This is a genomic window from Mameliella sp. CS4 (assembly GCF_019392335.1).
Taxonomy (GTDB): domain Bacteria; phylum Pseudomonadota; class Alphaproteobacteria; order Rhodobacterales; family Rhodobacteraceae; genus Antarctobacter.
In genome coordinates this window covers 224,982-267,963 of the sequence record NZ_JAHXRQ010000004.1, presented here as the reverse complement: position 1 = coordinate 267,963, position 42,982 = coordinate 224,982, and the positions used below count along the sequence as shown (strand labels likewise).

The 42,982-nt window shown below is 65.3% G+C and carries 32 protein-coding genes, 2 tRNA genes and 1 riboswitch (1 of these 35 running past the window's edge); of the genes, 23 read left to right on the top strand and 11 right to left on the bottom strand.

The annotated features are described in order from the left end of the window. Positions 1 to 77: transfer RNA gene (locus KZZ07_RS08160), tRNA-Asp, on the top strand. A 299-nt stretch (positions 78 to 376) separates the two neighbouring features. Here KZZ07_RS08160 and mepK read toward each other — a convergent pair. Beyond that, positions 377 to 946 carry a peptidoglycan L,D-endopeptidase MepK gene (mepK, locus tag KZZ07_RS08155; RefSeq protein ID WP_219513410.1) on the bottom strand — a complete coding sequence of 190 codons (570 nt, stop codon included), beginning with the start codon at positions 944 to 946 and terminating at the stop codon, positions 377 to 379. 335 nt (positions 947 to 1,281) lie between these two features. On the opposite strand from mepK, the gene KZZ07_RS08150 reads away from it, so the two are divergent. The 5 genes from KZZ07_RS08150 to KZZ07_RS08130 all read left to right on the top strand — a co-directional run bounded on the left by KZZ07_RS08150 (position 1,282) and on the right by KZZ07_RS08130 (position 7,566). Beyond that, positions 1,282 to 2,907 carry a L,D-transpeptidase family protein gene (locus KZZ07_RS08150; protein ID WP_255564222.1) on the top strand — a complete coding sequence of 542 codons (1,626 nt, stop codon included), beginning with the start codon at positions 1,282 to 1,284 and terminating at the stop codon, positions 2,905 to 2,907. 40 nt (positions 2,908 to 2,947) lie between these two features. Then, entirely contained in the window at positions 2,948 to 4,039 is a 1,092-nt protein-coding gene (lpxD, locus tag KZZ07_RS08145; protein WP_219513408.1) for a UDP-3-O-(3-hydroxymyristoyl)glucosamine N-acyltransferase, read from the top strand. A 37-nt stretch (positions 4,040 to 4,076) separates the two neighbouring features. Further along, positions 4,077 to 4,337 (top strand): acyl carrier protein, encoded by a 261-nt coding sequence (locus KZZ07_RS08140; RefSeq protein ID WP_219513432.1) that lies wholly within the window; start codon positions 4,077 to 4,079, stop codon positions 4,335 to 4,337. Further along, the gene (locus KZZ07_RS08135; RefSeq protein WP_219513407.1) at positions 4,334 to 5,542 is read left to right on the top strand and encodes a beta-ketoacyl-[acyl-carrier-protein] synthase family protein; all 1,209 of its coding nucleotides are present in this window, start codon (positions 4,334 to 4,336) and stop codon (positions 5,540 to 5,542) included. Before KZZ07_RS08140 ends, KZZ07_RS08135 begins: the two co-directional genes overlap by 4 nt. Positions 5,543 to 5,745: 203 nt before the next feature. Beyond that, entirely contained in the window at positions 5,746 to 7,566 is a 1,821-nt protein-coding gene (locus tag KZZ07_RS08130) for an ABC-F family ATP-binding cassette domain-containing protein (protein WP_219513406.1), read from the top strand. Between the two features lie 49 nt (positions 7,567 to 7,615). On the opposite strand, the gene KZZ07_RS08125 is transcribed toward KZZ07_RS08130, so the two are convergent. After that, complete coding sequence (locus tag KZZ07_RS08125; RefSeq protein ID WP_255564221.1) at positions 7,616 to 8,644, bottom strand: AbrB family transcriptional regulator; 1,029 nt, start codon at positions 8,642 to 8,644, stop codon at positions 7,616 to 7,618. Between the two features lie 127 nt (positions 8,645 to 8,771). Between KZZ07_RS08125 and KZZ07_RS08120 the strand changes: the two genes are divergently transcribed. Then, entirely contained in the window at positions 8,772 to 9,884 is a 1,113-nt protein-coding gene (locus KZZ07_RS08120) for an acetoin utilization protein AcuC (RefSeq protein ID WP_219513403.1), read from the top strand. A 21-nt stretch (positions 9,885 to 9,905) separates the two neighbouring features. Here the strand turns inward: KZZ07_RS08120 and KZZ07_RS08115 are convergent. Next, positions 9,906 to 9,979, bottom strand: a tRNA-Gly gene (locus KZZ07_RS08115). Between the two features lie 149 nt (positions 9,980 to 10,128). Here KZZ07_RS08115 and KZZ07_RS08110 point away from each other — a divergent pair. Next, positions 10,129 to 11,271 carry a fumarylacetoacetate hydrolase family protein gene (locus KZZ07_RS08110; protein WP_219513402.1) on the top strand — a complete coding sequence of 381 codons (1,143 nt, stop codon included), beginning with the start codon at positions 10,129 to 10,131 and terminating at the stop codon, positions 11,269 to 11,271. An 18-nt stretch (positions 11,272 to 11,289) separates the two neighbouring features. Here the strand turns inward: KZZ07_RS08110 and KZZ07_RS08105 are convergent, their stop codons facing one another. From KZZ07_RS08105 to KZZ07_RS08095, 3 genes are all read right to left on the bottom strand, one after another. Then, a complete protein-coding gene (locus tag KZZ07_RS08105; RefSeq protein ID WP_219513401.1) occupies positions 11,290 to 13,329 on the bottom strand; it encodes an ASKHA domain-containing protein in 2,040 nt (679 codons plus the stop codon). A gap of 136 nt (positions 13,330 to 13,465) precedes the next feature. Continuing rightward, positions 13,466 to 14,614 (bottom strand): CaiB/BaiF CoA transferase family protein, encoded by a 1,149-nt coding sequence (locus KZZ07_RS08100; protein ID WP_219513400.1) that lies wholly within the window; start codon positions 14,612 to 14,614, stop codon positions 13,466 to 13,468. A gap of 127 nt (positions 14,615 to 14,741) precedes the next feature. Beyond that, positions 14,742 to 15,698, bottom strand: a complete 957-nt coding sequence (locus KZZ07_RS08095) for an agmatinase (RefSeq protein ID WP_219513399.1) — start codon at positions 15,696 to 15,698, stop codon at positions 14,742 to 14,744. A 173-nt stretch (positions 15,699 to 15,871) separates the two neighbouring features. Between KZZ07_RS08095 and KZZ07_RS08090 the strand changes: the two genes are divergently transcribed. The 5 genes from KZZ07_RS08090 (at position 15,872) to KZZ07_RS08070 (ending at position 23,773) form a co-directional block, all read left to right on the top strand. After that, complete coding sequence (locus KZZ07_RS08090) at positions 15,872 to 17,383, top strand: hypothetical protein (protein WP_219513398.1); 1,512 nt, start codon at positions 15,872 to 15,874, stop codon at positions 17,381 to 17,383. 97 nt (positions 17,384 to 17,480) lie between these two features. Next, positions 17,481 to 17,659, top strand: a riboswitch (cobalamin riboswitch). Positions 17,660 to 17,701: 42 nt separating this feature from the next. Continuing rightward, positions 17,702 to 18,451, top strand: a complete 750-nt coding sequence (bluB, locus tag KZZ07_RS08085; protein WP_219513397.1) for a 5,6-dimethylbenzimidazole synthase — start codon at positions 17,702 to 17,704, stop codon at positions 18,449 to 18,451. 83 nt (positions 18,452 to 18,534) lie between these two features. After that, entirely contained in the window at positions 18,535 to 19,983 is a 1,449-nt protein-coding gene (guaB, locus tag KZZ07_RS08080; protein ID WP_219513396.1) for an IMP dehydrogenase, read from the top strand. Positions 19,984 to 20,217: 234 nt separating this feature from the next. Continuing rightward, on the top strand, positions 20,218 to 21,378 hold the full coding sequence (locus tag KZZ07_RS08075; RefSeq protein WP_219513395.1) for an RsmB/NOP family class I SAM-dependent RNA methyltransferase: 1,161 nt from the start codon (positions 20,218 to 20,220) through the stop codon (positions 21,376 to 21,378). A 142-nt stretch (positions 21,379 to 21,520) separates the two neighbouring features. Next, a complete protein-coding gene (locus tag KZZ07_RS08070) occupies positions 21,521 to 23,773 on the top strand; it encodes a hybrid sensor histidine kinase/response regulator (protein WP_219513431.1) in 2,253 nt (750 codons plus the stop codon). A 10-nt stretch (positions 23,774 to 23,783) separates the two neighbouring features. Here KZZ07_RS08070 and KZZ07_RS08065 read toward each other — a convergent pair whose 3' ends face one another. Continuing rightward, positions 23,784 to 24,374 (bottom strand): gamma-glutamyl kinase, encoded by a 591-nt coding sequence (locus KZZ07_RS08065; RefSeq protein WP_219513394.1) that lies wholly within the window; start codon positions 24,372 to 24,374, stop codon positions 23,784 to 23,786. Between the two features lie 170 nt (positions 24,375 to 24,544). Here KZZ07_RS08065 and recA point away from each other — a divergent pair, with 170 nt between their 5' ends. From recA to KZZ07_RS08040, 5 genes are all read left to right on the top strand, one after another. Continuing rightward, positions 24,545 to 25,612, top strand: coding sequence for a recombinase RecA (gene recA / locus KZZ07_RS08060; protein ID WP_219513393.1), 1,068 nt, complete (start codon positions 24,545 to 24,547; stop codon positions 25,610 to 25,612). A 142-nt stretch (positions 25,613 to 25,754) separates the two neighbouring features. Further along, positions 25,755 to 28,433 (top strand): alanine--tRNA ligase, encoded by a 2,679-nt coding sequence (gene alaS / locus KZZ07_RS08055; protein WP_219513392.1) that lies wholly within the window; start codon positions 25,755 to 25,757, stop codon positions 28,431 to 28,433. 1 nt (position 28,434) lies between these two features. Continuing rightward, on the top strand, positions 28,435 to 28,722 hold the full coding sequence (locus KZZ07_RS08050; RefSeq protein ID WP_219513390.1) for a DUF1330 domain-containing protein: 288 nt from the start codon (positions 28,435 to 28,437) through the stop codon (positions 28,720 to 28,722). Beyond that, positions 28,719 to 29,189, top strand: coding sequence for an MOSC domain-containing protein (locus KZZ07_RS08045; protein ID WP_370631084.1), 471 nt, complete (start codon positions 28,719 to 28,721; stop codon positions 29,187 to 29,189). Before KZZ07_RS08050 ends, KZZ07_RS08045 begins: the two co-directional genes overlap by 4 nt. A 371-nt stretch (positions 29,190 to 29,560) precedes the next feature. After that, entirely contained in the window at positions 29,561 to 29,827 is a 267-nt protein-coding gene (locus tag KZZ07_RS08040; protein WP_219513389.1) for a hypothetical protein, read from the top strand. 62 nt (positions 29,828 to 29,889) lie between these two features. On the opposite strand, the gene typA is transcribed toward KZZ07_RS08040, so the two are convergent. Further along, positions 29,890 to 31,707 carry a translational GTPase TypA gene (gene typA, locus KZZ07_RS08035; RefSeq protein ID WP_219513388.1) on the bottom strand — a complete coding sequence of 606 codons (1,818 nt, stop codon included), beginning with the start codon at positions 31,705 to 31,707 and terminating at the stop codon, positions 29,890 to 29,892. Between the two features lie 301 nt (positions 31,708 to 32,008). Between typA and KZZ07_RS08030 the strand changes: the two genes are divergently transcribed. Further along, positions 32,009 to 32,593 (top strand): outer membrane protein, encoded by a 585-nt coding sequence (locus tag KZZ07_RS08030; RefSeq protein WP_219513387.1) that lies wholly within the window; start codon positions 32,009 to 32,011, stop codon positions 32,591 to 32,593. Between the two features lie 68 nt (positions 32,594 to 32,661). Here the strand turns inward: KZZ07_RS08030 and KZZ07_RS08025 are convergent, their stop codons facing one another. The 3 genes from KZZ07_RS08025 to KZZ07_RS08015 form a co-directional block, all read right to left on the bottom strand. Then, on the bottom strand, positions 32,662 to 32,991 hold the full coding sequence (locus KZZ07_RS08025; RefSeq protein ID WP_219513386.1) for an SMR family transporter: 330 nt from the start codon (positions 32,989 to 32,991) through the stop codon (positions 32,662 to 32,664). Between the two features lie 86 nt (positions 32,992 to 33,077). Beyond that, positions 33,078 to 34,616 carry a trimethylamine methyltransferase family protein gene (locus tag KZZ07_RS08020; protein ID WP_219513385.1) on the bottom strand — a complete coding sequence of 513 codons (1,539 nt, stop codon included), beginning with the start codon at positions 34,614 to 34,616 and terminating at the stop codon, positions 33,078 to 33,080. Positions 34,617 to 34,647: 31 nt separating this feature from the next. After that, positions 34,648 to 34,788: a hypothetical protein gene (locus KZZ07_RS08015; protein WP_219513384.1), complete on the bottom strand. Its 141-nt coding sequence runs from the start codon at positions 34,786 to 34,788 to the stop codon at positions 34,648 to 34,650. A gap of 128 nt (positions 34,789 to 34,916) precedes the next feature. Here KZZ07_RS08015 and KZZ07_RS08010 point away from each other — a divergent pair, with 128 nt between their 5' ends. The 4 genes from KZZ07_RS08010 to KZZ07_RS07995 all read left to right on the top strand — a co-directional run. Beyond that, positions 34,917 to 35,486 carry a hypothetical protein gene (locus KZZ07_RS08010; protein WP_219513383.1) on the top strand — a complete coding sequence of 190 codons (570 nt, stop codon included), beginning with the start codon at positions 34,917 to 34,919 and terminating at the stop codon, positions 35,484 to 35,486. A gap of 116 nt (positions 35,487 to 35,602) precedes the next feature. Further along, positions 35,603 to 37,288 (top strand): methyl-accepting chemotaxis protein, encoded by a 1,686-nt coding sequence (locus KZZ07_RS08005; RefSeq protein ID WP_219513381.1) that lies wholly within the window; start codon positions 35,603 to 35,605, stop codon positions 37,286 to 37,288. Between the two features lie 227 nt (positions 37,289 to 37,515). Further along, entirely contained in the window at positions 37,516 to 40,917 is a 3,402-nt protein-coding gene (locus tag KZZ07_RS08000) for a transglutaminase family protein (RefSeq protein ID WP_219513380.1), read from the top strand. Between the two features lies 1 nt (position 40,918). Next, positions 40,919 to 42,982: the 5' portion of a circularly permuted type 2 ATP-grasp protein gene (locus tag KZZ07_RS07995; protein ID WP_219513379.1), read on the top strand. Its footprint extends 336 nt past the window's final position; only the first 2,064 of its 2,400 coding nucleotides appear in the window; its start codon is at positions 40,919 to 40,921; its stop codon lies beyond the right edge, outside the window.

Here is a 42,982-nt window from a genome sequence, read left to right as displayed (position 1 = left end):
GCGGTTGTAGCTCAGTTGGTTAGAGTACCGGCCTGTCACGCCGGGGGTCGCGGGTTCGAGCCCCGTCAACCGCGCCACTTCTTCTCCTTCGGAATATCGTTAGGCGCTTGAGTGGCGCTCTTGCGGTGCCTTTCCAAAAGTGACGCCTGAAAAAATCCTGAAAATCTGGACGTGTCGGCGGAACCAACCGCAGACAAGCGTGTTTTCCTATCAGACCGTATACGATCGGTTAACCGCGTAGGGTTTTCCTGACTATGCCCTTCGATGGTTTTGAGGCAAAAAGACTATGTGCCAAACAAAAGGGTGCCAAACAAAAGGCGCCCCGAAACGGGGCGCCTGTGGAGTGAACCAGAGACTAAAAGGGGGAGATAGAGACTCAGCTGCCCCAGGAACGGACCGGACCGCAGTCCATGTGAACGAAGTTCGATCGGGTGTACCGGCCAACGCCGCCTGCATTACAGGCCTTGGCCGCGCGATACATCTGGCTGACCGAGCGCGATGCGAGCCGCAGGTCCGCTGCCTGACCGTAAAGATGGCGCGAATTCTTGGCCACGCCGGAAGAGCGTGCCCTGAGCATCGCGTTTGTCGACGGACTACGGTAGCCCGAAATCAGCAGATAAGGCTCGGACACATCCAGCAGATTGTGCGATGCAGCCATGATGTCGATCGTCCGCGTGTCGATCGATTTGAGCTCGTTATTACGCCAATCGCGCATGAAGTAGTTGATCTCCTTGATCGCGTCGGCGAGGTAATCGCCTTCGATCCAGTAGATCATGTCCACCCGTTCGCCAGTGCGACCGGAATACATCCGGATGCGACGGACATCGCCTGCGCCGCGCAAAAAGCCTGCTGCGTTGGAGTATGTCGGCGCCGCTGCGACTGCCGTCGCTGCGAACGCGCCAAGAAGTGTCCGGCGGGTGAAGCCGCCGCTATTTGTCTCTGTCATGATGACCGCCTGTCCCGTGGTCGCCGTGTTACCTGAATGTGAGCGCATCGTTGTGCGCCCTCTGCCATCTATCCCCAGATGCCAAGAACTATATGACACGAATCGTTTGGCGCAAAAAGAGCGATTTGTGATGATTTGTAATGATCAAGGGGGAATTGGCGGGATTCTGCCAACAGCCGGCCAACTGTGGCGCGAATGCGCGGGGTTGCCTCTTTTTGGTCACAGCCAGGCCGGGCAGACCCTTGGTCGACAACTTGGCAAAAATGTGAATAGACAGCCCTTGACCCTGTCGGCATTGTGTTTTCGGGGATGGCTGGTCGATGAAGGATTCAAATATGCACAAGAGAGAAACCCGGGCCGTGTTCCAGGCGGCCCTCGCGGCAGGGGCCCTTTGGCTGGGAACCGCGCTGCCGGCGGCGGCCGAGGACGGCCTGACGCTCAAGGTGACGGCCTTCAAGCAGGCCGTGGCCGAGAACGTAGCCGACGACGACAGCATTGCCGCCTTCTATCGCGCGCGCGATTTCGCACCGATCTGGACCGGTGCGGGCGAGGGCGACCGCGCCCGCCGTCTTGCGCTGATGGAGGCGTTCTCCCTGGCAGACGATCACGGCTTGCCCGCCGGACGCTATGATCCCGACCGGCTCATGCTGCGGATGAGCCAGGCCACCGACGGCCGTTCGCGCGGGATGCTGGAAATCGAACTGACCCGCACCTTCATCCAGTTCGCCAACGATCTGCAGTCCGGAATCCTGGAGCCGGGCAAGGTCGTCGACGGGATCAAGCGCGAAGTGCCGCGCCGCGACCCCGAGATGCTGCTGACCCGGCTGACAGAGGAAGACCCGACCGCGGTATTCCTCAGCCTTGTGCCGAACAGCCCGGAATACACCCGCCTTATGCGGGCGAAGCTGCGGCTGGAACACAAGATCCGCAATGGCGGCTGGGGGCAGACCGTCCCCGCCGGCAGCCTGCGCCCGGGCAACAGCGGCAATGCCGTCGTCGCGCTGCGCAACCGGCTGACCGCGATGGGCTACATGGCGCCCTCGCTCAGCATGACCTATGACGCCGAAATGGAAGCCGCCGTGCGCGAGTTCCAGGAGGATCACGCCATCGAGGTCGACGGCGTTGCCGGTGGCAGCACCATGCGGGCCATCAACGTGTCGGCCGAGGAGCGGCTGAAGTCGATCATGGTCTCGATGGAGCGGGAACGCTGGCTGAACCTGCCCGAGGGGCGTGGCAAACGGCATATCCTTGTCAACCTGACCGATTTCCACGCCCAGATCATCGACGACGACAAGCTGACCTTTGAAACCCGGTCGGTGATCGGTGCGCAGGGGCATGACCGGCGCACGCCCGAATTCTCGGACGTGATGGAACTACTGGTCATCAACCCTTACTGGTTCATTCCCCAGTCGATCATTCGGGGCGAATACCTGCCCGCGATCCGGTCCAATCCCTATGCGGCGGGCCACCTGGAAATCGTCGACTATCGCGGGCGCCGGGTCAGCCGGGAAACCGCGTCGGCCTATGCGAATTCGGGCAACTTCCCCTTCACCATGCGTCAGCCCCCGGGGCCGAGCAATGCGCTGGGGTCGGTCAAGTTCCTGTTCCCGAACAAGTACAACATCTACCTGCACGACACCCCGTCGCAGCACCTGTTCCGGCGTGAGGTTCGCACCTTCAGCCACGGCTGCATCCGTCTGGATGACCCGCATGACTTCGCCTACGAGATCCTCAGCCGCCAGGTCGACGATCCCGAGGCTTACTTCAAGCGGATCCATGCATCCGGCGAAAACACGCGCATTCCCTTGGAAACGCCGATCCCGGTGCACCTGATCTATCGCACCGCCTTTACCAAGGCGAAGGGCCAGATGAACTATCGCAACGACGTCTACGGGCGTGATGCGATGCTCTGGCGGGCGCTGGCCAACGAAGGGGTGGCCCTGCGCGCGGGTCGCAGCTAAACCTCTCCCGGACTGCGCCCTGCAACGTCCGGGAGACACCATGCCGTTCACCATTGAAGACCTTGCAAGCGCCCTTGGCATGACCGCCGAGGGCGATTTGTCTCTGACCGTCACCGGATTGGCCGAACCGGCAGACGCAGGGCCGGACCAACTGGCGATGGCGGCCAAGCCCGAGTTCGTCGAGGCACTGGGCCGGGGGCAGGCCCGCGCGGCGTTGCTGGCGGCGGGGACGGACTGGCAGGCGCTGGGTCTGCAAGCGGCGCTGCTGTCGGATCGTCCGCGTTTTGCCATGTCGGGCCTGACCGGGCTGATGGACCAGGGGCCGGGATATGCGCCGGGCATCCATCCGCAAACGGTGATCGACCCGGGCGCCGAGCTGGGCGAGGGCGTATCGGTGGGGCCATTTGCAGTGATCGAGGCGGGCGCCCGTATCGGCGCCGGCTCGGTGATCGGTCCGCAGTGTTACATCGGACGTGATGCACGGATCGGCGCGGGGGCCCTGCTGCATTCCGGGGTGCGGATCATGTCCGACATCGTGATCGGTGACCGATTTATCGCCCAGCCGGGCGCGATCATCGGCGGTGACGGCTTTTCCTTTGTTACCCCGGAACGCTCGGGCGTGGAAAAGGCGCGTGCCTCGCTGGGGGGCGATGCAACCGACACCGCCCAATCCTGGGCGCGGATCGCCAGCGTGGGCGCTGTGACCATCGGGGACGATGTCGAGGTGGGCGCCGGGTCGACCATCGACAAGGGGACGATCCGCGACACCCGCGTCGGCAACGGGACCAAGATCGACAACCTCGTGCAGATCGGCCACAACGTGGTGATCGGGCGCGATTGCCTGCTCTGCGCAAACGTGGGCATCGCGGGATCTACCGTCGTGGGTGACAATGTCGTGCTGGGCGGCAAGGTCGGCGTCTCGGACAACCTGCGCATCGGCGACCGCGCGATCCTCGGCGGGGCGACCGTGGTGCTGGCAAACGTCCCCGCGGGGCGTGTCATGTTGGGCTATCCGGCGATGAAAATGGAATCCCATATCGAGGCCTACAAGGGCCTGCGCCGCCTGCCGCGCCTGTTCCGAGACGTCGCAGAGCTCAAGAAAGCAGTTTCAAAGCTGATGGGAAATGACTAAGTGTCCGGCAATTCTGGACAAGCGCGGGGCTGAGGTCATGGACGTCAAGGAACAGGTCATTCAGATCATCGCGGAGCAGGCGATGCTCGATGTCTCGGACGTGTCGATGGAAAGCACGCCCGAAGAGCTGGGAATCGACTCTCTCGGGCTGGTGGAAGCGATCTTCGCGATCGAGGAGCAGTTCGACATTTCGGTGCCCTTCAACGCAAACGACCCCTCGGAATCGGATTTCGACATCTCTTCGGTGGCGAAGATCGTCGAGGGGATCGAAAAGCTGATCGCCGAGCAGAAATCGTGAAGCGCGTCGTCATCACCGGGGCGGGAACGATCAATGCCTTGGGCCAGGACGTCCCCGCGACGCTGGAGGCCATGCGCGAGGGGCGCTGCGGCATCGGCGAGTTGGAGTTCCGCGACGTGGAGCGCCTGGCGATCCGCATCGGCGGCCAGGTCAAGGGGTTCGAACCCGAGACCGTCTTCAACCGCCAGCAACTCGCCCTGTATGATCGGTTCACGCAGTTCACCCTGCTGGCCGCCCGCCAGGCGGTGGCCCAGGCGGGGCTGGAATTCGTGGGCGACCTGGCCAACACCTCCGGCGTGGTGCTGGGCACGTCCGGCGGCGGGTTGACCACGCAGGATGACAATTACCGGTCGGTCTACGAGGAGGGGAAGAACCGCGTTCACCCCTTCGTCGTCCCGAAACTGATGAACAACGCGGCCACCAGTCATGTGAGCATGGAATTCAACGTCAAGGGGCCGAGCTTTACCGTTTCCACCGCCTGTGCCAGTTCCAATCACGCGATGGGACAGGCCTTCCAGATGATCCGTACCGGCATCTGCACGGCAATGATCACCGGCGGGTCGGAATCCATGCTGTGCTTTGGCGGCGTGAAGGCCTGGGAAGGGCTGCGGGTGATGTCCAAGGACGCCTGTCGTCCCTTCAGCGCCACCCGCAACGGCATGGTGCAGGGGGAGGGCGCCGGTGTCTTCGTCTTCGAGGAATACGAGCACGCCAAGGCCCGGGGCGCCGAGATCCTGGGCGAGGTGCTTGGCTTTGCCATGACCTCGGACGCCGCCGATATCGTCATGCCCTCCAAGCACGGCGCGGCCCGGGCGATTTCCGGCGCGCTGCGTGATGCGCGGGTCGACAAGGAACGGGTGAGCTATATCAACGCGCATGGCACCGGGACGGCGGCCAACGACAAGACCGAATGCGCGGCGGTGGCGGATGTCTTTGGCACCCATGCGGACAACCTGATGATCTCGTCCACCAAGTCGATGCACGGCCACCTGATCGGGGGGACCGGCGCGGTGGAACTGTTGGCCTGCCTCATGGCGCTGAAGGACGGGGTGGTCGCGCCGACCATCGGCTACGAGGAGCCGGACCCGGAATGCGCTCTGGACGTGGTCCCGAACGTGGCGCGCGAGGCCGAGGTGGACGTGGTGCTGTCGAATGCCTTTGCCTTTGGCGGGTTGAACGCGGTGCTGGTGCTGGGGCGCGTCTGACAGCAGCGTAAATCAAGTGTGCGCCTTGCGGCGCGCAGGGTGTCTCGGCGCCGGCCTTTGGCCGGACACCTCGTGGCAGGGACGTCCCGCCCCCGTACCTCCCGGGAGTATTTCCGCCAAGAAGAAGCCGCAGAGCGGTGGAGGCTGTGTCTGGGCGGCGCAGGCCATTGACGAATGGCGCGGGCGGGATTAGCGCTGCGCGCATGGCTCCTCCTCCCTTGCTTCAACTCACCTCTGTCTCTCTCACCTTTGGTGGCGATCCCGTCTTTGACGATCTGTCGCTGACCGTCCACCAGGGGGACCGTGTGGCGCTTGTCGGGCGCAACGGCTCTGGCAAGTCGACCCTGATGAAGGTCATGGCCGGGCTGGTCGAACCGGATCGGGGCGAGCGCGTGGTGCCCGCCGGGATTTCCGTGGGGTACATGGAGCAGGAACCGGACCTTGCGGGCTTTGCCACGCTGGGGGAGTTCGCGGCCTCGGAACTGGCGGCCTCGGAGATGTACCGGGTCGAACGCGCCTCGGAAGGGTTGAAATTCGATCCCGACCGTCCGGTTGAGACGGCCTCTGGCGGAGAGCGGCGGCGCGCCGCGCTTGCCAAGCTGATGGCCGAGGCGCCGGACCTGATGCTTTTGGACGAGCCGACCAACCACCTGGACATCGAGGCGATTTCCTGGCTGGAAGACGAGCTGAAAACCACGCGCAAGGGCTTTGTCCTGATTTCGCATGACCGCCGTTTCCTGAGCGAGTTGACGCGTGCCACGCTTTGGATCGACCGGGGGCAGGTGGCGCGGCAGGAACGCGGGTTTGCGGCTTTCGAGGCCTGGCGCGACAAGGCCTGGGAAGAAGAGGACCAGCAACGCCACAAGCTGGACCGCAAGATCAAGGCCGAGGCCCGCTGGGCCGTCGAGGGCATCAGCGCCCGGCGCAAGCGCAACCAGGGCCGCCTGCGGGCGCTGCAGGACATGCGCAAGGAGCGTGCCTCGCAGATCCGGCGGCAAGGCGCCGCCGCGATGGAAATGACCTCTGGTCCGAAATCCGGCAAGAAGGTCATCGAGGCGCAGGGGATAACCCATGCCTTCGACGACAAGCAGATCGTTCGCAATTTCGACCTGACCGTGCAGCGTGGCGACCGGGTGGCTTTTGTCGGCCCCAACGGTGTGGGCAAGACCACGTTGATCAAGATCCTGACCGGCGAGATCACCCCCGATGCGGGCAGCGTGAAGCTGGGCACGAACCTTGTCCCGGCGATCTTTGACCAGAGCCGGGCGCAGCTGGATCCCGAGGCCTCGCTTTGGGACAGCCTGACCAATGACCGCGACATGCGGGTGTCGGGGCAGTCCGACCAGGTCATGGTGCGGGGGCAGCCGAAACACGTGGTCGGCTATCTCAAGGATTTCCTCTTTGACGAACGCCAGGTCCGCGCGCCGGTGCGGTCGCTGTCGGGGGGCGAGAAGGCGCGGCTTTTGCTGGCGAAACTGCTGGCCCGGGAATCGAACCTGCTGGTGCTGGACGAGCCGACCAACGACCTGGATGTCGAAACGCTGGACCTCTTGCAGGAGCTTCTGGACGATTACGACGGCACCGTGATGTTGATCAGCCACGACCGGGACTTTCTGGATCGCGTGGCCACCACGACCGTCGCGATGGAAGGGGGCGGCCGTGCCACCGTCTATGCCGGGGGCTGGTCGGACTACCAGGCGCAAAAGCGCGAGCAGGCGGGACCGGCGAAAAAGGCGAAACCGGCGGCAAAGGCGGGGAGCGCGCCGAAACCCGCCGAGGCGGGGCCGGCGAAGCCCGTGCTCAGCTTTACCGAGAAGCACAGGCTGGAGGAATTGCCGGCTGTGATCGACCGGCTGGGCGCCGAGATTGCCAAGCTGGAAGGCTTCCTGGCCCAGCCCGACCTGTTCACCAAGGAGCCGCTCAAGTTCCAGAAGGCCACCGATGCGCTGGTGGAGCGGCAGGAGGCGCTGAGTGCCGCCGAGGAAGAGTGGCTGGAGTTGATGGAGAAGGCCGAGGAGGCCTGACAAGTGGGAGAGGTCCCGGGGCAGGCCCGGGACGGGGCCTCACCGGCGTTCAGCGCATGCCCAGCAGGCGCGCGGCCAGGCTCAGCTCGACCACCGTCATCAGGATGCGCGCGACATGATGCAGGCTGACCAGCGCCGGATTGGCGGCGAGGCTGAGCGCGACCACCGACATTTCGGCCACGCCACCGGGTGAGAAACTGATCAGCAGGTGCAGCCATTCGATTCCGGTGATCTGCCACAGCAGCGCCGAGAGCAGCCCACCCAGCACCAGCATGTAGGCCACCGAGACCAGCGCCAGCCAGGCGCAGCGGCGCAAAAGCCCCATGTTCACGCCCTTGAACCGCATTCCCAGGCTGACGCCGATCACCAGCTGCGCGGCGGCGATCAGCCAGATCGGCAGGTGCAGGTCCAGCACGCCCGTCACCGTGGCCAGCGCGGCCAGGATCATCGGTCCGCTCAGCTGGGCGGCGGGCAGACGGATCAGCCGCGCGAGATAGAGGCCCAGCCCCGCCGCCAGCGCGATCGTCACCAGCGTCAGCGGTGTCACCTGCGACTGGCCCATCGCCGACTGCAACCCCGCCGCGCTGCCCACAGGCGCCCCCATCCAGAGCGACAGGCCCAGCGGCAACAGCGTGATGACCACGATGATGCGCAGGAACTGCTGAGCGGTCAGGATGCGGATGTCCGCGCCCGCGCCTTCGCCCATGACGATGCTTTCCATCAGTCCGCCCGGCGTGCCCGAGTAGAAGGCGGTGGCGCGGTCATAGCCGCCAAGATAGCGAAAGATCGCCATGTTCCCGAAATGGGCCAGCACGACAAAGACGACCAGCCCGGCCATCGTCCAGGGCAGCTTGCCCGCCAGGACCACCAGCTCCGCCGTGACCTGGGTGCCGATCATCACCCCGATCAGTGCGACGAAGCCGGTCCGAAACTGCATCGGGAAACTGTAGTCTTCCAGGATGCGCGGTGCCCAGAGCAGGACGACGAGGGCCGATGAAAACAGGCCGCCCAGCATCCAGGGCATGGGAAGATGCGCGTAGGTGGCAAGAGTTCCGCCAAGCGCACCGAAACACAACATGAGGGCGGTCTGCCAGACCAGGCGAAATGAGGGAACGTGTGGCATGTCGTTTGAATAGGGCGGTCACGGAAAAGGTTCAATGCGGACCGGATTTCCTTTGGCGACAGAAGGCTCTAACTCTGGGGGCATGTCCAGTCCCGTCTTCATCGGCTCGCGCATTTACCGGGGATCGGTCTATGGGCCGCGCCACCCGCTGTCGATCCAGCGGGTGCCCGCGGTGACGGATCTTTCGCGCGCGCTGGGTTGGCTGCCCGAGGCGCGCTATCGGACATCGCCCCGCGCCAAGCCGGTGGCGCTGACAGGGTTCCACACCCCAGCCTATATCGCCGCGTTGCAGGCCGCCGAGGCTGCGCAGCAGGTCAGTGACGAGGTGCGGGCGCGTCACGGGCTGGGCACCCTGTCGAACCCGGTTTTCCCCGAGATGTACCGCAGGCCCGCGACCGCCGTGGGGGGCGGTCTATTGGCGGCGGAACTGGTGCGCGACGGCGGGATCGTGCACAATCCGGGCGGCGGCCAGCATCACGGCCTGCCCGATGCCGCGGCGGGCTTCTGCTTTTTGAACGAGCCTGTCCTGACCATCCGTCGCCTGCTGGAGATGGGGCTGGGTCGGGTGGCCTATGTCGATATCGACGCGCATCATTGCGACGGCGTCGAACTGGCCTTTGAGGGCAGCGAGCGGGTGCGCATGATCTCCATCCACGAGGCGCGGCGCTGGCCCTTTACCGGCGCGCTGGGGGACAGGGCGGGCGGGGCGGCCTTCAACCTGCCGGTGGCGCGCGGGTTCAACGACACGGAATTTGCCTTTGCGCTGGAGGACATGATCCTGCCGGCGGTAGAGGCGTTCCGGCCAGAGGCGATCTTTCTGCAATGTGGGGCGGATGCGCTGGCCGAGGACCCTCTGGCGCGTCTTGCGCTCTCCAACCGCAGCCATGTGGCGGCGGTCCGGGCCTTGCGCCAGATGGCGCCCCGCATGATCGTCTCGGGCGGGGGCGGGTACAATCCCTGGACGGTGGCGCGCTGCTGGACGGCAGTCTGGGGTGAAATCACCGGTGAGGATGTCCCGGAGCGCCTGCCGCCAGAGGCTGAGGCAGTGCTGCGCGGGCTGGATTGGCACCGCAAGGGGCGTCCCGATCCTGCCTTGTTCACGACGCTTCTGGACTTTCCGCGCGACGGAGCGATCTCTGACGACCTTCGGGCAGACGTGGCCCGGTTGCAGGCACGGCTCAAAGAGGCCGCCTGAAACATGCGATGGCAGGGGGATTGGAGCGGGTGAAGGGAATCGAACCCTCGTATGCAGCTTGGGAAGCTGCCGTTCTACCATTGAACTACACCCGCAGCGACGCACTGGATACCGCAGGACCCGAGGCGGTTCAAGATCAAACCGATCCGTCAAACCATTGCCCAGGTGGGTCCGGGATGGTTCCGCCTGCCTGGCTTTTCCTCTAGACCCTTATCCAAGAACCAAGACCGGGAGGACCTGAACCATGACGCTTGCACTGCCTGATACCGGCACTTTTGTCGGCCGCGCCTGGCGACCCGATCGCAACGGCCCCGCGCTGATCGCGCGGCGGGGCGCCGAGGCGGTCGATATCACCTGCCGGGAGGTGCCGACCATGCAGGCGCTCCTCGACCTCGACGACCCGGTGAGCTTTGCGCAAAACGCGCCCGGCGACAGTCTTGGTGCGCTGGAGGCCCTGGCGGAGGCCTCCGGCGAAGATCCGCAGGGGCCGTATCTGCAGGCACCCTGCGACCTGCAGCCGGTCAAGGCCTGTGGCGTCACCTTCGTCTCGTCGATGCTGGAACGGGTGATCGAGGAACAGGCCAAGGGCGATCCGGCCCGGGCGCTGGCGATCCGCGAACGCTGTACCGCCATCCTGGGCGAGAGCCTGCGCGGGGTGGAACCGGGATCGGACAAGGCCGGACAGCTCAAGGAGGTGCTGATCGCCGATGGTGTCTGGTCGCAATACCTGGAAGTGGGCATTGGCCCCTATGCCGAGGTCTTTTCCAAGGCGCAGCCCATGTCCGCTGTGGGGTTCGGTGCCAGTGTCGGGCTGCACCCGGTCTCGACCTGGAACAATCCCGAACCCGAGATCGTGCTGGCCTGCGACGGGCAGGGGCGCATCCGGGGCGCGACACTGGGGAACGACGTGAACCTGCGTGACGTCGAGGGGCGCTCGGCGCTGCTGCTTGGCAAGGCCAAGGACAACAATGCCTCCTGCGCGGTGGGGCCGATGCTGCGTCTCTTCGACGAAAGCTATGGGCTGGACGACGTGCGGCGGGCGGAACTGACGCTGACCGTGACCGGGACGGATGGCTTTGTCCTGAACGGATCCAGCAGCATGTCCGAGATCAGCCGCGATCCCGAGGACCTCGTGGCGCAGACCTGCGGCGCGCATCACCAGTACCCGGACGGGTTCTTCCTGATGCTGGGCACGCTCTTTGCCCCGACTGAGGACCGTGACATCCCCGGCGAGGGGTTCACCCACAAGCTGGGCGACGTGGTCGAGATTTCCGAGCCGCACCTGGGCAGCCTGCGCAACACAGTGCGACTGTCGACCGAATGCGCGCCCTGGACCTTCGGCACCTCGGCGCTGATGCGCAACCTCGCGGGGCGCGGTCTGCTGTAAGGCCTGCGCGGCGCGGGACTACCCGCGCCGTCGCCTGCGGCGTCCGCCGCCGTCCTCGCCGCCGGAGTTGAAGCTGACCTGCGGCAGGGTGACGATCTTGTTCAGCTCCGGGAAAGCATCGGTGGCGTGCGGGATCGCGTTGGCGTTGACGAAGTGTTCCTGGAACTTCGGTTCGATCGCAGTTTCGACCTTGGTAATCTCGCGCACCACGCGCTCGATCTCGCGCCGGGCGGCCAGGTTGCACAGGGCGATGCGCGCGCCGGTGCCCGCCGCGTTGCCCGCGCTTGTGACCTTGTCCAGCGGCACGTCCGGGATCATGCCCAACACCATGGCGTGCTGGGGCGAGATATGGGCGCCGAAGGCGCCGGCCAGAACCACCCGGTCGACCTTGTCGACGCCACGGGTGTCCATCAGCAGGCGCGCCCCGGCATAAAGCGCCGATTTGGCCAGCTGGATGGCGCGGATATCGCCCTGTGTCACGGTGATGCGCGGCCCGCCCTCGGCGGTGGCGTCATGGATCAGGTAACTGTGGGTGCGGCCCTCGGCAACGCAACGATCCGTTCCGGTCTGGGCCGGTCCGCCGATCAGGCCCGAGGGGTCCAGCAGACCTGCGGTGCGCAACTCTGCCACCGCCTCTATGATGCCCGATCCGCAGATGCCGGTGATGCCGGTCGCGGCGGTTTCCTCCCAGAAGCCTTCTTCGTTCGACCACTTGTCACAACCGATGACGCGGAAACGGGGTTCCTTGGTCTCGGGGTCGATGCGGATGGCTTCGATGGCGCCGGGGGCAGCACGCTGGCCGGAGCTGATCTGCGCCCCTTCAAAGGCGGGGCCGGTGGGCGAGGAACAGGCCAGCACGCGGGTCTTGTCGCCCAGCAGGATCTCGGCGTTGGTGCCCACGTCCACGACCAGGACCAGGTCTTCGGACTTGCCCGGTTCCTCTGACAGGGCGACGGCGGCGGCGTCGGCGCCGACATGGCCCGCGATGCAGGGCAGGATGTAGACCTGCGCCGAGGCGGGCAGAGAGGTCAGGTCGAGGTCGCGCGCTGTCAGGGTCAGGGAATTGGAGGTGGCGAGTGCAAATGGCGCCTGTCCCAGCTCGACCGGGTCGATGCCCAACAGCAAGTGATGCATCACCGGGTTGCAGACAAAGACCGTTTCCAGGATCAGCGATGGCGCGATCCCGGCCTCCTTGGCGATTTCCACCGCCAGCGTGTCGATGGCCTCACGCACGGCGCGGGTCATCTCGACATCGCCGCCGGGGTTCATCATCGAATAGGACACCCGGCTCATCAGGTCTTCGCCAAAGCGGATCTGCGGGTTCATGATGCCCGAGGAGGCGACGACCTCACCCGTGTCCAGGTTGGTCAGATGCGCCGCGATGGTGGTCGAGCCGAGGTCGATGGCCAGACCGTAGATTCCGCCCTCGTGCAATCCCGGCCAGGCGGCGATCAGGTGCGGGGTGGCCTCCGCCGCGGATTTGTTGAGGGCAACGGTGATCTTCCAGTCGCCCTTGCGCAGGATCGGCTGCAACTGGCCCAAAAGCGAGACGTCTGCCGTGATCCCGGGGATGTCCCATTGCGCCTTGAGCGCGCGGGCAAGACGTTCCAGGTCACCCGTCGGTTCGTGCATGTCGGGCTCTTCGACCTCGACGTAGAAGATCCGCGTGGCGGGGTCCATCTCGATGACGCGGGCGGTGGCGGCCTTGCGCACGACCTGGCGGTGGACCTGGCTTTCGGCGGGCACGTCGATCACCACGTCGCGCTGAACCGTGGCCTGGCAGCCAAGGCGGCGCCCGGGTTTCAGCCCGCGTTTCTGGTCATAGCGTTCCTCGACCTTGTTCCAGTCCGACAGGGCGTCCTGCGCGACGTGGACACCGTGTTTCGGGAAATCGCCATAGGCGGGCGTGATCTGGCATTTCGAACAGATGCCGCGCCCGCCGCAGACGGAATCGAGGTCGACGCCCAGCTGGCGGGCGGCGGTCAGGACGGGGGTGCCGACGGGAAAGCGGCCGCGCTTTCCGGACGGGGTGAAAACGACAAGCGGATCTTTGGTCATAAAGCGAACCTCCGGGTTGGGCGGACCATAGCGGCTGCACCGGCGAGGGAAAGACGCAAGGCGTCAGGATCAGGGCAGAAAGCGGCAGAACGCGCCGGGCGGCGGCCCGGCGTGGCAAGAGACGGCGGGGCGGCGGTCAGCCCTGTTCCAGCCAGCGCAGGATCTCGCCCCGGTTGCCGTCGAGGTCGGGCGCGGGGGCGCGCGACTTGGGGTCAGGGGCATCGGTCATCTTGATCGGGTTTCCGGCGGCCGTGTAGGCCTGCCGCCCGTTCTTGTCGAGGATGTCCACCACCATGTTGCGCGCCAGGATCTGCGGGTCCTTCAACACTTGCGACACGTCCTGGATCGGTCCCGTGGGAATGCCCGCCGCAGTCAGCCGAGAGATCCAGTAGGCGCAGGTATTCTCCAGCGTCACGGCTTCGATCAGCCGTTTCAGCAGGCGGGCGTGTTTGCAGCGCGCGGGGTTGGTGGCAAAGCGCGGATCGTCCGAGATCGGCAGGTCCAGCGCGATGCAGAGTTTCTCGAACAGCCGGTCGTTCCCCGCGGCGATCACGAACAACCCGTCCGAGGCATGGAAGGTCTCGAAGGGGGTGATCGAGGGATGCCGCGCGCCGGACGGTCCGGGCGCTTTCCCGGTCACGGTGGTCAGGGCGACCGCGTGTTCCAGGATGGCCAGCTGGCTGTCCAGCATGGCCACGTCGATCTTGCGCCCCAGGCCGGACCGGTCGCGGTCCAGCAGCGCGGCAAGGATTCCCTGCGACAGGAACATGCCCGCCACGATATCGCCGATCGAGGCGCCCACGCGCACCGGGTCGCGGTCCTTTTCGCCGGTGATCGACATCACCCCGCCGCGCGCCTGCACCACCATGTCATAGGCCGGGCGACGCGCATCCGGGCCGGTATGGCCGAACCCCGACACCGCGCCATAGACCAGGCGGGGAAAGGCGGCGTGCAGATCCTCCCATCCGTAGCCCAGCCGCTCCATCACGCCGGGGCGGAAGTTTTCGACGATGACGTCGGCGCGGGCCAGAAGCCGTTCGAAGATCAGCCTGTCCTCGTCCGCCTTGAGGTTCAGCGCGATGCTCTTCTTGCCGTGGTTGATGGCGGCGAAGTAGGCGGATTTCCCGTCCTTGAACGGGGGGAAAGCGCGGGTGTCATCCCCCCCCGAGGGTTGTTCGACCTTGATCACTTGTGCCCCCATGTCCGCAAGCGTCATGGTGCAGAAGGGGCCGGCAAGGACATGCGTCAGGTCAAGAATGACGTATCCGGCAAGGGGGGCGGTCATGGGCGGGTCCTGTTCTGGGTCGGGTGCTCTGCACCACACAAACGCGACAAGGCGGTGACGGCAAGGCCTGTGAGCGGGGCTGCGCGAACCTTTGCGGGAGCGCGGCGGATTTGATGCGGATTTCAGCCTAGGGTCTGGGCAGCCCCGCGTGAAAGACAAAGCCCAGCAGGTTCATCAACAATTGCGCGGCGAGGATCGACGTGCTGCCGGTCGGATCGTAGTCCGGCGCGACCTCGACCAGGTCAATGCCCACGACAGGGTGAGTGCGGACCGCCTGTTGCAGGATTTCGAGTACCTCATAGTAGAGGAATCCGCCGTGGCTGGGCGTGCCCGTGCCCGGCGCGATCGAGGGGCAGAAGGCGTCGATGTCGATGGTGATGTAGATCGGCACGCCTTCGGGCAGCCGGGCGGCGGTGGCCTCGGGGCCCAATTTGCGCACCTGCCGGACTGACAAGATGTCGGACCCACGCGCGCGGGCGTCCTCGTAGCCCTCGCGCGCGGTGGATGACACGTTGCGGATGCCCAGTTGGGTCAGCCCCGTGACCCAGGGTTTTTCGGCCGCCCGCCGCATCGGATTGCCGTGCCCGCGGGTGACGCCGTGGCGTTCATCGACGAAATCCAGGTGCGCGTCGATCTGCAGGACATGAAAGGGGGCGCGGCCCTCGTAGGCCTCGATACAGGGGATATTGACGGAATGATCGCCGCCGATGGTGACGGGCAGGGCGCCCGCTTTCAGGGCGGCCTCGACGCCGCGGCGGATATTGGCGTGGCTGGTCAGGGTGTCGGTATGGACGATGTCGGCATCGCCCATGTCGACCAGCCGCACGCCGTCCAGGTAGGTCACGTCGTCCTCATGGTCATAGGCGCCCGCGTGGCCAAAGCTGAACAGGGTCGAGGCGTCGCGCACGCCGCGCGGGCCAAACCGTGCCCCGGCGCGCCATTGCGTTCCGGCGTCGAAGGGCGCGCCAAGGATCGCTGCGTCCGCCTGCAGGTCCGCCCAGTCGGGCTGATAGGGGGCCTTGGCAAAGGTGCAGATGCCGGTGAACGGAAGGTTCAGCCGACCGGATTCGTAACCGTGACTCATGTGGCTCTCCTTGGTTGGCACCAGCCTAGACGGAGGCGCGCGCGCAACAAGGGGCTTTGCATGTTGCGACCGAAATTAACGTTCAGGTTGAATTGTTTCTCTTGAGCTCAATTTAAATATGTTTACCCTGCGTCATGCGGATACAATCTGTGATTGCATGGAAGGGGACTTGAATGAAACTGTTGAAAAGGAAGAGCGGATCTTTGGTGGTGCTGGCCCTGGCCGGCCTGCCGCTGGCGGCCCTGGCCCAGGACTATGGGGTCGACATGCCGGCAGAGCCCGCGCCGGGAGTGCGTTTCCCGACGCCGGAGGCCGAGATCGACGCCTGGATTCGCGCCCAACCGCAGGATACGGACGCGATTCACGCCCATGCCTGGGGGATCTGGGCCGGACTGACGAAACCGGTCGAAGGGGAGGGCGCCTATGCCCGGCTGACCTACCAGACCTGGTTGACAAAGGCGGATGTGATCGACGTCTTTACCGGAGAAGCCCCGGAAGATCAGTTCCGGCTGGGCGAGTCGAACCAGATGTTCAAACACGGCCTGGTTGACGGGTTTATCGCCAACAACGCGCAGGAAAAGAAGGACGGGACCGAGCCGGTGAAAAACGCTGCCGGGATCATCGTCAACACCGACGTTTTGGAAAACGTCGCCTACAGCCCGCCCTCGGCGCAGTACCTTCTGGACACCGGCACCGGCAAGCCGGAGGTGCTGGATCGGTTGCTGGAACTGGGCGACAAGGTGCGGTTTCCCGACGCGGCAGTGAACGTCAAACCGGTCTACAAGCTGATCACCGACGACCGGATCACCGAATGGACCGGCGAAGATGGCCGGACCCGCAGGCTGTACGCCTTCACCGCCTGGCCCGGAGAGCCCGACCTGGCCAACTGGACCCCGGACATGAAACAGGGCGGCTATCCCGAAACGCTCTGGCAGCAATGCGTCTATGTCGACCTCGACCTTCAGGGGCCGACGACATCGACCGGTGTTGATGTGAACTGCAAGAGCCCGTCCGAGGGGAACATCTATTCCGTGGATGATTTCATCGCGGTCGATCTGAAAAAGGAGGATGCGGCCTTCGTCAACAAGGCGACCGGGGAAAGCCGGGACCTGACCGGCGGGAAGACCTCCATCGCCCTGCTCGTGGCCATGCATGTCACCTCGCGCGAGACGACGCAGTGGACATGGCAGACCTTCTGGTGGGAGGCGGATGCCGCCCGGCCCAATAGCCCCTCCAGCGCGGCAGTGGCCTCGGCCCGGCCCGACACGCTGACCACCCAGGCGGCCCATTACGCGATGGCGCCGGCCTATTCGATGCTGGTGCCCGCCCAGCCCCTGGTGGGCGGCAAGAACGTCGGCGCGCTGGTGACGGCCTTCAATCCCTACCTCGAGGCGGGGTTCGGCACACCTGTGATCGGCATCACCGAGACGGTGCAGATTCCGGACGGCTCTGATGGCTGGACCACAACCACGACCGACATGGGCATCCAGACCAACTGCATGACCTGTCACGGTCTTGCGGCCTGGGGTGGGCGCGGCACGGGCTATGCCGCGAATTTCTACGTGCCGCGCGACTACTGGGTCTTTGACACGGCGCTGGACGTGGATTTCGCCTGGTCGGTGCAGGCCATCGGCGAGGCGGTCGAGAAAGCTGAAAAGAAAAAGGCCGAAGCGACCTCGGACTGAACGGGCCGGGACATCACGGATCGTTGCAGGCGCCCCGTGGGGCGCCTGTTTCACGTTTTGTGCGTCACGTCGGCGGTTGCCCCGGACCGCTGGCTGTCGCACTCTGCCGCCGTCAGGTGCCCCGCAAGGGGAGAATCGGGAAGCCGGTGCAAGACCGGCGCGGGCCCGCCGCTGTAAGGGGGATGGAGCGGACAGATGCCACTGGGGTCAGCCCCGGGAAGGCGTCCGCCCCGGCAAACCCCAAGCCAGAAGACCGGCCTGACGACATGGAGCGGCGCGGTGGAACGCGTCCGGTCGCTGTCAAATGCGGAGTCCATCATGCCCGAACCCTATGTCGTGTCCGAAACGGCGCGCCCCTCTACCGCACCCGAACAGGGGCACCCCCCTGCAAAGCCTGAACAGGCGCGAGAGTTCACGCCGACTGAACGGCAGGCGCTTTACGATGTCATCAACGCGCGCAGGGACGTGCGCAACGAGTTCCTGCCCGATCCGGTCGATCCTGCAATGCTGCGCCGGGTGCTGGAGGCGGCCCATGCGGCCCCCTCTGTCGGGTTCATGCAGCCCTGGAATTTCATCCTGATCCGCGATGCGGCGCGACGGAGGGCGGTCCATGCGGCCTTCGAGGCCGCCAACGCCGAGGCCGAAGCCATGTTCGAGGGCGAGAAACGCAGCCACTACGCCGCGCTGAAACTTGAGGGGATTCTCAAGGCGCCGCTCAACATCGCCGTGACCTGCGACCGGACGCGCGGCGGTAAGGTGGTGCTGGGGCGCACGCACAATCGCGACATGGATCTTTATTCGACGGTTTGCGCGGTGCAGAACCTTTGGCTGGCGGCGCGGGCCGAGGGGCTGGGCGTCGGCTGGGTCAGCATCTTTCGCCAGCAGGATTTGCGCAACCTTCTGGATTTGCCGGAAAATGTCGAGCTCGTGGCCTATCTGTGCGTCGGTCATATCGACGAGGCTTTTGCCCAGCCGGAGCTGCAGGCGCGGGGCTGGCGCAAACGGCTGGATCTCGACGCGTTGATCATGGAGGACCGGTGGCAAGGCCCGGATGGGGCCGGGGGGTGAGACCCGGTGCCGCGCGCCCTTTCCTTTCCCCGCTGCGCATGCGATAGGGACGCGCCAACCGATCCCTCCCAAGGAGTGCCCCAATGGAGATTCGCGAGGCCCTGACCTTCGATGACGTCCTGCTTGTTCCCGCGGCCTCGAACGTGTTGCCGTCGACGGCAGATACACGGACGCAGGTGACCAAGTCGATTGCGTTGAACATCCCCCTGCTGAGTTCCGCGATGGACACGGTAACCGAAAGCCGGATGGCGATCACCTTGGCACAGGCCGGCGGCATGGGGGTGATCCACAAGAACCTCGGGATCGAGGAGCAGGCGCGCGAGGTCCGGCGGGTCAAGCGCTTTGAAAGCGGCATCGTCTACAACCCCGTCACCCTGCGCCCCGACCAGACCCTGGGCGATGCGCGGATGCTGACAGAGCGCTACGGCTTTACCGGGTTCCCGGTGATCGACGAAGCGCATCGCGTCCTCGGCATCGTGACCAATCGCGACATGCGCTTTGCCGAGAATGACGGCACGCCCGTGCACGCGATGATGACCCGGGACAACCTCGCGATCCTGACCGAGCCAGCGGATCGTGAAGAAGCCATCAACCTGATGAAGGCGCGGCGGATCGAAAAGCTGCTGGTGACCGACAAGGACGGCAAGCTGACCGGGCTGCTGACGCTGAAGGACACGGAAAAGGCAGTGCTGAACCCGACTGCCTGCAAGGACGGTCTGGGTCGTTTGCGCGTGGCCGCCGCCACAGGAGTGGGCGATTCGGGCTATGAACGCTCGCAGGCGCTGGTGGATGCGCAGGTCGACATCATCGTGGTGGACACGGCGCATGGCCATTCCGCCGGTGTGCTGGAAGCGGTCGAACGCGCCAAGCTGCTGTCGAACCAGGTCCAGGTGATCGCGGGGAACGTGGCGACGGCGGATGCGACACGCGCCCTGATCGACGCGGGCGCCGATGCGGTCAAGGTGGGGATCGGGCCCGGCTCGATCTGCACGACGCGCATGGTGGCGGGTGTCGGCATGCCGCAGCTCACCGCGATCATGGAATGCGCGGCCGCTGCCGGTGACGTTCCGGTGATTGCCGATGGTGGCATCAAGTTCTCGGGCGATTTCGCCAAGGCCATTGCGGCGGGTGCCTCCTGCGCGATGGTCGGCTCCATGATTGCGGGGACGGATGAAAGCCCGGGCGAGGTGATCCTCTACCAGGGCCGGTCCTACAAGGCCTATCGCGGCATGGGCAGCCTGGGTGCGATGGCGCGCGGCTCTGCCGACCGTTATTTCCAGAAGGACGCCGCCAGCGACAAGCTGGTCCCTGAGGGGATCGAGGGGCAGGTGCCCTACAAGGGGCCGGCGGGCGTCGTGCTGCACCAGCTGGTCGGCGGTCTGCGCGCGGCGATGGGCTATACCGGCTGCGCCACGGTCGAGGAGATGCGCCGCAACTGCACCTTTGTGAAGATCACCGGCGCGGGGCTGAAGGAAAGCCACGTGCACGACGTCCAGATCACCCGCGAAAGCCCCAACTACCGTATTGGGTGAGCGCCGGTCCTGGCTTTGCCCGGCAAACTCTCCGGTGGAGAGTTTGAGGTGCGAACGGGCGGAGCCCCGGCCCGGAGGGAGCGCCGGTCCGGGCTTTGCCCGGCAAACCCTCCGGTGGAGCGTTTGAGGCACAAACGGGCGATGCCCCGGCCCGGACTGCGGGCCGGGAACGGGTCTCGTCAAATTTGTTCCGCTGGGCTAGGCAGGGCGAATTGACCCTACGGAGATAAGCCCATGACCCCCGCCGCACGCGTGCAGGCCGCCATAGACCTGTTGGACCGGATCGCCGCCGGGCAGGCGGCGGAACAGGCCCTGACAAGCTGGGGACGCGCCGCGCGCTATGCCGGGTCCAAGGATCGGGCCGCGGTGCGGGACCTGGTCTTTGACGCGCTGCGCTGCTGGCGCTCGTCTGCGGCCCTGGGCGGCGGCGACACCGGGCGGGCCCGCCTGTTGGGCCTGCTCCGTCTGCGGGAAGAGGACCCCGCCGCCATCTTCACCGGGCAGGGACATGCACCGGCCCCCCTTGACGAGGACGAGCTGGCCGCCGGACAGCCCCCGCAAGGCGCGGCGGCGCTGGACCTGCCGGATTGGCTGGCGCTGCGGTTCCGGGACAGCCTCGGGCCTGCCGCAGAGGCGACGGCGCTGGCCTTGCGGTCCCGGGCAGAGGTTTTCTTGCGGGTCAATCTCTTGCAGGCAACGCCGCAGTCGGCACTGGCGCGTCTGGCCGAGGACGGAATCCGCGCCGAACCGCATGACCTGTCGCCCACGGCTCTGCGGGTGACGGAGGGCGCGCGCGGGATCATGCGCTGCGGGGCCTATCTCGACGGTCTTGTGGAACTTCAGGATGCCGCCAGCCAGGCGGTGGTCGACCTGCTGCCGCTGGAACCGGGCATGCGCGTGCTGGACTATTGCGCCGGCGGCGGCGGCAAGGCTCTGGCGATGGCGGCGCGGATGCAGGGCGGGCCGGTGGTGGCCCATGATGCGGCCCCCAAACGCATGGTCGACTTGCCGGCGCGTGCCGTCCGGGCCGGGGCGGATGTCCGCATCGCGGCCAAACCAAAAGGCGATTTCGACCTTGTTCTCTGTGACGTTCCCTGTTCCGGCAGTGGCGCCTGGCGTCGCGCGCCCGAGGGCAAGTGGCGTTTGACCGAGACGCGTCTGGCAGAGCTTTGCACCATCCAGGCCGAAATCCTAAATCAGGCGGCCGGGTGCGTCGCCAAGGGGGGCGTGCTGGCCTATGCGACCTGTTCGGTGTTGGCCGAGGAAAACGCCGCGCAAGTCAGTGGGTTTCTGGACCGGTCGCCTGGCTGGACGGTCGAGGTTCAGCGGCAATTCCTTCCGGAAACGGGCGGAGATGGCTTTTTTGCCGCAGTTCTTCGTCGGACCGCGTCCTGAAAGACACAACTTTGACGCGAATGCCCGCGACGGTTAACGTCCCCTTAACGGTCTACGCTGGCATTATGTCAGGACTCGAATCGTGATCCCGGGGGGCAAGGTGGAAGCTGCGATCGACATCGCGCAGAAACGACAGAACGGCATGACACCGATCATTGGCGCAGCGGCGCTGGTTGTATTGGCGACGCTGTCCCTGTTGATTTCCCAGGTGGCCACGGTGCGCTCGATCCAGGTCGTTGCGCTTGCGGCCACGGGGGCGTTCGGCTGTCTCGCGGTGGTCTGGCTGGTGGTTGACCGGGTCTCAGGTGGGCGGCGAAAGCGGCGCCTGGCCCTGCTCGCGGATTTCATCGAGACTGAACCGGCCTTCTGCTTTCTCACGGATGCCGAGGGCGCCGTGCTGACAAGCAACCGCGCCGCGCGTGAACGCTTTGCGAGCGAGGGCATCAGCCAGTTGTCGAGCTTGCTGCGCGACGTCTTTGCCAGTTCCGAGGGCATCATCTATCGGCTGCAGCAAAAGGCCCTGAACGAGGGCGCGGCGGTTGAGGATGTCACCAGCCATTCCGAAGGCTATCGGATCTACGTGCGCGCCTTTCGGCCCGACATGATGCTGTGGCGGCTGGAGAACGAATCGCAGCGAGCAGGCGGGCGGACGCGGGCAGACCTCGCGGTGATCTCTCTCGGGCGTAACGGCGCCGTGCTCTACATGAACCCGGTGGCGCGTGACCTGGTCGGCCAGCGGGTCAAGCGGCTGGACGACATCTTTGCGGACCTGCCATTGCGCACCGACGGGGTGCATTGTCTCAAGGGCGCCCATGCCGGGCAGAATGTGCTGGTCCATAGTGCCGATATCGGCGGCGGGCGCCAGGAACTGGTGCTGTCGCCCATTGCCGAGGATTCGGGGCGCCAGGACCTGATGGGCAGTTTCGATGGCCTGCCGGTGCCACTGCTCAAGGTGGCCTCGGACGGTCGTGTCCTGCGCGCCAATCCCGAGGCCCGACGCCTGCTGAACCTGGGGCAGGGCGACCCGGGCCACCTTGCCGAGCACATGGAGGGGCTGGGTCGCGCGATCAAGGACTGGTTGCAGGAGGCCGCCGATGGTCGTGGGCTGCATCGGTCCGAGTTCCTGCGCCTGACGCGGGCCGACCGCGAGGTTTTTGTCCAGGTCACCCTGAACCGCGTGATCGAGGACGGAGAGACGGCGCTGATCGCCGTTCTCAACGACGCGACCGAGCTCAAGACACTGGAGGCGCAATTTGTGCAGAGCCAGAAGATGCAGGCCATCGGCCAGCTTGCGGGCGGTGTTGCGCATGACTTCAACAACCTGCTGACAGCGATTTCGGGACATTGCGACCTGTTGCTGCTCCGGCATGACCAGGGCGATCCGGACTACGGTGACCTGGTCCAGATCAACCAGAACGCCAACCGAGCGGCGGCGCTTGTCGGGCAGCTTCTGGCCTTTTCGCGCAAGCAGACCATGCAGCCCGAGGTCATGGACCTGCGCGACACGCTGTCCGATCTGGCCCATCTGCTCAATCGGCTGGTGGGGGAAAAGGTGCGGCTGACGCTGAAACACGATCCCGTCCTGCCGACCGTGCGCGGCGACCGCAGGCAGTTGGAACAGGTGATGATGAACCTGGTGGTCAATGCCCGCGACGCCATGCCCGAGGGCGGCGAAATCGTGGTCGAGACAGAGCGCCGGGAACTGGCGGAGTCGATGACTCGCGACCGCGCGGTGGTGGCGCCGGGGCTTTACGTGTCGGTCCGGGTGACGGATGAGGGCATGGGCATCCCGCAGGACAAGCTGCAGAAGGTCTTTGAGCCCTTCTTCACCACCAAGCGGACGGGCGAGGGGACGGGGCTTGGCCTGTCCACCGTCTATGGTATCGTCAAGCAGACCGGCGGTTTCATCTTTGTCGACAGCGTGGTCGGGCAGGGCACGTGTTTTACCCTGCTGTTCCCGGCTTTTGAGGCGCCCCGACAAGAGGCCGTGGCCATCGAGCAGAAGGCCGAGCGCAAGCTGCCCGAGCAAGGGTCGGGCGTGGTTCTCTTGGTCGAGGATGAGGCCCCGGTCCGGGCCTTCGCGGCCCGCGCCCTGCGCCTGCGTGGCTACACGGTGATCGAGGCGGAAACCGCAGAGGATGCACTGCAGACGCTGGATGACGATGATCTGGCCGTGGACATTTTCGTGACCGACGTCGTAATGCCGGGGATGGATGGGCCGACCTGGGTGCGCAAGGCGCGGGAACGGCGGCCAGATACGCGGGTGGTCTTTGTCTCGGGCTATGCCGAAGACGCCTTTGGCGAAGGCAGCGAGGAGATCCCCAATTCCGTCTTCCTGCCCAAACCCTTCTCTCTGTCGGACCTGACAGAGACGGTGCACCAGCAGCTCAATTGACGCAAGCGCGCTAGGTCGCCCTTTCCCAGGTCTCGAAATCCGCGGCACACTTGCGCCGCAGCTTGGTGGCGATCTCCGGGGACAGCGACAGGTCCCGGCGGGGCGAGACGTTTTCGCGCGGCAGGTCGATGGTCGTGCCCAAGCGCTCTTCGAGGAAGGCCAGCAACCCGGCCTGGTTCTCATAGCGGAACAGGTGGCGGACAGAGATACCGTTGGGGCGCGGCTCGACGAACTTGGCCTGGCTGCCGACATTCGCGAAAGGGGGCCGCTCTCCCCGCGCATAGGCTTCGCAGAATTGGTCAAAGCTGAGACCGCGAGTCGAGGTCGGCTTGCCCTCAAGGAAATCGCGCTGCCGGTACCTGTACCACGATCCAAGCCAGTCCACCGGTTCGCGGATCACGGCGAGCAGTTCCATCTCGCCACCGACTTTCTCGAACATCGGGCGGAAGAACCGGTTGTACCGATAGACCGGCGCATGTTTCAACTCGGGCGGATCAGAGACGACCATGGAGGCCAGCGGTGCAAGCGCCCGCGCATAGGCCGAGGTGCCGGTCTTGGGGACCGCCAGCATCACGAGGCGCGCTTTCCAGAACACGAGCATTCGATTTGTTCCTGTTTCGGTAACCTTGCCTTAACCCTCGCGCGCCAAGCTGGGAAGAGAAAGAATTCACTTGAATTGTTCACGGTTTGATCCCATAGATTTGGGAACAAGAGGTGAACGAAAGCAGCGATTGCCGCGCTCGCCGGCATATGGAATAAGGATCGAAACGCATGGCAACGGCAGATCTTCTGAGCATGGACAACAAGCGTAAGGCCGAGAAACAGAAGGCCCTGGACAGCGCATTGGCCCAGATCGAACGACAGTTCGGCAAGGGCTCTATCATGAAACTGGGTGGCGACAATCCGATCAAGGATATCGAGGCCACGTCGACCGGCTCGCTGGGGCTGGATATCGCGCTGGGAATCGGCGGGCTGCCCAAGGGCCGGATCATCGAGATCTACGGCCCCGAAAGCTCGGGCAAGACGACGCTGACGCTGCACTGCGTCGCCGAGGAACAGAAAAAGGGCGGCGTCTGCGCCTTTGTCGACGCCGAACACGCGCTCGACCCGCAATATGCGAAAAAGCTGGGCGTCGATCTGGACGAACTGCTGATCTCGCAGCCCGACACCGGCGAACAGGCGCTGGAAATCACCGATACGCTGGTGCGCTCGGGCGCGGTCAGCATGGTTGTGGTCGACTCGGTCGCCGCACTGACGCCGAAATCGGAACTCGAAGGCGACATGGGCGACTCGAGCGTCGGCGTGCAGGCCCGCCTGATGAGCCAGGCGATGCGCAAGCTGACCGGCTCGATCAGCCGCTCGAACTGCATGGTGGTCTTTATCAACCAGATCCGGATGAAGATCGGCGTCATGTTCGGCTCTCCCGAAACGACGACGGGCGGCAACGCCCTGAAATTCTATTCCTCGGTGCGGCTCGACATCCGCCGCATCGGCTCGATCAAGGACCGCGACGAGGTCGTCGGCAACCAGACCCGGGTCAAGGTCGTCAAGAACAAGGTGGCGCCGCCGTTCAAGCAGGTCGAATTCGACATCATGTATGGCGAGGGCATCTCGAAGATGGGCGAACTGCTGGACCTGGGCGTCAAGGCCGGCGTCGTGGACAAGTCCGGGTCCTGGTTCAGCTACGGCGATGAGCGGATCGGGCAGGGGCGCGAGAACGCCAAGACCTACCTGCGGGAAAACACGCGTGTCGCGCTGGAGATCGAGGACAAGATCCGCGCCGCGCACGGGCTGGATTTCGACCTGCCCGAGGGGGACCCGGACCTGACCGAGGATTGATCCCTCGATATGACGGACAGGCATGGGGCGCTCTTTCGGGGCGCCCTTTTGCTGTGCGGTGCAGGGGCAACAGGCGACTGTGGACACTTGCGGACGGCGCCGCTACATCTGCGCCGATCACTCGCCCGCAAAGAGGCCCGCAATGGCAAGCCTGAACGACATTCGCTCGACCTTTCTGACCTATTTCGAAAAGCAGGGACATGAGGTCGTTGACTCCAGCCCGCTGGTGCCGCGCAACGATCCGACGCTGATGTTCGTCAACTCGGGCATGGTGCAGTTCAAGAACCTCTTCACCGGGGTGGAAAAGCGCGACTACAACCGCGCCACCACCTCGCAGAAATGTGTGCGGGCGGGCGGCAAGCACAACGACCTCGACAATGTCGGCTACACGGCGCGCCACCATACCTTCTTCGAAATGCTCGGGAATTTCTCCTTCGGTGACTATTTCAAACCCGAGGCGATCCCCTTTGCCTGGGAACTGGTGACCAAGGAATTCGGCATCGATCCCAAGCGCTTGCTGACCACCGTCTATCATACCGATGACGAGGCCTTTGAAATCTGGAAGAAGGTCGGTGTGCCCGAGGACCGGATCATCCGTATCGATACCTCGGACAACTTCTGGCAAATGGGCCCGACCGGCCCCTGCGGCCCCTGCACAGAGATCTTCTACGACCACGGCGACCACATCTGGGGCGGCCCTCCGGGAAGCCCCGAAGAGGATGGTGACCGCTTCATCGAGATCTGGAACGTCGTCTTCATGCAGAACGAGCAGTTCGAGGACGGCTCGATGAAGGCGCTGGACATGCAATCGATCGACACCGGCATGGGGCTGGAACGGATCGGCGCACTTTTGCAGGGCAAGCACGACAACTATGACACCGACCTGATGCGCAGCCTGATCGAGGCCAGCGCCGACGCGACGAGTGTCGATCCGGACGGGCCGGGCAAGATGCACCACAGGGTGATCGCCGACCACCTGCGCTCGACCTCCTTCCTGATCGCGGACGGGGTGATGCCCTCGAACGACGGGCGCGGCTATGTGCTGCGCCGGATCATGCGCCGGGCCATGCGCCACGCGCACCTGTTGGGCGCGCAGGATCCGCTGATGTATCGGCTGGTGCCCGCGCTGGTGCGCCAGATGGGCCAGGCCTATCCCGAACTGAACCGCGCCCAGGCGCTGATCGAGGAAACGCTGAAGAGCGAGGAGACCCGGTTCAAGGCGACGCTGGATCGTGGGTTGAAGCTGCTCGACGACGAGCTGGCCGGGCTCGACGGGGACGCGCCGTTGCCGGGGGCTGCGGCCTTCAAGCTTTATGATACCTATGGTTTCCCGCTGGACCTGACGCAGGACGCGCTGCGCGAGAAGAACCGCGAAGTGGACGTCGAGGGATTCGATACCGCGATGGCCGAGCAGAAGGCGCGCGCCCGCGCGGCCTGGAGCGGGTCTGGCGAGGCGGCGGATGCGACCGTCTGGTTCGACATAGCCGACACGCATGGCGCCACAGATTTCCTCGGGTACGACACCGAAACAGCCGAGGGCCAGGTGCTGGCGTTGGTCGTGGACGGCAAGGCGGTGGGCAGCCTGAACGCCGGGCAGAGCGGCTGGATCGTCCTGAACCAGACACCGTTTTATGGCGAGGCCGGGGGCCAGGTTGGCGATACCGGCTGGCTGCGCCGGCTGGAGGACGAGGACGACAGCGCCACGGTCAGCGACACCCAGAAAATGGCGGGCGGCAAGGTCTATGCCCATCATGTCACCGTGGATCGCGGCACTTTTGCCAAAGGCGATGCGCTGCAGCTGGAGGTGGATCACGGGCGTCGTTCGGCGATCCGGGCCAACCATTCGGCCACGCACCTGCTGCACGAGGCGCTGCGTGAACGGCTGGGCGACCACGTCGCACAGCGTGGGTCTCTGAACGCGCCGGACCGCCTGCGGTTCGATTTCAGCCACGGCCAGTCGCTGAGCCTGGAGGATCTGCAAAAGGTCGAACGCGACGTGAACGCCTTTATCCGGCAGAACGCGCCGGTGAGTACCCGGATCATGACACCGGATGACGCGCGCGAGATCGGTGCACAGGCGCTGTTCGGCGAGAAATACGGCGAGGAAGTGCGCGTGGTCTCGATGGGGACGCAGGCGGGCTCTGGCAAAGGCACCGACGGGCAGACCTATTCCATCGAACTCTGCGGCGGCACCCATGTGCGCCAGACCGGCGATATCGGCCTGTTCGTGACCCTGGGGGACAGTGCGTCCAGTGCGGGCGTGCGACGGATCGAGGCGCTGACCGGCGCTGCGGCATTCGACTATCTCACCCAGCAGGATCACCGCCTGGCCGAGGTGGCGGGCGTCCTGAAGGCCAGCGCCGTGGATGTGCCGGGCCGGGTCAAGGCGCTGCTGGAGGACCGCAAGAAGCTGGAGTCCGAAGTGGCCCAGCTGCGCCGCGAACTGGCGATGGCCGGTGGCGCGGGGCAGGGCGCGGGTTCGGATGCGCGTGAAATCAACGGCGTAAAGCTGGTTGCTCAGGTGCTGAACGGGATCACGGGCAAGGACCTGCCGCCGCTGATCGACGAGCACAAGACGCGGATCGGGTCCGGCGCGGTCCTGTTGATCGCCGACGCTGGCGGCAAGGCAGCGGTGGCGGCCGGTGTGACCGATGACCTGAAAGGCTCGCTGTCGGCGGTGGATATCGTCAAGGCAGCGGTGGCCGAACTGGGTGGCAAGGGCGGCGGTGGCCGTCCCGACATGGCCCAGGGCGGCGGTGCCAGCGCAGAAAACGCCGAGGCCGCGATCAAGGCCGCCGAAGCCGTCATTGGAGGAAAATGAAATGCCCGCACTCTGGATTGCCCATGTCACCGTGACAGACGCGGACGCCTACGGGAAATATGCCGAACTGGCCGGACCGGCCATCGCCGCGCATGGCGGCACCTTCATCGCGCGTGGAGGCCGTTTCGTGCAGCTTGAAGGCAAGGAACGCCCGCGCAACGTGGTGGCAAAGTTCCCCACGGTCGAGGCCGCGGTGGACTGCTACCATTCCGACGCCTACCAAGAGGCGCTGAGCCACGCGCGCGGCGCCTCCGAGCGCGAGCTGATGGTGGTCGAGACCAGCGAGTGAGACAGCTTGCAGAGCTGCGCCGGTCCTTTGCGGGGCCGGGGCGGCTCGACTGGATCGGGCTGCGGCCCGCGCGCAAGGCGCCGATGACCCCGGTCGACCAAGCCGGAATTGCGGTTGATGGGCTGGACGGGGATCACGGCCGGACCGGCAAGCGGGCCGTTACCTTGTTACAGGCGGAACATCTGGCGGTCGTCGCCTCCCTGATCGGGCGGGGCGAGCTGCCGCCGGACGTGTTGCGGCGCAACCTTGTCATTTCGGGTCTCAACCTGACCGCGACCAGGGAGTTCGGCTTGCAGATCGGAACGGTCCGGTTGGCAGTCGAGGTGCCCTGTGCGCCCTGTTCCCGGATGGAGCAGGTTCTTGGCCCCGGGGGCTATACAGCGCTTCGCGGGCATGGCGGATGGTGTTGTTCGGTGCTGGAACCGGGAAACATCGCGCTTGGCGACCCGGTTCACCCTGATTTCTGAAGGTCTCCCGGCTTGGCCTCGAAGATCGGCGTGTTTTCGCCCGTGGGGTACGCCGGTTGAGCGGGCTCCTGCCGCAGGTCGGGGGCGGGCATTGGGGAGGTGAGTGATTCGTGCGACATTTCCGATAACGCCTTGTCGACGGGGTAAAAATTTTCGATTTCGGTATTTGTTCCCGTATTGGAAAATTTCGGTCACGGTTATTCGCGCCGGACCGTTGCAAAACTATGGCAGCTCAACCACAGAATCCCTGAATTGGGTAGAAAATTGGGGGGTTTGCCCTTTTTTGCCACGCCAAGTCAGGAATTCCTGTCGCGCGGGCGCGATTTTCTTGGCTAGAGTTTGGATACCTTCAATTTCTTGGGAGAAAGTTCATGAAAAAAGTTCTTGCTGGCGCACTTCTTGCAGCTGCTTTCGCGGCCCCTGCGATGGCTTGGGAAGGCAAGGTCGTGGCTTGCTACGACAAGGTCTGGGTTCCGGCCAAATACGGCTACAAGCAGCATCTGATCATGGCCGCCCACACCGAGTGGGAATACAAGAACGGCCAGATGATCAAGGTCCACTACCCGGCGGTCTACAAGGAGTCCAAGCACCTCGTGAAGGCGGGCTACTACGTGGCGAAGAAAGCTTCCTGCAAGTAATCTGCTGATACCAGCCGAAGGGGGCGCGGGAACTGCCATCCCGCGCCCTTATTCATTTCTTGTCAGGCGCCACGCGCAGCGCGCTTGCGCTCATGCGGATCGAGGTGGCGCTTGCGCAACCGGATCGCGTTGGGCGTGACCTCGACCAGCTCGTCGTCGTTGATGTAGGCAATCGCCTCTTCGAGGCTCAGCGTGATCGGGGTGGTGAGACGCACCGCCTCGTCGGTGCCGGAGGCCCGCACGTTGGTCAGTTTCTTGCCCTTGAGCGGGTTCACCTCCAGGTCATTCTCGCGAGAATGCTCACCGATGATCATGCCGGTGTAGACTGGGGCCTGGGCGCCGATCATCATCTTGCCGCGCTCTTCGAGATTCCACAGCGCATAGGCCACTGCCTCGCCGTTTTCCATCGAGATCAGGACACCTGCGCGGCGACCCGGAATCGGGCCCTTGTGCGGGGTCCAGCCGTGGAAGACCCGGTTCAGAACGCCGGTGCCGCGGGTATCGGTCAGGAATTCGCCGTGATAGCCGATCAGGCCACGCGACGGGACATGCGCGATGATCCGCGTCTTGCCCGCGCCGGCGGGTTTCATCTCGACCAGTTCGCCCTTGCGGGCGCCGGTCAGCTTTTCGATGACTGCCCCGGTGTATTCGTCGTCGACGTCGATGGTGGCCTCTTCGACCGGTTCCATCGTCACGCCGTCTTCCTCGCGCATGATGACCTGAGGCCGCGAGATCGAGAGCTCAAAGCCTTCGCGGCGCATGTTCTCGATCAGGACGCCCATCTGCAGTTCGCCACGGCCCGAGACTTCGAAGGCCTCGCCGCCGGGGGTGTCCTTGATGCGGATTGCGACGTTGGTTTCGGCCTCCTTGTGCAGACGCTCGCGGATGACGCGGGACTGCACCTTCTTGCCGTCACGGCCCGCCAGCGGGCTGTCGTTGATGCCGAAGGTCACGGTGATGGTCGGCGGGTCGATCGGCTGTGCTTCGAGCGGTTCATCGACCGCCAGGGCACAGATCGTGTCGGCGACCGTGGTTTTGGTCATGCCCGCGATGGACACGATGTCGCCTGCCTCGGCCTCTTCGATGTCCTGCAGATGCAGACCCCGGAACGCCTGGATCTTGGTGACGCGGAACTGTTCGATCTTCTGGCCGATGCGGGAAATCGACTGGACCGTCTGGCCGACCTTCAGCTTGCCGGACTCGACGCGGCCGGTCAGCATCCGACCGACGAAGGGATCCGCCCCCAGTGTCACGGCCAGCATGGTGAAGTCATCGTCGCGCTTCTTGAGCTGCTTGGGTTCCGGGACGTGGTTCACGATCAGGTTGAACAGCGCGTCGAGGTTCTTGCGCGGGCCGTCAAGCTCTGCATCGCACCAGCCGGACCGGCCCGAGGCGTAAAGATGCGGGAAGTCCAGTTGGTCTTCGTCGGCATCCAGGGCCGAGAACAGGTCGAACACCTCGTCCAGCGCGCGGTCCGGTTCCGCGTCGGGCTTGTCGACCTTGTTCAGCACCACGATGGGCCGCAGGCCCAGGGCCAGCGCCTTGGAGGTCACGAACTTGGTCTGGGGCATCGGGCCTTCGGCGGCATCGACCAGCAGCACCACGCCATCGACCATCGACAGGATGCGCTCCACCTCGGCGCCGAAATCGGCGTGGCCGGGGGTGTCGACGATGTTGATCCGCGTGCCTTTCCATTCGACGCTTGTCGCCTTGGCAAGGATGGTGATTCCGCGTTCGCGTTCCAGGTCGTTCGAGTCCATCGCCCGTTCGGCAACGGCCTGGTTGGCGCGGAAGGCGCCGGATTGTTTCAGCAGTTCGTCCACCAGCGTCGTTTTGCCGTGGTCAACGTGAGCAATGATCGCGACGTTGCGCAAATCCATGAGACGGTTCCTTTGTCCGGAGTTGGCGCGGGACTAGCCGGGAAGGGACAAAAAGACCAGTGCCGATTTGCCGCAAGCGCGTTGCAAGGGTGTCACGGATCACACCTGCGAGAGGGGCGGAGGGAACCGGCGGAGGTTTGCCGGGTCGCGAGGGGTGCTCAGCGGCCTTTGGCCGGTGACGCGGCGACAGGGCCTGCAACAGGGAACAAGACCACTCCGGACCCGTTGAATATGCACCACGAGCCGTTACTTGCGGCTCAGCATGACGCGCAGCGTCAGGGAACCAGAAAAGGAGACAGTCATGAAATCGAGCATCTTTGCAGTGATCGCCGCGACCGCATCGCTTGGCGCCGCACCCGTGCTGGCCGGCAGCATCGACCGCACCCCGGTCGAAGTCGAACCGGCGGCGCCCGTCGTGCCCGCGGCCCCCGTTGGCGTGGACTGGACCGGCCCCTACGCCGGCTTCAGCTTTGGCAACATGAACGCCCAGGGCGGCGGCACCTCTGACAATGGCGGCGTTTTCGGCGTCTACGGCGGTTACGACTACGACTTTGGTGACTATGTTGTCGGTGGTGAATTCGAATACCAGGATGGTAACGATTTCAGCCTTGGTGGTGTCGACGTGGACAACATCATGCGGCTCAAGGGCCGGGTCGGTGCCGACTTTGGCCGGACTCTGGTCTACGGGACCGCGGGCGTGGCGCGCATCGACAGCTCGCTGGGCGACGCGACCGGGCCGGTCGGCGGTGTCGGCCTCGACTACAAGGTGAGCGACCGTTTCTCGATCGGTGGCGAGGCGCTTGCGCACAGCTTTGACGATGTCGGCGGTTCGGGCGTGGACGTGGACGCGCAGACCTATTCGCTGCGGGCAACCTTCCGCTTCTGATCGTCCCCCTCATGTGAGCGGAAGGCGCGGGCCCCCCGGAGTTGTCCTCCGGGGGGCTTTTTCGTGGGTCAGTGCGGCGAGGTATTGGAAAACAGGTGGATGACGAGGATCCCCGCAAGGATCATTCCCATTCCCAAAATCGCGGGCAGGTCCAGTTTCTGGCCAAAGACCGCCAGGCCGATCACGGCGATGAAAACGATGCCCAGCCCGGACCAGATTGCATAGGCGATGCCCACGGGAAAATACTTCAGCGCAATGCCCAGCAGGTAGAAGGCCGCCGCATAGGCCACCACGGTGATTGCCGTCGGCACCATGCGCGTGAATTGCTGGCTGGCCTGCAGGGCCGTGGTTCCGATGGTCTCGGCCAGTACGGCAAAGGCAAGAAAGAGATAGGGCATGGCGGTCTCCGGAAAATCCCAGCCACAGGGCTAGCGCGGCCGTGCACCGGGCACAAGCGGCGTCAGGTCCGGGCCGGGCGTCCGGCTCAGGCGGGCAGGTGAATGGGGAACCGCGCGCGGATCGCCTTGTCGGTGGCCGAGTCGAACCGGGCCGGGCTGCGCATGGCGAGGATGTCCTGCTTGCGCGCCGTGGCCTTCGCCACCAGGTCCGGCTTGTCCATTTCCTCCCATTCGCGGGGCGAGGTGCGGTCGCCGTAGCGTGGGTACAGGTGGTCGCGATGCATTCTGTCCAGGGTTTCCGGGGTGCCCAGGTAGTGGCCCGGTCCGCCCATGCAGACGGCGCGCATCTGGTCCAGGGCCAGGGTCATGTCGTCCACTTCGATCCCGCGTACGCAGCGCAGGGCCTGACCGATCAGATCGTCGCCCAGGATCAGGCTTTCATGGCAGAACCCCAGCAGCGAGGCATGCATCCCCGCCGCCTCGTAGACCATGTTCGCCCCTGCGACACCGGCGAGAACGTTGGAACACATCTGCTCCCAGCCCGCCTGCATGTCCGGCAGCTTGGAATCCGCGGCCCCGCCTGCCGTCCCCCCGGGCAGGCCATAATGAGTGTGCATCTGGGCGCAACCGGCGCTGAGCAGCGCCTGTTCGCCCGATCCCAGGCACATGGCCCCGGTCCGCAAGTCCAGCCCGAAGGGCCAGGTGCCAAAGATCGCCGGATGCCCCGGCGCGATGGCATTGACGTAGACAAGCCCCGCCAGGCATTCCGCCACCGATTGCACGATGGCCCCCGCGATGGTCGACGGGGCGGTGGCCCCGGACATGCCCGCCGACAGCATCAGCACCGGCATCCCGCCCCTGATGCAGGCCTCCATCGTCTCGCAGCTTTCCGAGGCGAATTTCATCGGCGGCACGACAAAGCAGTTCGAATTCGACACAAAGGGCCGCGCGCGCCAAGCCGCCTCGCCCCCGGCGATCATGTGCAGCAGGTCCAGCGCGTGAGGCACGTTGGCCGGGTCGGAAAACGAGGTGCCCACCTGTTTGGTCGTCCCGGCGCAACAGGCATAGAGCGTGTTGAGATCGAGGGCCAGGTTGTCCTCGATGTCGCGGGCGACCATCGGGCGCTGGAGAAAGTGGATATTGTCCAGCTGGTGCGCAATGCGTGCCGCATCATGCAGGTCCTGCAGCGTGCTTTCCCGGTAGGTTTTCCCGTCGACCTCGACCAGGTGCACTGCCGCCCCGGCGGTGCCGTAATGCACCCGTTGCCCCGAAAGATCGAGGTCGAACCGGGGATCGCGGGCGGGCAGGGCGATGTCTCGCGCGGCCTTGGCCAGCATGTCCTCGACCAATGCAGGTGGGAAGCGCAGGCGCCCGTCCTCGCCCAGACGCGCGCCCGCGCCGGTCAGGATCTCGACCCCGGAGGCGGGCGCCCCGGACAAGCCGATCTCGTCCAGGGCAGTCAAGGCGCTGGCATGGATGCGCGCCACCTGGACCTCTGTCAGGGGGCGGTAGCGCCCGCCGGTGAGGCCGGGGCGAACCGGGCGCTGGTCGTCGGACAGGGCGGTGGCGCGGGCGGCGACGCGAGCGGCTCGACCGCCGCCACGGCGGGAAAGAGGGGCTGTCATCTGTGGTGTCTCCGAAGGAAAGGGGCAGGGGTCAGGGGGCCGCGTTCCGGCCCGGACGCCCCCTGGCCGCGCGCCCGCGGCGGGCCCCGATCTGGCGCAGGATCAAAGAGATAGCCGCATCATGCATCTTCATGACCAGCAGCCTGTCGCCGCCGCCGGGTGCTGTCTGCATGGAAAACGACGCCATGTCGCTTTTGACCTGACACCTAAAATAGCTTCAATTTTACAGCCGGTTAAGTGCCCGTAAACCGGGGGCTGCATAGGGTGCCACCATCCTGAACCTACACCGGAGACTTTTGGATGAAACGTGCATTGCTACTGTCCGCCGCGCTGTTTGCGGCGGCGCCTGCCGCCTTTGCGGCCGAACCTCACGAGGCCATGCAGGCCTATGTCGACAGTGAAATCATGGCCTGGGCCCATGACACCGCGATCGTCGCGGCGATCGAGGCCCAGAATGTCCGGACCGCCGGATTTGACGCGGCGCGCATCACCGAGCTGGACGAAACCTGGCAGGCGGAGGTGGGCACGGGGTCCGCCCTGGTCGACGGCGTCCTGATGAACCCGGCCGCGGATTTCCTCCGCTCTCGGATCGAGGCCAGCGGCGGCATGATCACTGAGGTGATCGTGATGGATGCCAAGGGGCTGAACGTAGCCGCCTCGGGCGCGACCTCCGACTACTGGCAGGGGGACGAGGCCAAGTACCAGGAAACCTATCCAAAGGGCGCTGGCGCCGTGCATTTCGGCGAGGTCGAGTTCGATGAATCCAGCCAGACCTACCAGGCGCAGATTTCGATCACGATCACCGACCCGGACAGCGGCGCGCCCATCGGCGCAATGACCGTGGGTGTCGACGCCGAAGTGCTGATGTAAGGCCACGGCGCAAACACAACCAATGTGAGGCAAGGGACCAGAGCATGACAAAGGACGGCGGAAAGACGAGGTCGGGCGCGGGGCTGCACTCGGTATTCATCAGGTGCGCGGGCATCATGGCGGTCACCACGATCGTGGTGGCAGGCGTGCTGTCGGTACAATCCATGCGGCTGGTTAACGATCTCGCCGTCAAAGGCGTGGTCGACCAGGCCGCGCGGACGGTCGAACTCAGCGCAAGCGCGCTGAGCAAGCCGATCCGGTTCAAGGCCTTGCCGAAGGTGGAAGAAGAAGTCTCGGCCGCGATGACCGCGGCCGGGGCAAATGGGCGCGCGACACTGGTGCTGGACGCCGAGGGCGAACGCTTGGCCGTCGCGGGCGAGGATGCGGCGCTTCTGGACGGTGTCGCGGAACTGGCGGCAAAGTCCCTGGCCGACGGCACCCGGATCAGTGCCAAAGGCGGGCTTTTGGTGGCAGAACCCGTGCTGGCCGGACCCGAGGGACCGGTGATCGGCGTACTTGCAATGGCCTGGAACGCCGATGCGGCCCATGCCGCCGTATGGGCCGAGAAGATGAGCATCCTGTTGGTGGCAGCGGCTGTTTTCATCGTGCTGCTGGGGGTGACGCTGCTGTTGTTGCAGCGCAGCCTGGGCCGTCCGCTGCGCCAGGTCACGGAGGCGGTCAAGCGCATTTCCGATGGCGACTACGACAGCGATATCGACATGACGGGCCGACGCGACGAATTCGGCAGCATCGCCAACCACATGCGCGAGATGACCCGGGCCCTGAGAGTCGCGCGCGACGCCGAGGAAGAGCGCGCCCGGGACATGGAGCGCCAGGTCGAGATGGTGACCCACCTGGGCAAGGCGCTGGACGTGCTGGCGGAGGGCGTTCTCAACCGCGAGATCGTGGCAGAGTTCCCAGAGGAATACGCCGCGCTCCGGGCCAACTACAACCGAGCCATCGCCAGCCTGCGCCGAGTGGTCGACGAGGTTTCGGCCAGCGCCGGCAGCCTTCTGGACAATGCCAACCAGATCGCCTCGGCCTCGGACGATCTGTCCCGCAGGACAGAAACACAGGCCGCCACGCTGGAGGAATCTGCGGCGGCGCTGGAGGAATTGCTGAGCAGCGTCAGCGCGGCGGCGGAAAACGCCCGCAGCGCGGACGACCAGGTGCGTCAGACCCGCGAGATCGCGGAACGCAATGGCGAGGTCATGCGCTCTGCCATCGAGGCGATGAGCGTGATCGAGAAATCCTCGGAGCAGATCGGAGAGATCACCAGCGTCATCGACGACATCGCCTTCCAGACCAACCTGCTGGCCCTGAACGCCGGGGTCGAGGCGGCGCGCGCGGGCGAAAGCGGCAAGGGCTTTGCCGTGGTGGCGACAGAGGTGCGCGGCCTGGCCCAGCGCAGCGCGGCGGCGGCCCAGCAGATCAAGGAACTGATCACCGGCGCGGGCGAACAGGTGGCCAGCGGTGTCAGGCTGGTCGAAGAGGCCGGTGGCGCGCTGGACGATGTGCTGACCCGCGTCGCCGAGGTGTCGGACATGATGACGGGCATCGCCAGCAGCGCTGGGGAGCAGGCCCAGGGCCTGCAGGAGATCAACGTCGGGATCTCCAACCTCGACCGGGTCACCCAGCAGAACGCCGCGATGGTCGAGGAATCCACCGCCTCGGCGCACATGATGCGCACCGATGCCGGCGCGCTCAGCGAAACCGTCGGCCGTTTCGTCACCGGCTCCGATACCCGGTCCCCTGGCGCCACACGACCGGAGGCCGCAGGCGGGCGAACACGGGCCGCCTGACATGAACAACGTGCGGGGCGGGGCTGTCATTTCACGACGCCAAATGCGGCAACCGTCAACTGCCCCGCCGCAAACTGCCCAAGAAACGTGCAATTGCCGCGCTCTGTCACCTGCTTGCGGCAATGATCGGCGGATTAGGCCCTGTCGGCATCTGCGGGTTTACATCGTCTCTCATGGCGGCTTCTCTGGCTTGAGGACAATCAGACCTTGGGACAGACGGGAACATCATGGCGATCACCGCGAGCATCCGGCATCTTACGCATTACAAGTACGACCGCCCGGTGAACCTGTCACCGCAGATCATCCGGCTCCGACCGGCACCGCACAGCCGGACCCGGGTGATCAGCCACTCGCTAAAGGTATCCCCCGAGGGGCACTTCGTGAACCACCAGCAGGACATCTACGGCAACTGGCTGGCGCGGTTCGTCTTTCCCGAGCCGGTGACCGAATTCCGGATCGAGGTCGACCTCGTGGCCGACATGACGGTCTACAATCCCTTCGATTTTTTCGTCGACGATGTCGCCCGCGAATGGCCCTTTGAATACCCCGAGGAGATCGCGCCGGACCTGGCGGTCTATCGCAAGACCGAGCCGCTGACGCCCCTGCTGAAGAAATGGGTCGAAAGCGTGCCGCGCAAGAAACAGGTCACCATCGACATGCTGGTGGAGCTGAACCGCCAGCTGGAGCAGGAGACCGAGTACCTGATCCGGATGGAACCCGGCGTTCAGACCCCCGAGGAAACGCTTGAAAAGAAATCCGGCTCTTGCCGCGACACCAGCTGGCTTCTGATCAACATCCTGCGACACCTGGGCTTTGCCACGCGGTTCGTCTCGGGCTACCTGATCCAGCTGAAACCGGATCTTGAGGCGCTGGACGGGCCCTCCGGCACGGATCATGACTTTACCGACCTTCACGCCTGGTGCGAGGTTTACCTGCCCGGGGCGGGCTGGGTCGGCTTGGACCCGACCAGTGGCCTTTTGACCGGGGAAAGCCACATCCCGCTGGCGGCCACCCCACATTACAGCAATGCCGCGCCCATCGTGGGCGGTTTCAGCGGCGACAAGGACACCCAGACCGATTTCGACTTCGAGATGGAGGTGCACCGGATCGCCGAACATCCGCGCATCACCAAGCCGTTCTCGGAGGAAAGCTGGGACGCGCTGGATGCGCTTGGGCAAAAGGTGGATGCCGAGATCGAGGCGCAGGACATGCGCCTGACGATGGGCGGTGAGCCGACCTTCGTGTCAATCGACGATTTCGAAAGCGCGGAGTGGAACACCGCCGCCGTCGGCCCCCAGAAGCGCGCGCTGGCCGACGATCTGATCCGTCGCTTGCGCGACCGTTTCGCCCCCGGTGGTTTCCTGCATTTCGGCCAGGGCAAGTGGTATCCGGGCGAAACGTTGCCACGCTGGACCTTTTCGCTTTATTGGCGTCGGGACGGCAAACCGGTCTGGAAAAACCTGGACCTGGTCGCCAAGGAAACCGCCAAGGGCGCGACGGCGGCGGATGCCGAGACCTTCATGGCCGGGTTCGCCAAGGCGCTGGAGATCGGTACGGAATACGTCCAGCCCGCGTTCGAGGATCCGGCGGTCTGGATCCTGAAAGAGGCGGAATTGCCGGAAAACGTCACGCCAGAGGATTCGCGCCTCAAGGACCCCGAGGCGCGCGCCCGCATCGCCCGTGTCTTTGAACGCGGGCTGGACAGGCCCGCCGGATTCATCCTGCCGATCCAGCGCTGGCAATCTCGCGCCTTCGGTCGCGGCTGGCGCTCGGAACGCTGGAAAACACGGCGCGGTCACCTGTTCCTGATCCCGGGCGACAGTCCCGTGGGCTTTCGCCTGCCGCTGGGCACGCTGCCGCATGTGGGCGTCTCGGCCTATCCCTATGTCTATCCTGCCGACCCGACCGTGCCGGTCGAAGATCTGCCCGATTTCCACGAGATGGACGACAAGCGCCAGGCGCTCTTCGAGGAATTGCGCAAGATTGCCGAGGAAGAGCGGGACACGCTGCCCCGGACGACGCCTGGCCGGGAACAGCCGGTGTCGCGCCTGCGGGCGGGTGAGCCGTCAGAGGTTCAGCGCGAACAAGCCGCCACGCCCGAGGGCGGCGTGGTGCGGACGGCCATCGCGGTCGAACCGCGCGACGGCAAGCTCTGCATCTTCATGCCGCCGGTCGAGGCGCTGGAGGACTATCTGGAACTGATCTCGACCGCCGAGCAGACCGCAGAGGCGCTGGACCTGCCGCTGCATATCGAGGGCTACACACCGCCGCATGACTCGCGCCTGAACGTGATCCGGGTGGCCCCCGATCCGGGCGTGATCGAGGTCAACGTCCATCCCGCCAGCAGCTGGGAAGACTGCGTCGACATCACCAGCGCGGTCTACGAAGAAGCGCGCAACTGCCGCCTTGGCGCCGACAAGTTCATGATCGACGGTAAGCATACCGGAACGGGCGGGGGCAACCACGTCGTCGTGGGTGGCGCGACGACGATGGATTCGCCCTTCCTTCGGCGGCCCGACCTGCTGCGCTCACTGATCCTCTATATGCAGCGGCATCCCTCGCTCAGCTACCTCTTCTCGGGCACTTTCATCGGCCCGACCAGCCAGGCGCCACGGATCGACGAGGCACGGCATGACACGTTGTATGAACTGGAAATCGCGCTCAGCCAGATCCCCGACCCGGAGGACGGTGAGCCGCCGCAGCCCTGGCTGGTGGACCGGCTGTTGCGCAACATCCTGATCGACGTGACCGGCAACACCCACCGGGCCGAAATCTGTATCGACAAGCTCTATTCCCCGGACGGGCCGACCGGACGGCTGGGGCTGGTGGAATTCCGCGGCTTCGAAATGCCGCCGGACGCCCGGATGAGCCTGGCGCAACAGGTGCTCTTGCGGGCTCTTTTGGTGCGGCTGTGGAAATCGCCGGTCAAGGGCAAGCCCGTGCGCTGGGGCACCACGCTGCATGACCGCTTTATGTTGCCGGAATTCGTCTGGCAGGATTTCATGGACGTGCTGCGTGATCTCAAGGACCACGGCTTTGACCTGCGTCCGGAATGGTACGAGGCGCAGCGCGAATTCCGCTTCCCCTTTGCCGGGGAAATCGAGGTCGAGGACGTCCACCTGGAGGTACGTCAGGCGCTGGAGCCCTGGCACGTCCTGGGCGAACGCGGCGCCATTGGCGGCACCGTCCGTTACACCGACAGTTCCGTGGAGCGGATGCAGGTGCAACTGACCGCGCTGGACCCCAGCCGATACGTGGTTTGCTGCAACCAGCGGCAGGTGCCGCTGCATGGCACGGGCATGAGCGGGCGCAAGGTGGGGGGCCTGCGGTTCAAGGCCTGGCAACCGGCCGAGGCGCTGCACCCGGTGCTGCCGGTCAACGCGCCGCTGATCTTCGATATTTTCGACACCTGGTCGGGGCGGTCGATCGGTGGCTGCACATACCATGTGGCGCATCCCGGCGGGCGCAGTTATGATACCTTCCCGGTCAACACGAACGAGGCCGATGCCCGCCGCCTGGCTCGTTTCCAGAAATGGGGGCATACGCCCGGAACCTACTGGCCGGCGACTGAAAACCCGCACCCGGAGTTCCCGATGACCCTGGACCTGCGGCGCGCGCCCTGGATCTGACATGGGCGAAACCGGCGCCGTTACGTCGGCGCGCAAGGCGCCACTGGACCAGTATCTGCCACCCAAGGGGGTGGCAGATGAGCTTTTGCGCCCTGATGGTACGCTGCGCCCGGTCTGGCAGCCGATGATCAATCACCTGGCCGGGCGCAACCCCGACCAGGTGAACCAGGACTTTGCGCGCGGCGATCTCTATCTGCAGGATGCGGGCGTCTACTATCGCCAGTACACGGGCGACGAATCCGCCGTCCGGGACTGGCCGCTCAGCCATATTCCCGTGATCATCGGTGAGACCGAGTGGAACAAGCTGGCCAGCGGCATCGCCCAGCGGGCCGAGCTGCTGGAACGCACGATGGCCGATCTCTATGGCCCGGCGACGCTGGTCAGACGCGGGATCCTGCCGCCGCAACTGGTGGCCCGCAACCCCGAGTGGCTGCGCCCGATGGTGGGGGTAAAGCCGCGCTCGGAGCATTACCTGCATTTCCTGGCCTTCGAGATCGGGCGTTCTCCGGATGGCAGCTGGCTGGTGCTGGGGGACCGCACGCAGGCGCCCTCGGGCTCTGGTTTCGCGCTGGAAAACCGCATGGCGACGCTGCGGGTCTTCAACGATCTTTACCAGGAAACGAACGTTCACCGGCTGGCCGCCTTCTTTCGCACCTTCCGCGACCGGCTGACCCAGCTGCGCGGCCCCGAACAGGGCCAGGTGGCGATCCTGACGCCGGGCCAGAACACCGACACCTATTTCGAACATGCCTATATCGCGCGCTACCTCGGCTTCCTTCTGCTGGAGTCCGAGGACCTGGTCAGCGTCGACGGCAAGCTGATGGTGCGCACGATCAGCGGGCTGGAACCGGTCAGCGTGCTCTGGCGACGGCTGGACTCGCGGTTCGCCGATCCGCTGGAACTGGATGAAAACTCGGCCCTCGGGACGCCGGGCATGGTGGGCACGCTGCGGTCGGGCGCGGTGACGATGCTCAACTGCCTGGGGTCCGGCGTGCTGGAGGCGCGGGCGCTCATGGCGTTCATGCCGCGTATTTCAGAGGCGCTGATGGGCGAGCGGCTGAAACTGCCCAATATCGCGACCTGGTGGTGCGGGCAGGCCAGCGAACGCGCCTACGTGAGCGAGAACCTGGAACGCATGATGATCGGCCCGGCGCTGTCGACGCAACTGCCCTTTGAGATCGACAGTTCCACCGCGCTTGGCGGGCGGTTCCGTGACACTGCGCGCGGCCCGGTGCGCGACTGGCTGGACAAGAGCGGCGGCGCGCTGGTGGGGCAACAGGCGGTGACCCTGTCGACCACGCCCGCGATGATCGAGGGCAAGTTGCTGCCGCGTCCGATGGTGGTCCGCGTCTTCGCCGCCCGCACAAAGGACGGCTGGACCGTGATGCCCGGCGGCTATGCCCGCATCGGCCGGACAGAGGACCCAACCGCGCTGGCCATGCAGAGCGGCGGGTCGGTGGCGGATGTCTGGGTGGTCAGCGACGCGCCCGTGTCCACAGAGACGCTGTCGGGCCAGCAGCCGGGGCCGTTCATCCGGCGGATGCCCGGACGGCTGCCCGCGCGCGCGGCGGACAACCTGTTCTGGCTGGGCCGCTACGTCGAACGGGCCGATTTCACTGCCCGGACCCTGCGGGCCTATCACCTGCGGCTGGAGGACAACGGCGGCACGCCGATGCCGGTCTTCGACCAGCTTGGCCGCTACCTTGAGGGGCGGGGGCTGTATCTTGAACAACCGCTGCCGGATCTCTTCCTGAACCTGCTGGCACGGGCCCGGGGCTGCGCCAGCAAGGTGCGCGACCGGTTTTCCGATGACGGCTGGTATGCGCTGGACGAACTGGAAGCGGCGGCGCGTGACCTTGCCGGGGCGGTCGACCACGGCGACGCGACGGGCCGCGCCCTGAGCCAGCTTCTGCGCAAGCTGGCCGGTTTCGCGGGCCTTGTGAACGACAACATGTTCCGTTTTTCCGGCTGGCGCTTCATGTCCATGGGGCGTGCGCTGGAACGCGGTGTCCAGATCTCGGACCTGCTGGCGGTCTTTTCGGCCAGCGGTGCGGCGCAGGGCAGC

Coding starts and splice junctions, on each gene's coding strand:
- KZZ07_RS08020 (WP_219513385.1), bottom strand. CDS start 34,616: ATGACAGCCCCTCTTTCCCGCCGTGGCGGCGGTCGAGCCGCTCGCGTC.
- KZZ07_RS08050 (WP_219513390.1), top strand. CDS start 28,435: ATGCCCGCACTCTGGATTGCCCATGTCACCGTGACAGACGCGGACGCC.
- KZZ07_RS08010 (WP_219513383.1), top strand. CDS start 34,917: ATGAAACGTGCATTGCTACTGTCCGCCGCGCTGTTTGCGGCGGCGCCT.
- KZZ07_RS08025 (WP_219513386.1), bottom strand. CDS start 32,991: ATGCCCTATCTCTTTCTTGCCTTTGCCGTACTGGCCGAGACCATCGGA.
- KZZ07_RS08040 (WP_219513389.1), top strand. CDS start 29,561: ATGAAAAAAGTTCTTGCTGGCGCACTTCTTGCAGCTGCTTTCGCGGCC.
- alaS (WP_219513392.1), top strand. CDS start 25,755: ATGGCAAGCCTGAACGACATTCGCTCGACCTTTCTGACCTATTTCGAA.
- KZZ07_RS08140 (WP_219513432.1), top strand. CDS start 4,077: ATGGACGTCAAGGAACAGGTCATTCAGATCATCGCGGAGCAGGCGATG.
- lpxD (WP_219513408.1), top strand. CDS start 2,948: ATGCCGTTCACCATTGAAGACCTTGCAAGCGCCCTTGGCATGACCGCC.
- KZZ07_RS08090 (WP_219513398.1), top strand. CDS start 15,872: ATGAAACTGTTGAAAAGGAAGAGCGGATCTTTGGTGGTGCTGGCCCTG.
- KZZ07_RS08000 (WP_219513380.1), top strand. CDS start 37,516: ATGGCGATCACCGCGAGCATCCGGCATCTTACGCATTACAAGTACGAC.
- KZZ07_RS08070 (WP_219513431.1), top strand. CDS start 21,521: ATGACACCGATCATTGGCGCAGCGGCGCTGGTTGTATTGGCGACGCTG.
- recA (WP_219513393.1), top strand. CDS start 24,545: ATGGCAACGGCAGATCTTCTGAGCATGGACAACAAGCGTAAGGCCGAG.
- bluB (WP_219513397.1), top strand. CDS start 17,702: ATGCCCGAACCCTATGTCGTGTCCGAAACGGCGCGCCCCTCTACCGCA.
- KZZ07_RS08095 (WP_219513399.1), bottom strand. CDS start 15,698: ATGAGTCACGGTTACGAATCCGGTCGGCTGAACCTTCCGTTCACCGGC.
- typA (WP_219513388.1), bottom strand. CDS start 31,707: ATGGATTTGCGCAACGTCGCGATCATTGCTCACGTTGACCACGGCAAA.
- KZZ07_RS08065 (WP_219513394.1), bottom strand. CDS start 24,374: ATGCTCGTGTTCTGGAAAGCGCGCCTCGTGATGCTGGCGGTCCCCAAG.
- KZZ07_RS08150 (WP_255564222.1), top strand. CDS start 1,282: ATGCACAAGAGAGAAACCCGGGCCGTGTTCCAGGCGGCCCTCGCGGCA.
- KZZ07_RS08125 (WP_255564221.1), bottom strand. CDS start 8,644: ATGTTGTGTTTCGGTGCGCTTGGCGGAACTCTTGCCACCTACGCGCAT.
- KZZ07_RS08075 (WP_219513395.1), top strand. CDS start 20,218: ATGACCCCCGCCGCACGCGTGCAGGCCGCCATAGACCTGTTGGACCGG.
- KZZ07_RS08005 (WP_219513381.1), top strand. CDS start 35,603: ATGGCGGTCACCACGATCGTGGTGGCAGGCGTGCTGTCGGTACAATCC.
- KZZ07_RS08015 (WP_219513384.1), bottom strand. CDS start 34,788: ATGCAGACAGCACCCGGCGGCGGCGACAGGCTGCTGGTCATGAAGATG.
- KZZ07_RS08100 (WP_219513400.1), bottom strand. CDS start 14,614: ATGACCGCCCCCCTTGCCGGATACGTCATTCTTGACCTGACGCATGTC.
- KZZ07_RS08120 (WP_219513403.1), top strand. CDS start 8,772: ATGTCCAGTCCCGTCTTCATCGGCTCGCGCATTTACCGGGGATCGGTC.
- KZZ07_RS08030 (WP_219513387.1), top strand. CDS start 32,009: ATGAAATCGAGCATCTTTGCAGTGATCGCCGCGACCGCATCGCTTGGC.
- KZZ07_RS08105 (WP_219513401.1), bottom strand. CDS start 13,329: ATGACCAAAGATCCGCTTGTCGTTTTCACCCCGTCCGGAAAGCGCGGC.
- guaB (WP_219513396.1), top strand. CDS start 18,535: ATGGAGATTCGCGAGGCCCTGACCTTCGATGACGTCCTGCTTGTTCCC.
- KZZ07_RS08130 (WP_219513406.1), top strand. CDS start 5,746: ATGGCTCCTCCTCCCTTGCTTCAACTCACCTCTGTCTCTCTCACCTTT.
- KZZ07_RS08110 (WP_219513402.1), top strand. CDS start 10,129: ATGACGCTTGCACTGCCTGATACCGGCACTTTTGTCGGCCGCGCCTGG.
- mepK (WP_219513410.1), bottom strand. CDS start 946: ATGACAGAGACAAATAGCGGCGGCTTCACCCGCCGGACACTTCTTGGC.